Source organism: Ensifer sp. LC384 (assembly GCF_001695865.1).
In the GTDB taxonomy this organism is placed as follows: domain Bacteria; phylum Pseudomonadota; class Alphaproteobacteria; order Rhizobiales; family Rhizobiaceae; genus Ensifer.
The window spans coordinates 1-43,953 of sequence record NZ_MBST01000033.1; the positions used below are offsets into that span (position 1 = coordinate 1).

Consider the following 43,953-nt stretch of genomic DNA (forward strand, 5'->3'; position numbering starts at 1 on the left):
CGATGCCGACGATTGCCAAGATCTGGCGCGCCGGCTGCATCATCCGCTCGCAGTTCCTGGATGAAATCACCACCGCCTTCACCAAGGCGCCCGATGCCGCCAACCTGATCGTCACGCCGGCCTTTGCCGCCATGGTCAAGGAAACCGACGGGGCACTGCGCCGCGTCGTTTCGGCGGCAGCGCTCGGCGGCCTGCCGGCACCGGCGCTGGCCTCGGCGCTCGGCTACTTCGACAGCTACCGCCGCGGCCGCGGCACGGCCAATGTGATCCAGGCGCAGCGCGACTTCTTCGGCGCCCACGGCTTCGACCGCGTCGATGGCGCCGACAGCCACCATGGCCCGTGGGGCAGCGGAGGAATCTAGACGATTACCGTTCCGGAGGTGAAAGGACGGGTTCGTCGCGGCGCACTGAATTGGAATCAGCTGCTCTGCTCGCGGACGGCTGCGTCGAACAGTTCCAACTTGTCGCTGAAGACTTCATAGATCGAACGCTTGAAAACCTTCGCCTTCGCCGCAACCGTAGCGGTGGTCGTGCGCGTAAACCCCAACTCGACAAACGCCACCATAATGGTGACGATGGTCGACGGCGCGGCCCAGTACATGCCTATGCCCAGCGCTACGACCGCTTCACCAACGAGGTGTGCAGCTTGCCCTCTGGCAGAGGCGCTGCGGAATCCGCGACCTCGGGGATTATCGGGCATTTCAAACGAATGAAACTGTCCGGGAATTGAAGGAGAACGATACTATGCACTTCCGCAGGGATTTTCTGATCATGGGTGCTGGCACCGGGGCGTTGCTTGCGGTCGGCGTATCGGCTTTTGCGCAGGACGGCGGCAACCATACGAAGTCCGCCATAGCGGTCACAAAAGTCTTCGGCGAGGGCGTCAAGCTGATCGCCGTGGCGATCGAATACGAGGCATCGGTTGATGGTGCGTCTCTCTCTGCCGATAGCTTCTCGGTCGAGGGACGGACCGTCACTGAAGTTTTCGCCAGCACTACCGCCGACCCGGCGGATCGGGCCGACGAGGGACCTTTCGTTATCGTCGTCCTTTCAGCCGAGGATGCGAATGCGGCGCTCGCCCAAAAGAGCGGAGAGCCGGGCAGTAGTGGCGGCGGTCCGGGGGGCCGCGGCGGCCCGGGCCATGCAGGCGACGTACCAGTCCATGATACGACCTATCCACCCGCCTCTGCGACAGTTGTGCAGTCCGGGCTGGTCACGCTGGCCGATGGCCAAGTGATCGACGGTGGCGACCGAGCTGTCGAGACGGCGAATGTCGAAAACCTGGTCGTCGACAACTTCCAACAGCTCGAATTCAACGACACGAAGACGGGCAAGCACCTGCGCTACAATCTCTTCGTGCCCAAGGACTACGATCCGGCGCAACGCTATCCGCTGGTGCTGTTCATGCACGATGCGGGGGCGACCAGCGACATGACACGCACCACGCTGTTCCAGGGGCTCGGCGCGATCTCCTGGGCGGGTCCGGAGGACCAGGCCGAGCGTCCGGCTTTCGTTCTGGCGCCGCAATTCGCCGAGATCATCGCCGACGACGATTCCCGTACTTCCGACGCGCTCGATGCCACGATCAATCTGATCAATAGGCTAACCGGGGAATACAGCATCGACACGACCCGCCTCTACACCACCGGCCAGTCGGGCGGCTGCATGATGTCGATAGCAATGGATATTAAGTATCCCGATTTCTTCGCCGCCTCTTTCCTCGTTGCCGGTCAATGGGATCCGACACTCGTCAAGCCGCTGGCGAAACAGAAGCTCTGGATCCTGGTCTCGCAGGACGATGCCAAGGCCTTCCCCGGACAGAATGCCATCACCGGGGTGCTGGAAGCCGAGGGCGCAAAGATCAGTCGTGCCACCTGGGACGCCCGCTGGTCGGCCGAAGAATTCCGCGTCGCCTTCGATGAGATCGATGCCGAGGCAAGCCCGATCAACTATGTGACCTTTGCCCCGGGCACAGTCATTCCCGAAGGCGAATCCACCGCCGGGGCCAGCGGCCACCGCAACACATGGCGCGTAGCCTATACGATCGAGCCGATCCGTGCATGGATCTTCCGGCAACGGAGGTAAGCTTTCCATGTCCATTTGCTCGGCGCGCGGCGATTGCAACACCTACTGCATAATTCCTTAAATCGGAATCGATTTAAGGAGGAAATTATGCAGCAAGTTTAAAGCGTTACAGCGTCCTTTGCGCGTCATATTTGACGCGCGGCGCTGTAACGCCTTCCCCAGACCCTGCGCTGCGAGCCGGATGGCCATGGGCAGAGACTTTGTCTCGATGATCACGATCGCGCCCGCGCAGTTGCGCTGAAAAGCGGATTTGTTGCGCTTGAAAAACAGCGCGCGCCTTCCAGTTTGCCTGAGGTTAGCGGGTCACCTGCGCCCAGCTGAGCGAAGCGACGACTATTTGCCGTCTCTCATCTTCGGGAGGTTGCTCAGGAGTGATGCGCATGCCTTCGTGATGTGGCTAACCAGGAGCTCCGATGCCAGCGCCACATCGCGCTGCCGACAGGCGGCAAGTATTTGCCGATGCTCTCGATCATCCACGCCTGTTCCACCCGACAAAGTCAATTGGATGCGAAGATAGCGTTCAATTCGGTCGTTGACGGACCGGATGAGATTGAGAAGGAAGGGCTTGTCGGCGTCCTCATAGAGACAGGAATGAAACTGCCAATTGAGTTCGGCCCACCGTGCGACATCGGTTTCGCGCGCGAATTCATCGCAATACCCTTCGGCACGTTGGAAGGTGCACTCGGTCATCCGTGGTATCGAGAGTTTAAGCGCATTTGCCTCGAGCATAGCCCGGACTTCGAAGATCTCGGCGATCTCCGGTTCGGTGATGCTCGTTACCACGGCGCCGCGATTTCGTTGAAACTCGACAAGGCCTTCAGCTTCCAGTCGCTTCAGCGCTTCCCGGACGGGGATTTTGCTGACGTCGAAAAGCTTGGCTATGTCATCCTGTCTGATGGGCTCGTGCTCATCGAGCGCGCCCGTGACGATTTCCTCGCGAATATATTCCGCGATAATGTCCGAGGTCGGGGGCGTGCTGCCGAGGGATGGCAAGCGCGGCCCGGAGAAAAAGGCCAAACTCGCCAAGGCCATTACCGAAACGCTGGAGCGGGTGGGCGGTATCAAGCCGGAGGCGACCACGGTGATGTTTGTCGAAATTCCTTCCAACGAGTGGTTCGTCGCGGGAGAACCGCTCGGGAACTCCTCGCACGAGAGCTGAACAGCCTATCCGAAAGTTTCATAATAAAACTCGGGGTACATCGCCGCGATCGTGGCAGAGAAGATCCTGGTGTCGGAACTGCCTTCCGTCTGTATCAGTACGGTCGCCGTGGTACGAGAAAGTCAGCCAAACGCAGTCAATATGAACAGGATTGCGAGAGGTACTCCGGTTATGGATAGCTCAACTGGATTTCGCCACTCGCTGCGTAGCATCTTCGCAACATGGCGGCGCGAGTTCTTAAATCCCTGAGCCGTCGAGCTCTCGCTCGTCGTCGCCTTCCCAGGGTGAGGGCATCGAGGTGCGATTGAGATTGGCCGAGGGCATCGGCATCCAGCACTTCAATTCCGGCTCGGCGTATTCGATGATGCGGCCGGGAGAGGAATCAGAGGCGCGCCAGCCTTCTGCACCGAACTGATCGCCATTCGACCAATACGCGAGGTCAACTTCTGCCGCCCCCTGTTCGGACGGGCGGATCGTGACGAGGATCCGACTGCCGTTTTTCGGCGCGCTTGCCATGTGACGCCAGCGGTCTGACTCGGCCATCATTTTTCCTCCTGCCTTGCAGGTTGCAAGTGTCGCCTCGCCATCAAACACGGTCAACTCAAACTTTGCAAACCCATCGTCTATCGATTGACCGTCCGATCAGGATGGACGGCCCGAATTGAGGCGCACCGTCACTCCCGGCTGGCAAGTCGTAGTGCTGGAGAGTTCGAATCCTATCAAGAGCGAGGAGTTGCAAGTCTCCACGCAATCAGGCCCCCGCAACCAAGCCAAACAAAAGCCGCTCCAAAAGGGCGGCTTTTGTTTGGCTTGCGAGCCGCGCGGAGAGGGGCGCGCCGAGCAGCTTTCGGTGGAGTTTTGTAACTTTCGCTTCCGGCGTTTGCTTAAAGCCCTCGGGAGCTGTCGCGCCACGATCGGACCAGCGCAGCCCACTCAGCCGCCGACAATAATCTTGTGAAAAATCCGATACTAGGGCACAATTTGTGAACGCATCTGAAGTGCGGCGCTATCTCCAATCCGGCCGTCTCGCCGAGTGACAGTTTGCGTCGGAGGGGCGGCGTCGATGGATCAGGGGTTCTTTCTTCTGTTCGCTACGGTGGCCGTGGTCGCGGCCCTGATGGTCGTCGTGGCGCGGAATCCGGTTCACAGCGCATTGGCGTTGATGGCTTGTTTTCTGCAGATCTCCGCAATCTTCATCATGCTCGGGGCGCCGTTGCTCGCCGTCATCCAGATCTTCGTCTATGTTGGCGCGATCATGGTGCTGTTCCTATTCGTGATCATGATGATCGATGTGCGGGAAGCCGTCTTGCAGCGGTTCTTGCCGGGCGGTAACCTTCCAACTCTCGTGCTGCTCGTCCTGCTTGGGATCGAGATGCTCGTGCTGGTGCTCCGGAGCGACCGTTTTTCCGTCACCGAGCCCGTCGCGACGCGCGGCGGCGATGCGATCAGACAGCTCAGCACGACGCTTTTTGCCGACTATCTCCTGCCGTTTGAAGCCGCCTCGGTGATCCTGCTGGCGGCCTTGGTGGGCGCCATCGTGCTGGCGCGGAAGGAGTCGGGGTGATGGTTCCGCTCTGGTGGTACATTTTGCTCGGAGTGGTCCTGTTTGTGATTGGAGCGGCTGGCGTCTTGCTCAGACGCAATATTCTGGTCGTGCTGATGTCGCTGGAGCTGCTGCTCAACTCGGTCAACATCAACTTCATCGCCTTCGGCCGTCAGTACGACGATTTCCGAGGGCAGATTTTTGCGATCTTCGTCATCGCAATCACTGCGGCGGAGGTTGCCGTCGCCCTCGGTATTTTGGTCGCCCTTGTCAGGAACAAATCCACCCTCAAGGTCGACGATGTGACCATGATGAAAGGATAGCGGCTTGGACCCGGAGACATCGATCCGGCCGCTGCTTGCCATCGCCGTCCCGGCTCTGGCGGCCCTGGCCGTTGTCCTTCTGAACAACCGCGAGAAACTCCGCGACGTCGTCTCGCCGTTGGCCGCGATCGCCCTGTTTGCGATTGTCGCCTCGATGGCGCCCACAGTGCTGGCGGGCGGGACCGTCGATTTGCGCCTTTTCGAGATACTGCCGGGGATCGACTTCGCTTTCCGCGTCGATGCGCTCGGCATGGTCTTTGCCACGGTCTCGTCACTTCTATGGATCGTGGCCGCGATCTATTCCATCGGCTACATGCGGCACCTGAACGAGCATGCGCAGACCCGGTTCTTCGCCTGTTTCGCCACCAGCCTCGCAGCGGCCGTCGGGGGCGCCTTCGCGGCCAATCTGTTTACGCTGGTGATCTTCTACGAGGTGCTCAGCCTCGTTACCTATCCGCTCGTCTACCACCACGAGGACGAAGAGGGATGGACGGGCAGCCGCAAGTACCTCGTCTATCTGATGGGCGCGTCGAAAAGCGTGCTGCTCGCCGCGCTGGCGCTGACCTACCACATTGCGGGATCGCTGGACTTTGTGGCGGGGGGACTGCTGGCGAGGGCCGATGCCTCGGCGGCGCTGCTGACGGTCGTCTATTTCTGCTATCTTTTCGGCTTCGCCAAGGCTGCCGTGATGCCGGTGCACGCATGGCTGCCTGCGGCGATGGTGGCGCCGACACCAGTCAGCGCGCTCTTGCATGCGGTGGCCGTGGTCAAGATGGGCGTCTTCTGCGTTCTGCGCATGTTGTTCCATGTTTTTGGCGTCGAGCTGGTCGGCAAGCTGGGCCTCGGCATAGCCACGGCCTATCTGGTCTCGTTCACCATCCTGATGGCGTCGGTCTACGCCCTGACGCGGGACGACCTGAAGGCCAGGCTCGCCTATTCGACGGTGAGCCAGCTCTCCTATGTCGTGTTGGGTGTGGTTCTGTTGTCGCCGGTCGCGATGGTCGGCGGGATCATCCACATTGCAGCTCATGCCTTCTCAAAGATCACACTCTTTTTCTGCGCCGGGTCGATCTATTGTGCGTCTGGTAAGCGGAACATCAGCGACATGGCCGGTATCGGCCGCAGGTTGCCATGGACGATGGGGGCATTTTTCATCGCTTCACTGAGCATGATCGGGGTGCCGCCGACTGCGGGCTTCGTCAGCAAGTGGTACTTGGCGACAGGGTCGGTGGACGCGGGGCACATCGCGTTCCTCGCCGTGCTCCTGGTGAGTTCGATCCTGAACGCCGCCTATTTCCTGCCGGTCAGCTATACCGCCTTCTTCGAGACGGAAACGCAGGAGAGCCGGACGCCGGTCCGTGAAATTCCGATGATGACGATCCCGCTGGTCGCAACCGCCATCCTGTCGGTACTGATGGGCATCTTCCCCGGCTATTTTCTCGCTCTGGCGGACGGAGTGGTCAAATGATCAAGCGCGTCGTCGACTTCTTTGGTGACGAAGAATATGCGAGGCAACGCCGCCGACTGTTCTATCTGGTGCTCGCTCTGATTGTCGTCGCTGACTTTCTGGTTTCTCGCGAACACGCCGAATACCTGTGGGACCGCCTGCCTGGCTGGTCTGCCGCCTACGGCTTCGGCTCCTGCGTGCTTTTGATTTTCGTTTCCAAGTTCCTCGGCCATCAGGGTGGGCTCATGCGGCGCGAGGACTATTATGACTGATCTCATCCATCCGGGCCTGATCTTCATTCTCGGCGCGCTGCCGATCCCGTTGCTCAGTGGGGCGATCCGCAAGGCCTATCTGCTGCTGATTCCGGCGCTGGCGATCCTCGCCGTGCTTGCGATGCAGCCGGGCAGCTATGGCGAGATGCAGTTCATCGGGCAGGAAGTCCTGATCGCCAAGGTCGACAAGCTGAGCATCGTCTTCGCAACCGTTTTCACCATCATGGCGCTGATCGGAACGGTCTACGCGCTGCACCTGCCTCACGCTGGCCAGCATGTCGCCGCTTTCGTCTACGTCGGCAGCGCGCTCGGTGTGGTGTTCGCCGGCGACTACCTGACCCTGTACCTGTTCTGGGAGGGCATGGCATTTGCCTCTGCCTATCTGGTCTTTGCCCAGGGCAGCCGGCAGGCGGTCGCCGCCGGTTTTCGCTATCTCATGGTCCACATCACCGGCGGGGTGGCCCTGCTCGGCGGCGTCGTTCTCCACGGGCTCGCCACCGGCTCGCTGCTCTTCGGCCCGATCGAGGGAGGGATGGGCGTGGGCGCCTACCTGATTCTTGCCGGGTTCCTGCTCAACGCGGCGGTTCCGCCGCTCAGCGCCTGGCTGACCGACGCCTATCCGGAGGCGACCGTCACTGGGGCGGTGTTCATGAGCGCTTTCACCACCAAGACCGCCGTCTACGTGCTGGCACGGGCGTTTCCGGGCACCGAGCTTCTGGTCTGGCTCGGCACCGCGATGGCACTCTACGGCGTCATCTACGCGGTGTTGGAGAACGACTGCCGGCGACTGTTGGCCTATCACATCGTCAGTCAGGTGGGCTACATGGTGGCGGGCGTCGGCATCGGGACCGAGATGGCGGTGAACGGAGCTGTCAGTCATGCCTTCGCACATATCCTCTACAAGGCGCTCCTGTTCATGGGGGCGGGGGCGGTGATTTACGTCACCGGGCGGCGCAAGCTCACCGAGCTCGGCGGGCTCTACAGGACCATGCCGCTGACCGTGGTGCTCTATATGGTCGGCGCCGTCGCGATCTCGGCATTTCCGTTCTTCTCGGGCTTCGTCACCAAGTCGATGGTGGTGGCGGCCGCCGGGCAGGATCACCGCGCGCTGGTGGTGCTGGCACTGACGATGGCGTCGTCGGGGACGTTCCTGTCTATCGGGCTCAAGCTCGCGTACCATATGTTCTTCGGCACGGACCGGAGGCTGGAGGCGCGGGAGCCACCCCGCAACATGCTGGTTGCGATGGGCATGGCGGCGGTGTTGTGCATTGCGATCGGGGTGTTGCCCCAGCCGCTTTACGCGCTTCTTCCCCATCCGGTCGACTTCGAACCGTACACCGGCGTCCATGTCACCGAGAGCCTTGGCGTACTGATGTTCACCGCCTTGGGCTTCGTCATGTTGCTCAGGGCGCTCGACCCGCATAACACGATCAGCATCGACACCGATTGGTTCTATCGCAAGGGTGCACGATACTTCATGTGGCTCGCCGAAAAGCCGCTGGCGCGCTACGAGAAGGCGGTGAGCGACGTGTCCGAGACCGCGGCGCTGCCCTTCCTGCATGGGGCGGCACGGGCAGGACTGTCGATCGATCTCACCGGCGTGGACGCCGTCGTGAACGGCGTCGCCCGCTCGATCCTGCGCGGCGGCGCGGCGCTGCGTCGGCTCCAGACCGGCGTCGTGACCCACTACGTGCTGGCGATGATTGTCGGTGTGATCGCAGCCGTCGCCGTCTTCGCCGTGGCGTGGCGGTAGGAGGTGCGATGGGATTCCCGCTACTCAGTCTCATCGTATTCACGCCCGTCGCCGGGGCAGCGGTCCTGATGTTTCTGCGCCGTGACGATGCGGTGCGGTGGACAGCACTGGGTGTCACCATCCTCGACCTCGCTCTCTGCGTAGCCATGCTAGCCAGCTTTGACACCACCACCCATGAGATGCAGTTCACCGAGAGGCGCCCGTGGGTGCCCGCGCTTGGGATCACATATGCGCTCGGCATCGACGGAATAAGCGCACTCTTCGTGTTCCTGACTGCGCTGTTGGGCTGGATCTGCGTGCTTGCCTCATGGGCAGCGATCGAAAGCAAGGTGAAGGAGTTCATGGTCAGCCTGCTGGTCATGCAGGCGTTGATGCTGGGCGTGTTCTGCGCGCTCGACCTGTTCTTGTTCTACGTCTTCTGGGAAGCGATGCTGATCCCGATGTATCTGATCATCGGCGTCTGGGGCGGCGACGGCCGGGTCTATGCAGCATTCAAGTTCTTCCTCTACACGCTGGCGGGAAGCCTCCTATTCCTAATCGGTGTCATCGTGCTCTATTTTCACGGCGGCGAGACCTTCGACATCCTCGCCCTGACAGCGCAGGATTTGCCGTTCCAGGTCCAGTCCTGGCTGTTTTTCGCCTTCCTGGTCGCCTTCGCGGTCAAGGTCCCCATGGTCCCGGTCCATACCTGGCTGCCGGATGCCCATGTGCAGGCGCCGACGGCGGGCAGCATCATCCTGGCGGGAGTGCTCCTGAAAATGGGGGCGTACGGATTCCTGCGGTTCTCGCTGCCGATGCTGCCGCAGGCGTCAGTGCACTATTCGACGCTGATGCTGACACTTTCGGCGCTCGCGATCGTCTATGGCGGGTTGCTTGCGCTGGCGCAGGACGACCTGAAGAAGCTGGTGGCCTATTCGAGCATCAGCCACATGGGCTTTGTGACGTTAGGGATTTTTGCGCTGAACCTGCGCGGGCTTGAGGGCGGCATCCTGCAAATGTTCAATCATGGCGTAACGACGGGTGCGTTGTTCCTGTTCGTCGGCCTGATCTACGAGCGGACCCACACTCGCAGCATGGCGGAATATGGCGGGTTGATGAAGGCGGCGCCGGTTTATACCGCGTTTCTTGCGTTGTTCGTCCTGTCGGCGATGGCGCTGCCGGGAACGAATTCGTTCGTGGGAGAGTTGCTCGTGCTGTCGGGCGGGTTTGCGGCCGATCTGGCCATCGGCGGGACCGCCGTCTTGGGCGCATTGCTGGGCGCGGCCTATCTGCTTGGCATGTACAGGAAAGTCGCGCTTGGTCCGGCCAGCGTCGGCGCCCGGTTCAGCATACGCGATGTGAATGCCCGCGAGATGGCCGCAATCCTGCCCCTGGCCGCCTTCGTGCTTTGGGTCGGGCTCTATCCGAAACCCTTTCTCGACATTATCGACGCCTCCGCGAAGCATCTGCTGATGCAGGTGCACGGTGAGGGGAGCGGCCAATGACCGCCGTCGCGCTCTTCCAGTCGGTGCTAGCGAGCCTACCCGAGATCGTGGTGATCACTGGGGCCTGCATCCTGCTGATCCTGGGACAGTTTCTGCGCAAGGGGCAGGAACCGTTCCTTGTCTGGGCTTCCGTCGCGGTCGTGCTGATTGCCGCTTTTGTGACACTCATGCTGGCCGGCGAGGTGCGGCCGGCCTACACGGGCATGTTCATCGCTGACCGCTTCGCTGTCTTCTTCAAGTTTGTGTTCTACCTAGCCACCGTTCTGACATTCTTGCTTTCGCAGCGATATGCCGAGACCGAGGGGATCGGGAGCAGCGAATACTATGTCCTGCTGCTTCTTGCGCTTTCGGGAATGATGATCATGGCCTCGGCGACCGACCTCTTGTCGGTCTATGTCGGCGTCGAACTGATGGCGATCTGCACCTATGTGCTGACCGGCTTCCTGCGCCGAGAGCAGCGGTCGAACGAAGCGGCGCTGAAATATGTGATCCTTGGCTCGGTCTCGACCGGGATTTTCCTTTACGGCGTTTCGCTGGTCTACGGGCTCACCGGCACCACACAACTGGACGCGATGGCTGCGGCGGTGACCGGCGATCCGCTCGATCCCGGATTGCTGCTGGCTGTGGTCTTCATCGTCGCGGGGTTGGTCTTCAAGGTCGGCGCGGTGCCGTTTCACATGTGGATACCGGACGTCTATGAAGGCGCGCCGACGACGATCACCGCCTTCATGTCGGTGGGTCCCAAGGCGGCGGGCTTCGCGGTGATCCTGCGGGTGTTCCTCAACCCGCTGTTCGCGACCTCCGATGTTTGGATTATCGTCGCGGTCATTGCGGTGGTGACTATGGCGCTCGGCAGTTTCGTGGCGCTGGTGCAGGATAATTTCAAGCGCCTGCTGGCCTATTCCAGCATCGCACATGCCGGGTTCGCCATTTTCGGCGTGGTGGCCGGCGGTGCCGACGGGATTGCCAGCGTGATGCTCTACCTGTTGATCTACTCTTTCATGAATCTCGGCATTTTCGGCACCGTCATCATGATGCGGAACGGCGATTTCTCGGGCGAGATTATCGAAGACTACGCGGGTTTCGCCAAGTCGCATCCCGGATTGGCGCTTCTGATGCTGCTCTATCTGTTCTCGCTGGCCGGTATTCCGCCGACGGCCGGGTTCTTCGCCAAGTTCTACGTCCTGGTCGCGCTCGTCGAGCGCGGTTTCGTCATGCTGGCAGTGATCGCAGTGCTGCTGAGCGCCGTCGCCGCCTACTTTTACATCCGCATCGTCATGGTGATCTACATGCGGGAGCCCGAGAGGGCGTTCGACCCGGCACTGACGCCCTTGGTCCGCGCCACGCTCGCCTTCACCGCCGTCGGCACTATCGGCATCGGCCTATTCCCGGCGTGGTTTCTGAGGCTTGCCCAGCATTCGGTGTTTGGGGGCTAATCGATTGGATTTGCAATGATCCGCCCGACAGAATAGACTGGGAGTTCAAGAAAGGATAGCCCAAGTCCCTTCCCTGGGCGACGCGTTACCGGTCCTAAATTGGGTCGGTCGCGGCCTGAGGAAAGCCCTCGGCGGGTGAGTGGGGCAACGCGATATGATTGCGATGGAGTTCCTCCCGGTTCTTGTCATGGTCGCCGGAATTGTTGGGGTGGCGGGGGCGACGCTATTTGTCTCTTCGCTGCTGCGTCCGTCCAATCCCTATCCCGCAAAGAACATGCCCTATGAATGCGGCATGGACCCGGCAGGCGAGGCCGCCGGAGGCCGCTTCCGGGTGCAGTTCTTTGTTCTCGCAATCCTGCTGGTCGTCTTCGATGTCGAAACGATGTTCCTCTTTCCCTGGGCTGTCGTGCTGAAAGACATCGGGCTGGTCGGCTATGTCGAGATGTTCGTCTTCATATTGCTGCTTCTTGTGGGCTTCGCCTACGCCTGGTTGAAGGGAGCGCTGGAATGGGAGGCGTAAACAATGGGATCCGCGACAGCGTGCTGTTCACCACCGCCGAGAGCGTTATCAACTGGGGCAGAAAATCGGCGCTGTGGCCCGAGACCTTCGGTATTGCCTGCTGCGCCATCGAGATGATTTCGGCGGGGTGCGCCCGTTATGATCTCGATCGGTTCGGCGTGGTGTTCCGGCCATCACCGCGCCAGTCCGACGTGATGATTATCGCCGGTACCATAACCCGGAAATTCGCGCCCGTCGTACGCCGGCTCTATGATCAGATGCCGGAACCACGCTGGGTTATCGCAATGGGCACCTGCGCTATATCGGGCGGGGTCTACAATACCTACGCCGTGGTGCAGGGGGCGGAGACCTTCGTGCCGGTGGACGTGCATGTTCCCGGCTGCCCGCCACGGCCCGAGGCGCTGATGCATGGCTTCCTCCTGCTTCAGGAGAAGATCAAGAAATCCCGAGCGCTGGCCGGGACTCCTCTGGACCGGGTCGCGGTGCCATGAGCGTGGAGACACCCCTCAATCTCATCCTGATCACGGAGCACTTCGGCAACGCAATCGACGATCTTGGCTTCGCGCATGGTGTTCACGCCTTCGCCGCTCCGCCTGAGATGATCGTCGAGCTTTGCCGGTTTCTGAAGGAACATCCGGCGCTGCGGTTCAATTTCCTGTCGGACATCTGCGGGGTCGATCATTACCCTGAGGTGCCGCGCTACGAGGCCGTGTACCACCTCTACTCGCTGCCGAACAAATGGCGCGTTCGCATCAAATGCCGCCTTGGCGATCCGCCACGGGTCCCAACGGTGACGGGCGTCTGGCGGACCGCCAATTGGCATGAGCGCGAAGCCTGGGACATGTACGGGATAAGGTTCGAGGGCCACCCCGACTTGCGGCGGATCTACATGTGGGAAGGCTTCGAGGGCTTCCCTCAGCGCAAGGACTTTCCGCTTCGCGGCTACAAGGACGAGTTGAACCCGTTTGGCGCCGAAGGCCCGCCGCCGACGCGGCCCGACCTCGCGACCAAGAACATTCCATAAGGGAGGCCGCTCCACGCCCGGAACGTGAGATGACTGAAGTCACGGAACTGAGCAGGCCAGAAGGCGAAGCGCTCGACACCAAGGAGGTGCTCCTCAATCTTGGCCCACAACATCCCAGCACACACGGGGTGCTGCGGCTTGTCCTTGAGCTGGACGGCGAATATGTCGCTCGCGTCGACCCGCATATCGGCTACCTCCACCGCGGCACAGAAAAACTGGCCGAGAGCTTCACCTACACCCAGATTTTTCCGCTGACCGATAGGCTGGATTACCTCTGCCCGCCGTCGAACAACCTGGCTTTCGCGCTCGCGGTGGAAAAGCTCCTGGGCATCGAAGCGCCGATCCGCGCGCAATATATCCGTGTGCTGATGGCCGAACTGGCGCGGATCTCCGGTCATCTCCTGATCACCGGCGCGCTGCCGCTGGACCTGGGCGCCATGACCGCGTTGCTCTACGCCATGCGCGAGCGCGAAATGATCATGGACCTTTTAGAGATGATCAGCGGCGCGCGGATGCACACCTCCTTCTGCCGGGTCGGCGGTGTGCGCGAGGACCTGCCCGACGGCTTTTTCCCCAAGATCAGGGAGTTCTGCGACATCTTCCCGAACCGGATCCGCGACTATGAACGGCTGGTCGAGAACAACCGGGTGTTCCTGAAGCGCACGCAGGGAATCGGCGTGATCACCGCCGAAGACGGCATCGATTTGGGCCTGAGTGGCCCGAACCTGCGCGCCTCAGGCGTCGACTGGGACATCCGCCGCGACGAGCCCTACGAGATCTACGACCGGCTCGACTTCAACGTCATCACCCGCAACGAGGGCGATTGCTACGCGCGCTGGCAATGCCGGGTCGAGGAGATGCGCGAGAGTGTGCGCATCATCGAACAATGCCTTAAGCAGATGCCCGAGGGGCGGTTCCAGATCGACATGCCGACGATCGCTTTCCCAGTGGACAAGGACAAGGTGCATTGTTCGATGGAGGCACTGATCCAGCACTTTGACCTGTCGGCGTATGGCTTCAAGGTGCCGAAGGGCGAAGTCTATTCGGCGATCGAGGCGCCAAAGGGCGAGCTCGGGTTCTACATCATCAGCGACGGGTCGGCAAAACCGTTCCGCATGAAGGTGCGGTCACCGTCGTTCGTCAACCTGCAGGGCCTGTTCGGGACGAGCAATGCCCACTACCTGGCCGACATGATCGCCGTGCTGGGCAGCCTCGACCCGGTGATGGCCGAGGTGGACAAGTAGCGGGAGATTTGGACGCGATGAGCATGCGCGAAAAGATCGAAGTGGCGGCGGCGCGGTATCCGGACCAGCGCTCGGCGATCATGCCAGCACTTCTGATCGCGCAGAAGGAGCATGGCCATCTGCCCGGCCCCGTGCTGGAAGAGGTCGCCGACATCCTCGGTGTCGAGCGCATCTGGGTTTACGAGCTGGCGACGTTCTACACACTCTTTCGCACCGAGCCAGTGGGGGTGTTCCACTTGCAGCTCTGCGACAATGTATCCTGCATGCTGCGTGGATCCGAGGATTTGCTGAGGCATCTGGAGGCAGTGCTGGGGATCGAAAAGGACGGCACGACCCTGGACGGGCTGTTCACGCTTTCGACCGTCGAATGCCTCGGCGCTTGCGAGATGGCCCCCGTGATGCAGGTCGGAGACGACTATCACGGCGGCCTCGACATCGCGCGGATCGACGCGCTGTTGGAAAGGCTGCGGGCGGTGACGGGGCAGGCGATTGGCGCCGATCCCGCCACCACAGCACCGCCGGGAGAGTAGCGCCATGTCAGAACCCGTCCTTCTCAGGAACGTGGACGTGCCGGATGGCCATCTGCTTCCGACCTACGAGGCCGGCGGCGGCTACCAGGCACTGGCGAAGGCGGTTCACGAGCACACGCCCGACGAGATCATCGATCTTGTCAAGAAATCCAACCTGCGCGGTCGCGGCGGGGCCGGATTCCCAACCGGCATGAAATGGAGCTTCGTGCCGAAGCGCGCCGGCAAGCCGAAATACCTGTGCTGCAACGCCGATGAGGGCGAGCCGGGCACCTTCAAGGACCGGATCATCATGGAGCGTGACCCGCACCAGCTGATCGAGGGCATGGCTATCAGTGGCTACGCGATCGGGGCCGAAACCGCCTATGTCTATATCCGCGGGGAATACGTGCTGGCGATCCGGCGGCTGGAGCAGGCGCTCGCCGAGGCCCATGCGAACGGATATCTGGGAAAGCGGATTCTCGGCTCGGATTTCAATTTCACCGTGCATATCCATTGCGGCGCCGGCGCCTACATCTGCGGCGAGGAGACGGCGATGCTCGACTCGCTTGAAGGCAAGCGCGCGCAGCCGCGCTTGAAACCGCCGTTTCCGGCGGTCGAAGGGCTCTACGCCAGCCCGACCGTCATCAACAACGTCGAAACATTGGCCTGCGTTCCGCATATCGTCGCGCGGGGGCCGGAGTGGTTCCGCGGCATCGGCCCGGACAAAAGTCCCGGCCCGAAGCTCTATTGCCTCAGCGGCCAGGTGCGCAAACCGGGCCTGTACGAGCTGCCGATGGGCATACCACTGCGCGAACTGGTAGAGGACCACGCCGGCGGGCCGCTACCGGGGCGCAAGATCAAGGCCGTGATCCCCGGCGGGGTCTCGGCGCCGCTGATCCCGGAGCGCGGGCTGGACGTTGGAATGGACTTCGACTCGCTGGCCGCCGCCGGTTCGATGCTCGGTTCGGCCGGGGTAATCGTAATTGACGACTCGACCTGCATGGTCAAGGTCGCGACCCGGATCATCGAATTCTTCCACCATGAGTCCTGCGGCAAGTGCACCCCGTGCCGCGAAGGGCTCAATTGGGTTGTAAAAGTGCTGCGCCGGGTCGAGGCGGGGCAGGGGGCGCCGGGCGATCTGGAACAGCTGGAGGCGCTCTGCAAGGGCATTTTCGGCAACACGTTCTGCGCTCTGGGCGACGGTGCAGCCATGGGGCTGCGGGCGGCACTAACGCATTTCGAGCATGAATTCGTCGCCCATATCGAAGCGCGGCGGTGCCCGTTTCACTGAGGAGCGCAAGTAGAAGGCCACAGGAAAGCAATGGTTAGCATCACGATAAACGAACAAACGCTGGAAGTGGAGGCGGGCTCTACCGTGCTGCAGGCTGCCGAGCGTTTGGGGATCGACATCCCGACCTTCTGCTATCTGAAGCGGCTGCCGGCGCTGGCCTCCTGCCGCATGTGCCTGGTGGAGATCGAGGGGCAGCGGCGACTGCAGCCCGCATGCGCGACCGCGGTCACCGACGGTATGGTGGTGCGGGCGAGCACGCCGCTGATCGAGGAAACACGCTCTTCCATGCTCGACATGCTGCTCGCCAACCATCCGCTCGACTGCCCTATCTGCGACAAGGGCGGCGAGTGCGAGCTGCAGGACCTGGTGATGGCCTACGGGCCCCGCGAAAGCCGGTTCCGTGATGCCAAACGTGTGTTCCACTCCAAGGACATCCGCCTCAGCCCGGTCATCATCATGAACGTCAACCGCTGTATCCAGTGCCAGCGCTGCGTCCGGATGTGCGAGGAAGTGGTCGGCGCTGTCGCCTTGGGCACGGTCGAAAAAGGCATGGATACCGCCGTCACCGGCTTCGAGGGCAGTCTCGCGAGTTGTGACCAGTGCGGCAATTGCGTCGAGGTCTGTCCGGTCGGCGCGCTGATGAGTTTTCCTTATCGTTACAAGGCGCGGCCCTGGGATCTGGCAGAGACAGACACGGTCTGCCCGCATTGCGGCACTGGCTGTCAGCTGACCGTCGGCACGCGCAAAGGCGAGTTCATGCGGGTCCGTTCGAAACAGGAGCATGGGGTCAACCGAGAAACGCTCTGCGTTCGGGGACGCTTCGGCCTCGATTTCGTCGAGAGCCGGGACCGGATCAGACGGCCGATGGTCCGTCGTGACGGCGCGCTCGTTCCGGTTTCCTGGGAAGAAGCGGCGGACTATCTGCGACGGCGGCTGTCGGCCGTCGCGGGAAAGGTTGCGGGCGGGCTGGCCTCGCCGCGCCTTCCCAACGAGGTTCTTTATCAGTTCCAGAAAGTGATGCGGACGGTGTTCCACACCAACAACATAGACTGCGCGTCTCGCTGGTCCACACCTTTCGATGCGCTCGGCCCATTGGTGGCGGGTTTCTACACGCGCGCGCCGCTCGAAGATGTGATCGGCAACGACTGCGTGCTGGTCGTCGGTGGCAACGTGACCGAGGAAAACCCGGTCACCGAATATCTGCTGCGGGACGGCGCGCGGCGACGCCAGACCGGCTTGCTCATGCTCTCGGCGCGGCCATCCCGTCTGGACGCCGATGCTCGGGCGGTCGTTCGCGTTCCGCCGGGTGGTGAGGCGGCGGGCCTTGCTGCGGTGGTGGCCCGTCTCGTTGCGCCGACCAATCAGGCCTTGGCGGGCGATGTTCCAGTGGATATCGGCGCGCCAAACGGCAAGCAGGGAGCAACCGATGGTGACGACCCGGACCGCGTAGCTGCTGCGCTGCTGGACAGCGGGAGCATCACTGTTCTTGTCAGCGTCGATCTCCTGAGGTCGCCACTGGCAAGCACCGCATTACAGCAGATCAACAAGCTGCTGAGGATTCTTCGTGCCCTCGGCAAGGATCTGGCGATGCAATTCCTCTTCGACCGTGCCAACCAGCTGGGCGCCTGGGACATGGGGGTTCTGCCGGCGGCGCTACCGGGACTGCGTGCCGTCGCCGATGATGCTGCGCGCTCAACTTTCGAACGGGCCTGGGGCACCGGGATCCCGTCTGAACCGGGCGCAGATTTCGAGACCATGCTTGCGCTCTGCGACGGCGGGCGGATGGGCGCGCTCTATATCGTTGGGAGCGACCCTCTGATGAGCTATCCCGACCGGAAACTCGTGACGCGGGCGCTTGGCGCCGCCGATCTCCTGATCGTGCAGGACGCATTCCTCACGGATACGGTGGGGCTTGCCGATGTGGTGCTGCCCGCAGCGAGTTACGGCGAAGAATCCGGTACCTTCACCAACAATGAGGGCCGGACCCAGAAAGTCTGCAAGTTCCGCGAAGCCGCCTTCGAGGCGCGCGGCAATCTGGCGATCCTCGACTTCGTCGCAGCGCTTCGAAACCAGCAGTCGCGGACGTCGACGCAAGGCGAGATCTTCGACGAGATGACCCAACTGGTTCCGGCCTATCAGGGGCTGACGCCAGGCGGGCTTGGTACTGACGGAGCATTTACCAGATCGGTCCCGACACCACCGGCTGATGAGTTCCTCGCGCCGCCGCCGGCCGTGCCGAATGCCGGCGACCGGCTCATGCTGATCACCGGCAACTGCCTGTTCCACAACGGATATCTTTCCGAACGCTCCGCGATCCTGAATACGGTTGCGGCCGACCCATATGTCGAGATGAGCGCGCGCGATGCCGCGCAGCTTGGTCTTGCGGATCGCGATCACGTGGTCGTTCGATCCACTCAGGGCGAACTGAGAGCGCAGCTCAAGGTCAACAGGCACTTTCCCAGGGGGCTCGTGTTCGTGCCGGAAAACTACAGAGACCTGCGTCTCAACAGCCTGATGCGGCAGGGCGAATATCCTTGTCCCGTGGAGGTTGAAAGGGTGCGCGCTGCCTTCGATGCGGCGGCGGGAGCCGGGGCGGCACCTGAAAATCCCGGCCGAGGCACTGCCGAGCTTCCGGGCAGTCCACCCTAAAGCGCGTCGCGATCTCTACAGCGCCGCGCGTCTTCTCAGACGCGCAAGACCGCTGCACACGTTTGCGCGACACGCTTTAATCGACGCGCCCGGTTTGCGCCCTTAGAGCGTTTTCGGTCTAAACGGAATCACAGAAACGCTATAACTCTTTGTTTTTACGCATTTCCTGACGGAAAACCGCTTCGCACTTTTCCTGGAAATGCTCTAGTGATAAGCCGTCCCGGCAATATATTCGTGCAGCGCCTGCTCATTGCGCAACGCTTCTTCGAGCCGGTGCTTGACCACGTCGCCGATGCTCACCACGCCGACAGGAACGCCGCCGTCCATGACCAACACATGGCGTGTGCGCCAATTGGTCATGATCGCCATCACAAAGGGCAGAAAATCCTCTGTCGAGCACGTCGCCACACTGCGGTTCATGATGTCGGCGACCCGCATGATGGGCGCCTCTATACCGTATTCGGCCACCGCATTGCAGCAGTCCCGCTCTGACAGCGTGCCCAGGCATTCCCCGGGCGAACGGCTGACAACCACAAAGCCGATGTTGTTCTCCCGAAACAACCGCAGGACTTCTACCATCGTCTGATCCGGCGTAACCGAGATGAGTCCGGGAGACTTGGTTTTCAAGATTTGGCAGACATGCATCTGAGCCTCCTGTCTACGCGTTCCGGCTTGACGGCGGACGCGTACTCACGTTCGCCGGATATTCCGCCACCAGTTGTACCCTTGCAGTTCGCTCGTCTCGACCAGAACGTCGTGTTCGGTATTCAGGCGCGCCGCGACTACAGCACCACCGGTCGTCGCCTTGCCCGGCTTACCGAGCAGATCGTCACGCCCGATCACCAGATCACGCGAGGAAAAACTCGAGAATTCGTATTGCTGGCCAAGCGCGATCGCGTCCGCCGGGCACGCGTCCTCGCAAAGCCCGCAGAATAGGCACCGGGCCGTGTCGATTTCAAATTTTGCCGGGTGACGGTTGCCCTTCTCGTCCTCGTAGGGGATGACTTCGATGCAGTCGCAGGGACAAATCTTTGCGCAGAGCTCGCAGGCCACGCATTTGATCTCGCCCTCGTCGTCGCGCTTCAGGAAGTGGTGCCCGCGGTAACGGGCGTAAGGCAACCATTTTTCCTTGTCCGGATACTGCATGGTCACGGATCTGGAGAACATGTAGCCGAAGGTCAGAGCCAAAGCGTTCGCTAGATCGGCGAAGAACGCCCAGCCGATCCATGTTCCAACTCTGTCTCCTGCGTGCGACATCGCCGCCCCGCTACGGAGCCGCCGTGGCTCCCAAAAGAACACCGGTTATAATTATGTTCGCCAACGACAGAGGAAGCAAGACTTTCCATCCGATCGCCATCAGTTGGTCGTAGCGATAGCGTGGGAAAGTGAAGCGGAACCATATGAATACATAGACGAAGAAGGCGACCTTGAGCACAAACCAGAGAAGCGGCGGCAAGGGGAGCAGCACGCCGTTCCAGCCGCCGAAGAACAGGATCACCACCAGGACCGACACCAGCAACATAATGGCATATTCGCTGACCATGAAGAACGCAAAGCGGATACCGCTGTACTCGGTATGGAACCCGGCCCCCAGATCGCCTTCCGCTTCCGCGAGGTCGAAGGGAATGCGTTGCGCTTCGGCCAGTCCGGCGACGAAGAACACGAAGAAGCCGACTGGTTGGTAGACGATGTTCCAGACATCGGCCTGCGCCCGCACGATCTCGAGCAGACTCATGGACTGCGCCAGCATGACCACGCCGATGACCGCGAACCCCATCGGGATCTCGTAGCTGATCATCTGCGCGCAGGTTCTGAGGCTGCCCAGGACAGCGTATTTGCTGTTGGCGGCCCAGCCGCCGAAGATGACGCCATAGACCTCGATCCCGATGACCGCGAAGACGAAAAGGAGCGCCACATTCATGTTGGAGACGTAGAGCGTAATTTCGGCGCCGAGGACCGAGACGGTTTCGCCGAAGGGGATCGCGACGAACACCACGAAGGGTGGGGCAAGCGCCAGGATCGGCGCCAGTTTGAAGAGGAAGCGATCGGCCTCGGCCGGGATATGGTCCTCTTTGGTTAACAGCTTGATTCCGTCCGCTACCGGCTGCAGCAGCCCGTGCCAACCCACACGCATTGGCCCCATACGCTGCTGGATGTGACCGGCGATCTTGCGTTCCAGCCAGGTCAGCGGCAAGGGCAGCAGTAGCAGGATCGCAATCAGAAACGCGACCTTGAAGACGATCAGGCCAAGAGCGACGATAAGTTCCATGATCAGCGGCTACTTATTCATCGGGTCGAAACGACGCCCGGACTTTGGCTCCAGCTATATGTTGAACGCTACGCTTGCCAGCCTTTACGGTACAGCGACGATGCGTCAGTTGCAAAGCGGAAATCATTTCCGCTTTGCTGTTGGGCGCTTGGCGCAAACGACTTCACTCAGAACTTGAGTTCGGCTGGTTCTCACAAGCCTCCGTGCGATCAGGCCCCCGCAACCAAATCAAAAAAACCGCGAGACAGAAATGTCCGCGGGCTTCTGGCGTTCCAAAACCAACACAAACGTCGGCAGACCACCGATCCGACCGCTCTCCGCTTTGATGTCTTTGCCAGTCCAGCGGCTGTCCCAGCGGCAATTCAGCGGAGCGCGTCTGCGAGGCTCGCCGGCTTGCCTGCCGGCCGAGCGAGCTCCAGGCCCGACAGGAGGTCAAGCAGGTGTTCCTTCATCAGGTCGGCGGCCTTAGCGGATTCGCCCGCCTCGATGGCGTCGACCAGCGCATGATGCGCGTGGCTTTCGCAGGTTGTGTCGCGCCGCTTCCAGTAAAGAGCAATAATCAGCGAGGAGTGGGAAACGAGATCACGGACGAAGCCGGTCAGAACGCAATGGCCGGCAATTTCCGCGATACCCACATGAAATCGCGCCGATAACATGATCGCGTCGCTGTCGCGGCCGGCATGCAGCGCCTCATGCTCCTTGTCGAGATGGCGGCGCAGCAGCAATATGTCCTCCGGTTTAGCCACTTCCGCGGCAAGTGCGGCGACTTTGGGTTCGATCAGTGCGCGCGCTTCGAAAACCTCGCGCGCTTCTCTGGTCGACGGCTGAGCGACAAAGGCACCGCGATTAGGTTCTAGTCGTACGAGACGGTCGTGGGCCAGCGCCTGAAGGGCGGCCCGGATCACCGTGCGGCTGACCGCATAGATCGATGCAAGCTCGTCTTCCGGCAGCTTCGTGCCCGGGGCGAGCCGATGTGCGACGATTGCGTCCCGGAGGCCGTGATAGATCGGCGACCAACGCGTGGCCGGCATCCGACTGTGGATTTCCGGATCGAGTATCGGCGACATATTCATCGTTTCTGGCGGGCTCGTCTTTTGTCTCGCTCGCCGACGGACAACGTCCTTGGGCATCCCGATGCATCCTTATTGAAGCTTGCTCAACCCCGGCGACAATGGCGCGTAGTGACCGGCAAATTGCTTGACGAGTGGCGCGGCATAACCGCCGACCTTCGAGGTTCTCAGACCCAAAGCGCAGATGGCTTCGGCAAGCTTGACCGCACAGGCCACACCGTCAAGCACCGGCACCCCATATTCGCTCGAAAGCTGGTGCGCCAAATCGGCCATCCCGGCACAACCGAGTACGATCGCCTCTGCTTTGTCTTCGGCGATCGCACGGGCAATTTCAACCGAGATCTTCTGACGCGCTTCAGAACCCGGCTCTTCGAGGTCAAGTACGGCGACATCCGACGCCCTCACCTTGGCGCAGCGAGAGGACAGGCCGTATTTCGATAGATTGTGTTCGATCGCCGGCACTGAGCGCGCAAGCGTGGTGACGACGCTGAACTTACCGGCAATCAACGTTGCAAGGTGAAACGCCGCTTCGCCTATTCCAATCACCGGTGCGCTTGTAGCGCAGCGCGCCGCATCGAGACCCGTATCGTCGAAACATGCGATGACATAGGCGTCCATATCGCCTGCCTTGAACATTTCGGCGAGAATGCCAGGCACCACGAAGGCCTCATCGAAATAGCCCTCGATGCTTGGTGGGCCGTCCTCGGGATTGACTGCGATGATCCTGGTTCTGGCCGACGCCGCGATCTTTGCAGCCTTGCCGATCTTGCCGGTCATCGAGGCCGTGGTGTTGGGATTTATGACAAGGATGCGCATGTCCGGTCCTACCTACACTTCGCCGCCGAGATAGAGATGCCTGACACGGTCGTCATTCAGCAACTCGACCGAATTTCCGCTGAGCGCCACCTTGCCGGTCGTCAACGCGTAGGCACGCTGGGAGATCCGCAGCGCCATGCGCGAGTTCTGCTCGACAAGCAGCACGCTGACCTTTTCGTCACGATTGATCGCCACGATCGACCGCGCGATGTCCTGGACCAGCTTCGGCGCGACGCCAAGCGACGGTTCGTCGAGCAGCAGCAAACGGGGGCGCGCCATCAGCGCTCGGCCGATCACCAGCATCTGCTGCTCACCACCGCTCATCGTCCCCGCCTGCTGCGAGTAACGCTCCTTGAGCCGCGGGAAGCGCGTCAACACCATATCCATACTCTGCTGTATCTCAGCCTTGTCGGAGCGCGTGAAGGCACCCATCAGAAGGTTGTCGCGCACCGTCATGAAAGGGAAGACACGACGCGCTTCCGGCACCATGGAGATGCCCATGCGGACGATCTCATCCGGCGCGACGCCGTCAATGCGGTTGCCGCGATAGCGGATCTCACCCTTGCGGATCCTTCTGAGGCCGGTGATGGCACGCAGGATCGACGACTTGCCCGCCCCGTTGGCGCCGATCAGCGCCACGGTCTCGCCTTCCTTAACCTCGATCGACACGCCTTTCAGGGCATAGACGTGGTCGTAGTAGAGCTCGACGTCATCGAATTTGAGAAGCGGTTCCATGGCCTACAATCCGATCGATTCGTCTTCGGCACCGAGATAGGCTTCGATGACCTTTGGGTTCTGCTGGATTTCCGCCGGGGTACCCTCGGCGATCTTCTCGCCGAAGTTGAGTACGACGATGCGGTCGGAAATGTTCATGACGGCCGGCATATCGTGTTCAACCAGGAGCACGGTAATGCCGCGTTCGCGCAGCTTACGCACGATTTCGACCGCGCGCCTGGTCTCGTCGTGATTCATGCCCGCGAAGGGCTCATCGAGCAGGATGACGGACGGATCGGTGGCAAGCGCGATGGCAATGCCGAGCGCCCGCAGATGCCCGTGGGGCAGGTTGCTGGCGATCTCGGCCTGCATCGCTCCCAGTCCAAGGAAGGCGAGAATCTCGTCGGCGGATCTGCCGAAGGCGTCCAGATCGCTGCGCGCCGAGGCACTGCCGAAGTAAAAGCCGACGAGGCTGGCGCGGGACCGCAGATGGTGAGCCGTCACGACGTTGTCGCGCACGGTCATGTCCTTGAAGATTGTGGTCTCCTGAAATGTCCGCACCACACCCTTTCGAGCCGTGATGTGCGGCGACAGCCCGGAGATCCGCTCGCCCTTGAACCTCACTTCGCCTTCGGTCGGCCGCAGGAAGGAGGCGATCAGCTTGAACAGGGTCGACTTGCCGGCGCCGTTCGGCCCGATGACTGAAAGGATCTCGCGCTCGCGCACCGAAAAGGAGACGTCGTTGACCGCGACGAGCCCGCCGAAACGTTTGGTAAGGCCGATGACTTCGAGAATGTCGGTCATGGTGCTAGCCGCTCCTCTTGCCGGGCAGGGCTAGGCTCAGCAGGCCGTTGGGTAGGACCAGCATCAGCACGATCAGCACTGTCGAGAAGATCAGGAGTTGGAATTCGCCCGCCTGGAACAGCACGTCCCAACCGAAATAGAGGACAAAGGTTCCAAGCATCGGTCCGAGCACATAGCCAAGCCCGCCGAGGAAGCAATTGAGCATGAAATTGACCGAGTCGGCGACCGTGAAACTCGACGGATAGATCGATTGGGAGATCGATGCGAACATCGCCCCACCGACGCCGCCGAGGAAAGATGAGAGCGCATAGGCGACCACGCGGAGGTAGGCGATATTGACGCCGATCGACGAGGCGAGCTCCTCGTTCTGCTGCAGCGATTGACAGAGCTGGCCGATGCGCGAATGGGCGAGCCGATAGAGACCGAGGAAGCAAAGCGTCATCAACAATACAGCGACGATGTAGAAGGCAAACCGGGGATTGGCGAGGCTCGCGAAATCCGGAACGAAGGTGATGCCGAAAAGGCTTATGCCGGTCGGCAAGGGAATGCTGACAATGCCTTTGGCACCGTTGGTGATCGGCATGGCAAGCGCAAGCAGGCGCGCGACTTCGGTCAGCACCAGCGACACCATGGCGAAATAAACGCCGCGCAGGCGCAGAATCGGCAGACCGATGAGAACACTTGCAACGGCACAGAACAGGCCCGCCAGAGGCAGGGTCAGCCAGAACGACACACCATAATTCGTCACCAGGATGGCGGAGACATAGCCACCCATCAGCGCGTAGGCGCCCTGGCCGATGTTGATGCGGCCGATATAGAAGGTGATCCACACGCCCGCGCTGATGATGCTGAGAAGGGCGACCGAGGTTAGCGTGTAATAGAGGTCGCTCCGGCCGGTGGCGCTGATCAGCAGCGGGACGGCCACAAGCAGCGCCAACAAGAACAGGGCGGCGGAGACGATCCTGACGGACGACGATTTGCGCATGACATCAGCCCCACGGTTTGCCCATCAGCCCGTTCGGGCGGATGCTCAGGAAGGCCATCAGCAGCGCGAAGATGACCAGATAGGTGACGTCGCCATATTCGCGCAGCACGGTGAGGCCGACCGATTCCATCATGCCGAGGATGAAACCACCGGCAATTGCGCCGCCAACCACGCCGGCGCCACCGATCATCACCATCAGAAACGCCTTGATCGAAATCGGTCCGCCGATGCCGGAGTTGACGCCGGTGATACTGACGAGCAAGCCGCCGACGACACCGGCGAGCATTGCCCCGAGTGCGAAGCCGATCATGGAATAGCGCTCGACCTTGACACCCATCAGCTGCGCGGCAATGCGATCTTGCGCCAGCGCCCGCATGGCGCGGCCGGGTTTGCTGTATTGCATGTAGAGCATGAAGGCGGCGATCATCAGTATCGCGATCACGCCGACGACGATGCGATCGTAAGGCAAGATCACACTGTCGGAGATGAAAACGCCGCTGACGATCTTCGGCACGCCGCGCTGTTTCTCGCCGAACAGCAGCAATATGAGGGCATCGAGGAAAAATGCGATGGCAGCGGCGAGCAGCATCGTGCTTTCCTCGCGCTTGCTGCGTCGGATGACCGGCCGGAAAAGGAATTTCTCCATCAGCGCGCCGACAATCGCCAGCGATACCCCCGAACAGATCAGCGCAACCACGAAGGGCAGCTTGAGCTGGCCGTAGATCGAGTATGTCACGAAGCCGCCCAGCACGTACATCTGCCCGTGCGCGAAGTTGAGAACGTTCATGAGCGCGAAGATCAGTGTCAGCCCGAGCGCGATCAGCGCATATTGGGCACCCAGATACAGTCCGTTGGCAATGACCTGTTCCATGGCGGAAAATCCGATCGCCGGGGAGGTTCGGGACCGGTCCCGAACCTCGATTGACTTAATCAGGCAACGTCAGTCCACTTCGCCGATGAACAACGTCTTGAACGTGCCGTCCTTGAACTCGGTCACCACCATCGGCACGGAGACCTGGCGCTTCTGGCCGAAGGAGGTCGTGCCGACATATTTCAGCATGCTGTCCTTGGCGTAGGGATTGGGCGCGGAGAAGCTGTCGATGGTCTTCTTGAACTCGGCCACGTCGTCTATCGCCTTGGGGTTCGCCTTGAGCGTTTCGATGATGTATTCGAGCGCGTAGACCTTGGTGTTGGACTCATCGTTGTATTCGCCGAACTTCTTGGTGTAGCGATCGATGAACTCCTCCATCAGTGGCGTGCGGATCTCCGGGGTCGAAGCGCCGCCGACGGAGATGAAGCCGTTGGCGAGTTCACCAGCGCCTTCCTGCAGCACGGTCGCGTCCTGCGCCGTTTCTGCCGAGATCAGGCCCTCATAGCCGAGTTCGCGTGCCGCGCGGATCAACAGCGGCGCGTTGGCGGGGGCCACACCGGACAGGACGAGCAGATCCGGTTTCAACTGGACGATCGGCGTCAGCACCGGTGTGAAGTCGCGTGTGTCGTTCTGGTAGGTATCGGTCTCGGCGACCACTTCCAGCCCGAGTTCCTTGGCGGCAGCGACGCCGCCGTCACGCTGGCTGATCGGGTCGGATTCGTTGGCGGCGATGAAAGCCACCTTCTTCACACTCTTGTTTTCCTTCAGATATTTGTAGATTGCCGGTCCGGACTGATAATTGGCAACCATGCCGAGGACCGCATTCGAGGCCGGTGCGACATAAAGCGATTTCGGGAAGGCGTAGGGGAAATAGATGATCCCCTTGGATTCCGCCACAGGACGAACGGCCGCCGCGCCGTCATCGACATTCGGTCCGACGACATAATGGATGCCTTCCTGGGCCATCTTCTCCATGCCGGCGATGGCCCGCTTGGGATCCTTCTGGTCATCGAAGGTGACGATGGTGATGTTGTAGGTGTCGTCGCCGATCTTCACGCCGCCGGCCTCGTTGAGCCAATCTGCGCGCGTCTGCATCGAGCGGACGTTGGATGTACCCCAGGCCGCGGCGGGACCGCTGGTCACGCCGACGAAGCCAATCTTGAGTTCCTTGTTCTCCGCTTGTGCGGGAAAGGTGCTTGCGACTGCAATTGCCAGGATCGAAACGGCGCCGAGCGCCAACGATTTCAATGTCGAGCGTCTGTTGATCATCTCACTCCCCATTTTTGGCATCCGGCACGAAATGGCGCGGCGGATTACAATAAGGAAGCGCTAAAATAGAATATTGTCAACATAATACGCAAGCATTGTATACGATGTGTGCGTCATGGACGGTCGTCGGCCGAGAGGGAAATGGTCGACCCTGACCGTGCCATCGAGCATGTGCTCGCGCGCTGCCCTGAGACGCACGCAGCCGTGTCCCATCCACGAGGCCATAGGCTGGCCTCCAAGAACCTTCAGAGGCCGAGTGGCGCGGCCCGCTCCGTAAGTCGCATTGTGCGATATGTGATGATCTGAGCGAGATGGCGCGGCATTGGTGTACGCAAAACGGCTGTTCGATAGGGGCCGCAATTGCAAAGTCTGCGGCTCGTTCCGCGCAAGCCGATGTCGTCGCGCTCATTGACAGCCATCCAGGCGGATCCGCTGGGATCAAGCATCCTTGTCGCGCTTGGTTGCATTTCGAAGAGCGTCCTGCATCCTTGCGCGCCAATCGGTGCCGGATGCTTTGAACCAATCGACCACGTCGGTGTCGACATTGAGCGTGAGTTTCGTCGTGGAACCGTCGGAGGGCAGAGTTTTCTTCTTAAGTGCTCGCGGACGTTCCAGAACCTGCTGCACCAAGTCGTCGGTGGCTCGTGTGGAAACAACTTTAGCCATATGCCAGCCTCATGCTGTTCTGCATGGTCACGCCTCCGCCTAACTGGCTTATCATTTCTTGCCTCGTGCCACCACGTTATTCGACATTCGACCGTCAGTACGCCGAGGACAGAAAGCCGGAGATGTCGACGTCGACGGTGTTGGCGGCGTGTGGCACGTGGCCAAATAGGGCATCGAATCGAAGAAGCGGCTGCCCTCTTGCCGCCGTTTCTTCGAGGCGGGACGAACACCCGTTTCGCGGGTTATGTTACGTCCGCATGCAATAGAAACTGGCATCGTCCGTCATCGCGAGATGACTACAGTGTTCGTGCCGCCTGCTCGCTCTCGGCGGCCCGGCAGCGGAGTTACCTCGCCTCCGATATTTGCCCGATACGTCAGCCAGCGGGGACGTATCTTCTCCAGCCATGTTCGCTGCGAAAGCCCAACACTTCACGGGCCTTTCGGTTCGACAGCAGCGTCTCGAATTCGCCGAGTTCCCGCTTGAGCGGCACGCCCGGATAGAAACGGTCGATTAGTTCGCGGGTAGGCAGATCGGAAGAGGTGTCGTCGCTGGCTGCGTTGAAGATCTGGAACCCCAGCCCATCCTTCTCCACCGCACGAAGCGTGATCTGACCGAGGTCGCGCGCATCGATGTAGCTCCAGGCGATGCGCCTGCGGAAGCCCGGATTTGCGAACCATCCGGGAAACAACTCGTACTCATGCGGCTCAATGACGTTGCCGATGCGCAAGGCGTAGATGTCGATGCCGCTGCGAAGCGCGAAGGCGCGTGCCGTCTGTTCGTTGACGACCTTCGACAAGGCATAGCTGTCCATCGGGTCGACATCGTATTCCTCATCGAGCGGAAAGTATGCGGGCGTGCGGGGCTCGTTGGCAAAGACGAGACCGTAGGTCGTCTCGCTGGATGCGATGACGACCTTGCGGATACCCAGTTTCACGGCCGCTTCGATGACGTTGTAGGTGCCGAGTGCGTTGACGCGGAAAAGCTCGTTGTCGGGCGCGATCATGATGCGCGGAATGGCGGCAAAGTGTACGACGGCGTCGATCGGCTGCGGCCTCAAGGATGGGTCGAATTCGTGCAGCCCGGTGTAGCTCGACAAGGCGTTGAAGACTTGCCCGCTATCGGTGATATCGGTGATGAGCGTCCTGACTTTCGGGTTATCAAGCGGTCGGGTGTCGAGATTGAGCACCTGGTGATCTCGTTCGACGAGATATTGCACGACGTGGCGGCCGGCTTTGCCGCTGCCGCCGGTGAAGATGATCCTCTTTGTCATTCTGCTCTCCCCGTTGTGATGCGCACGAATTGTCTTCGCCAATGCGCTCAAGGACCTCGAGCCGACGGCTCACATGGGCGGCATGCCAAACCCGGCCGGCAACCCCGCGAAGAATGGTTTCACCGCCGCCGATCAATACGTTCTGATGCTGTCGATGCGTGGCGCTTGCGTCAACGGGGTCGACCTGACACCGCCCGCGCCGGCGGCATGAAGCCGCCACGCGGGCTCGGCCGGAAATAACGACCTTTGTCCGGGCGCCCGCAAACGGGACCCCGGACTATGGCGTCACTTCTGGATGCACGTGTCGACCGTGTCCTTGGTGCATTCATCAAGACCGGTGAACACCGGATCTTCCACCGGCTTGCCGGCGATCAGGTCCAGCATGACAGACGGCGCCTTGTAGCCCATTTCGAACGGACGCTGCCCGACGAGAGCCGTCACCAGCCCTTCACGCGCGATGGCCACCTCGTCGCCGATCGTGTCGGCCGCGCCGATGACGAATTCGTTCTTCGCAATCTTGTCCGCTATCGGCTTGAACAGGTCGCGATAGGGCTGCGGTGCACCGAACAGCGGCCAGCCGCCCATGATGCCGAACGCATCGAGGTCCGGGTTGGCGGCGAGAATGTCCGTCATCGCCTGCACGCCCTTGGCCCCGTCGTCATTGGTGAACACCGGGCAGCCTGCGACTTCCGTCCAACCTCCCTCGCCCTTCAGTTCCGCCAGTCCGTCCTGACCGGTCAGCGTGTCGCGCATGCCCTGGGCTCGGCGCAGAATGTTGTCCGCCCCGGGGTTGCCTTCGATCGTGCAGATCTTGCCGCCAGTCGGCTTGGCCTTCTTGATGTACTCACCGATCCGCGCGCCCATCAGGTAGTTGTCGGTCCCCAGATAGGTCTTGCGCAGGGCCGAGTCCTCCTTGGCAAGGTCGGCGTCCAGCGTCATGACGGGGATCGTCGGGTTTGCGGTCTTCAGCGTCTGAGCGATGAGTTTGGCATTGGAGGGCGAAATTGCGATGGCAGCCGTGTCGGCCTTGCCGAGCATGTCCTGAACGATCTGCGCTTCGCCGGCCTCGTCGGATGTCGAGGCAGGCCCGGTGTAAAAGCACTCATATTCGGAATCCGTATTTTCCTTGTTCCATTTCTGGCAACCCTGGTTGATCGCTTCGAAGAATGGGTTGTCGAGGCCTTTCACGACGATGACGAGCTGCTTCTTGGCCAGGGCCTGACCGGCGCAGAGCGCCAGGACGGCAACGGCGGCCAGCAATAATGTCTTTCTCATTCTTTCCTCCCGTTGAACAAGCGGACAGCGTCTGTCCGCGGCACAAATCAACCCGGATACCAGACGACACGAGGATCGTTCGGCTGACGCTCGTATTGCCAGGCCGAGTCGATAAGCTTTTCGAGATCGTAATCAGGGCGCCAGTCCAGAAGGTACTTCGCCTTGCTGTTGTCCATCCAGTTCGAGTGGAAGGCGCTCGGAACGTCGACCGAGTCGAGGTTACGCGTGCGTGCGAGGTAGCGTGCGACCTCGCCATAGTCGACCGGACGGTCCATCGATATGTTGAAGAGCTGCCGTTCGGCGCGCGGGTTGTCGATCGCCTCGAGGATCGCCGAGACCAGGTCGCCGACATGCACGAAATTGCGCTTGAGCGGCCGGCCATCGGCATCACGCAGGAGCGGCACCGTGCCGGCCTCGGCGTATCGCCGCGCTTCTGCGGGCGCAAAAAAGGTCTTCCAGTCGGGGGCGCCGAAAACATCGTCGCCGAACGACAATGTCTGTTTGAAGTCGTCCTTCTCCATGATCCACGGCGCGCGCAGGCAGCAAGCGTTCGTGCCGTATTGAACCGCGTACTGCTCGAGCATCACTTCCTCGAGGACCTTCGACAGCGCGTAGCAACCGGGATAGGCGCGGTGCGGCGTCTTCTCCGTCACTGGACCATCGTGGCGGTAGAAGAAATGGCCGACCGCCGCGTCCCCACCGACGAGGATGAACTGGCGTGCGGAAGAACTGGTCCGGAACGCCTCGAGCAGCCAGAACAATCCCTTGACCGTGATGTCCATGACAGTGTCGGGCGTTTCCTTGCAGGTGGCGAGGTGCACGACATGAGTGACGCCCTTCATTGCCGCTTCGGCGACTTCGCGGTCGGCGATCGTCCCGCAGACCACGTCCAGTCGCTCCGACGGATCGAGCAGGCGATTGTGGCAGAGCGCACGGATCAGCGCCCTCGAAAAACGCGGTTGGTCAAGCAGCCCCGCGATGAGGTTCCGCCCGACCTTGCCCGTTGCACCGGTAACAAGGATAAGCATGCTCGTCTCCCACCGACAGCTAATATACAGCGCAACGTCTATTTGTCATACAAAACAGTTGCTCGGCAAAGGACGTCATTGACGCCTTCATAAGGATTTGCGTAAATGCGATGTTGGCCGCTGGGTGAAGTCAGACGAACGATCGCGCCCCTTGGCGTACCGGTGCGCTTCTGGAGGCGAGAAGGCTGGTGGCGGTACTTGAGCTCACCAACATTTCCAAGCACTTCGGCGCCATCCAGGCGGTCAGCGACGTTTCGCTTTCACTGGAAGCGGGGCAGGTGGTCGGCCTCATGGGAGACAACGGCGCCGGCAAGTCGACGCTGGTCAAAATGATTGCCGGGAACTACCGTCCGAGCCAGGGCACGATACGGCTCGACGGCAGCGAAATCGTGCTGCATCGGCCGGTAGAGGCGCGACAGCACGGCATTGAAATCGTTCACCAGGACCTGGCGCTCTGCAACAATCTGACGGCGGCGGCGAACGTTTTCCTTGGGCGCGAGCTGAGGCGCGGCGTTGGCCCTTTGCGTGTGCTGGACTACAAGGCGATGTACAGACGCGCCGGAGAAATCTTCAGGGAGCTCCGATCCGAAACCCGCCCCCGCGATCTTGTCAGGCAGATGTCCGGGGGGCAACGGCAGGCGGTCGCGATCGCGCGAACGATGATCTCCGAGGCAAAGATCGTGCTCATGGACGAGCCGACTGCCGCCATCTCAGTGCGCCAGGTCGCCGAGGTGTTGCATCTGATCCGGGAACTGCGTGACCGCGGCATTGCGGTCGTGCTCATCAGCCATCGCATGCCGGACGTCTTCGATGTCGCCGATCGCGTTGTCGTCATGCGGCGTGGCCGAATGGTCGCCGACAAGCCTATCGCGCAGACGTCGCCTGAAGAAGTGACGGGATTGATTACCGGCGCCATCGAAAGGGTATGAGCGCGGGATAGGAGGAATGCGAAGGACAATGGCAACGACGCTCGACCAGACGATTGCTCAGAAACAACGTACGCTGGGTGCTGCAATCCTCTCCAACCAGACGTTCTGGGTGTTGGTCGCCGTCGTTCTGGCCTGCATCTTCCTGTCCTTCGCGACGGATTCATTCGCCACAGCGAAGAACCTCTACAACATCACCCGCAACACCACCTTCGTCGCAATCATTGCCCTCGGCATGACGCTGGTTATCATCACCGGCGGGATCGACCTGTCGGTAGGGTCGGTGTTGTGCCTATGCAGCATGGTCCTCGCGGTGGTCATGCATTCCGGCTACAGCATCGAGGTCGGGATTGCCGCTTCGGTGGCAACTGCGGTCCTCATCGGTGCTTTCAACGGTGTGCTTATTGCCTATGTCGGCTTTCCGCCTTTCGTGGTCACGCTCGGCATGCTGTCGATTGCGCGAAGTCTGGCGATGGTCGCGTCAAACAACACGGTCGTTTTCCAGTTTGGTCCGGATCACGATAAGCTGCTCGCTCTTGGCGGTGGGGCATGGCTGTTCGGCATCGCCAACCCGGTGATCTACATGATCGTTCTGGCTCTCTTGACCGGTTTCGTCCTGCGGTGGACGAGGCTGGGCCGCTACATCTACGCTATCGGCGGCAACGAGCAGGCGGCGACTGCCACCGGTATCCCCGTGCGCCCGATCAAGGTCGGTGTCTACATGATTTCCGCCCTTTCGGCCGGCATCGCCGGCATCGTTCAGACCGGCTGGCTCGGCGCGGTGACGACCAACATCGGTGCCGGTATGGAGCTGCAGGTCATCGCAGCGACGGTGATCGGCGGCGCCAACCTTGCCGGCGGAGTGGGCACGGCTTTTGGCGCCCTGGTCGGCGCGGCGCTGATCGAGGTGATCCGCAATAGCCTCGGGCTGCTCGGCATCAACGCCTTCTGGCAGGGAACGTTCATCGGCGGCGCGACGATCCTTGCCGTCCTCTTCGACCGCATCCGCAATTTCCGGCAGGCAGAGTAGCTCCCCGGAGCCTACAGCGCCGCGCGTCTTGTCAGACGCGCCAAGATCGCTGACGCAACCTTCTTGCTCGACCGCGTCGTACGCCTATTCAAATTTCTCAGTGTGCTCGGTTGGGCTACCGATCAAGCCATGGCCGGGGACAAGGTTGTATTCCGGGTCCAGCCAGGGCGGGCTTTCCTCGTACATTTCGGCAATCAATTGTTTGACGAGGTCGATATACCGCGAATTGTCGCCGATCCGGTGGCTGAGGATGACCGGTGAGGTTGCGCCTTTTCCCTCGAGCAGCCGATAGTGCACGTCCGAACGCATCTGGCGTGCGGAGGAGGGGATGATGCACACACCGGCTTCGGCGGCGACCAGTCCGAGGGCGGTCTGGATTTCCCGCACTTCCTGAACCTCGGCCGGGCGCGCGTCATGACTTTGCAGCAGGCTCAGCACGTGGTCGGCATAGCCGGGTCGAGGCTCCTTGGGGTAGACGATGACCTTTTGACCGGCAAGGGCGGCGACCGGAAGCGGCGAAGCCTCCTTAGCCAGCGGCGCGTCTTTCGGTATTGCCACGACAAGACGTTCTTCGCGCAACACGATACCGACCACGTTCGGGTCGCTGTGCCGCAGGCGGCCAAAACCCATGTCGATGCGGCCCTCCTTAAGCGCGGGGATTTGCTGGACGGAGACCATTTCCAACAGCTGGATATCCACTTCCGGGGCGTGCTGGCGCAGTTTTCGCACCAGTGACGGCAGCCCGCCGTACAGGGTCGAGGCAACGAAGCCGATCGACAGGACGCTGTTCTGGTTCAAGCCGACCCGGCGGGTTGCCGCTTGCATCTGTTCGACCCGACCGAGGACCTGCAGCGCCTGTTCATAGAACAGACGCCCTGCTTCCGTCAGCCGGACGGGGCGGCTCTTGCGGATGATGAGTGGGACGCCCAGGTCCTCCTCAAGCAACTGGATCTGCCGGCTCAAGGGCGGTTGGGCGATGTGCAGCGTCTGGGCTGCGCGGGTAAAGTTTCGCTCGCGTGCGACGGCTACGAAATAGCGAAGCTGGCGAAGATCCATCATTTTGCTCTCATCCCTTACTCCGGATTCCCAGCTGTCGACGGTATGCTGCACTGCGGGAAGTGCAGATAAGGTGGCATTTTTCTGGCTATGATACCAGAAAGGTATCATAGCAGATGCAAATGATGTTGGACGAGGCTTCATACCCGGCGCAAAGTTCGCCCCATGAACACGACCTTGACATCCGTTGTCCCGACCGCAGCAGCGTTCCCCCTCGTAGAACGCGTCGAGACCCTGCTCGTCGATCTGCCGACCATCCGGCCGCACAAGCTCTCGGTGGCGACCATGAACGGCCAGACCTTGATGTTGGTCAAGGTCCATTGCAGCGACGGCATCGTCGGCATCGGCGAGGGCACGACGATCGCCGGGCTGGCCTATGGGGGCGAAAGCCCGGAAAGCATGAAGCTGGCGGTCGATACCTATTTCAGGCCCGTCATGGTCGGCCAGGATGCAACGGCCGTGAAGACGCTGATGGCGCGCATCGGCAAGATGGTCAAGGAGAACCGTTTCGCCAAATGCGCGATTGAAACCGCGCTGCTCGATGCGCATGGCAAGCGGCTCGGGTTGCCTGTCAGCGAGTTGCTGGGCGGTCGCATGCGCAGCCATCTGCCTGTCGCATGGACGCTGGCGTCCGGTGATACGAAGGCCGACATCGCCGAGGCCGAGAAGATGCTCGACCTGCGCCGGCACAGGATTTTCAAGCTGAAGATCGGGGCAAGGCCCCTGCATCAGGACATCGCCCATGTTGCGGCCATCAAGCGGGCGCTGGGCGAGCGTGGCTCGGTTCGGGTGGATGTGAACATGGCGTGGAGCGAGACAGATGCCGCCTACGGCATGGCCGCCTTGGCGGACGCCGGTTGCGACCTGGTCGAACAGCCGGTCGCCTCGGCTGCGGCACTGGCCCGGCTCGTGCGTCGCTTTCCCGTCGCGCTGATGGCCGATGAATCGCTGCACGGCCCGGAAAGCGCCTTTGAACTCGCGAAAGTCAGCGGTGCGGACGTGTTCGCCGTCAAGATCGAGCAAAGCGGCGGGCTGTTCAATGCCCAGCGGGTCGCGACCATCGCCGACGCGGCCGGCATCGGTCTTTATGGCGGCACGATGCTTGAAGGGGCTTTCGGCACGGTGGCATCGGCGCAGGTGTTCTCCACCTTTACCAACCTTCAATGGGGGACGGAGCTGTTCGGACCGCTGCTGCTGACCGAAGAGATCCTGACGACACCGCTGAACTACAGCGAGTTTGAACTGACCGTGCCCTCAGGACCTGGGCTCGGTATCGAGCTGGACGAAGAGCGTCTGGCCTTCTTCACGCGCGATGGACTGCGCAAGACGGTCAGCATTGCCGGGCAGGGAGGCTGAACATGCTCTTTCATGTGCGCATGGACGTGAACATTCCCAACGATCTGCCAAAGGCGGAGGCGGCCGACATCATCGCCCGGGAAAAGGCCTATTCGCAGGATCTGCAGAAGAGCGGCAAGTGGCGACACATCTGGCGAATAGTCGGCCAGTACGCGAACTACAGCGTCTTTGACGTGAAGGACAACGCGGAACTGCACGAGATACTTTCGGGACTTCCGCTGTTCAAGTTCATGGACCTCGAGGTGACGCCACTCGTGCGGCATCCCTCGGCAGTCCGCGACGACGATAGCTAAGACCGTCTTTGGCGGCGCTCCCGGGAGGATGCGAACCGCGCCAGTTTTCTCAAGTAATCCAAGAGGAGGATGAAAATGAACGTGCAGATCTTCGACAGGCCGGAGATACAGGACTTTCTCAAGGTCCTGAGCGGCCTCGACAACAACGGCGGCAATCCGCGTGTCAAGCAGATCGTCCATCGGATCATGTCCGACCTGTTCAAGGCCATCGACGATCTCGACATCACCCCCGATGAATACTGGACCGGCATCGCCTGGCTCAACGAGATCGGCGCCACCAGCCAGGCCGGTCTGATCTCGCCCGGTCTTGGTCTCGACCATTTCCTCGACGAGCGCCTCGACGCGATCGATGAGGCGCTCGGCATCGAAAACCCGACCCCGCGCACCATCGAAGGCCCGCTCTATGTGGCAGGCGCGCCGGTGTCGCACGGATTTGCCCGTCTCGACGACGGCACCGACGAAAACGGCCACACCCTGATCATGCATGGCACCGTTTTTGGCGCCAACGGCGAGCCGCTGCCGGGCGCCACGGTCGAAGTCTGGCACTGTGACACCCGCGGCTTCTATTCGCATTTCGATCCGACAGGCAAGCAGGCGCCGTTCAATATGCGCCGCACGATCGTCGCGGACGAAAAGGGCTGTTACAAGTTCCGCAGCATCGTGCCGCACGGCTATGGCGTACCACCTGGCAGCCCGACCGAGCGGCTGTTGTCGGCACTCGGCCGCCATGGCCAGCGCCCGGCGCATATCCACCTGTTCATCAGCGCCGACGACCACCGCAAGCTGACGACACAAATCAACATCGAAGGCGATCCGCTGGTCGACGACGATTTCGCCTATGCGACGCGAGACGGCCTGGTTCCGGCCGTCATCGAGCGGACCGACGAGGCCAGCATAAAGGCCAATGGCCTGACCGGCCCCTTTGCGGAGATCAAGTTCGACATTCATCTCACGGCCCTGGTGAACGGTGTCGACAACCAGATCAACGAACAGCGCAAGCGCGCGGCCGCCTGAGCGGCAAAACCGGCGGCCCGGATGGGCCGCCACCCCTGACAATCATCGTCATAAACGACTGTGTTGCAAAGGCTGCGCCCGAAGATGCGCGCTTTGCGGGAGATAGTTCATGTCTGCGATCATCGACAAGGCCCGGGACCTCAATCATCTGCTGGCCACCGCCGTGCAGGACGACAAGGAAGCCGGCATATTCCGTTGCCGCCGCGACATCTTCACCAACGAAGACCTGTTCGAGCTGGAGATGAAGCACATCTTCGAAAGCAACTGGGTCTATCTGGCCCATGAGAGCCAGATTCCTGACAATAACGACTACTACACGACCTATATCGGCCGTCAGCCGGTGGTCGTCACCCGCGACAAGCAAGGCGAACTGCATGCCGTCATCAATGCCTGCGCGCATCGTGGCGCGATGCTGTGCCGCCGCAAGCACGGCAACAAGGCCAGCTTCACCTGTCCCTTCCACGGCTGGACCTTTTCCAACAGCGGCAAGCTGCTGAAGGTGAAGGATGAGAAATCCACGCAGTATCCGCCGCAGTTTGCCAAGGATGGCTCGCACGACCTGAAGCGCGTCGCGCGGTTCGAAAGCTATCGCGGCTTCCTGTTCGGCAGCCTCAAGGCGGATGTGCCGGCTCTGGAAGACTACCTCGGCGAGACGAAGGTCATCATCGACCAGATCGTTGACCAGGCGCCTGACGGCCTTGAAGTGCTGCGGGGCAATTCGTCCTACATCTATGACGGCAACTGGAAACTGCAGATGGAAAACGGCTGCGACGGCTATCACGTCAGCTCCGTGCACTGGAACTACGCCGCCACCATGGGCCGGCGCAACGAGGAGGGCACAAAGGCAGTCGACGCCAACAGCTGGAGCCGCTCGGTCGCTGGCGTCTACGGCTTCGAGAACGGCCATATCCTGTTGTGGACCAACACGATGAACCCCGAGGTCCGGCCGGTCTACAACCGCCGGCATGAGATCACGGCGCGCGTCGGTGAGGACAAGGCGGATTTCATCGTCAATCAGACCCGCAATCTCTGCCTCTACCCGAACGTCTTCCTGATGGACCAGTTCAGCACGCAGATCCGCGTGACGCGGCCGATCAGCGTCGACAAGACCGAGATCAGTATCTTCTGCTTCGGGCCGAAAGGCGAAGGCGCCGCAGACCGTGCGCTGCGCATCCGCCAGTACGAGGATTTCTTCAACGTGTCCGGCATGGGCACGTCCGACGACCTGGAGGAGTTTCGCGCCTGCCAACAGGGTTATGCCGGAACCACCGCGCTCTGGAACGACCTGTCGCGCGGCGCGCCGTTGTGGATCGACGGCCCCGACGAAAACGCCAGGCGCATGGGCATCGAGCCGCTCCTGTCTGGAGAGCGCAGCGAGGACGAGGGGCTTTTCGTCCGCCAGCACGAATACTGGGCCAAGGTGATGCGTGATGCGCTTACGGCCGAGAAGAGCGGAGTGGTCGCATGAGCATCTCCTACGACGCCATCTGCGCCTTCCTCTACCGCGAGGCGCGCCTTCTGGACGATCGCCAATGGGACGAATGGCTGACCTGCTACGCCCCCGACGTGACCTACTGGATGCCGGCCTGGGACGACGATGATCAACTCACCGAAGACCCGCACTCGCAGATCTCACTGATCTACTACCCAAGCCGGGACGGGTTGGAAGACCGGGTGTTTCGCATCAAGACCGAGCGCTCCGGCGCCTCGACGCCGGAACCGCGCACCAGCCACAACGTGACCAATGTCGAAGTGCTGCAGGACCGGGGCGATGAGGTCGACGTGCGCTACAACTTCCAAACCTTGAACCATCGCTACAAGGTCACCGACCAGTTCTTCGGAACCATGTTCGTCACGCTGCAAAAGAGCGGCGACAGGCTTCTGATCGCGAACAAGAAGATCGTGCTGAAGAACGATTACATCCGCCAGGTCGTCGACGTCTATCACCTCTGACGAGCGTCGTCGGCCGGCACAGGGACTGAACAGGAGGATACCGTGGGCTGCCACAAGATCGCATTGAACTTCGAAGACGGGGTGACCCGTTTCATCGAATGCAAGGACGGCGAGAAAGTGCTCGACGCCGCCTTCCGCAGCAAGATCAACCTGCCGATGGACTGTTCCGACGGCGTGTGCGGCACCTGCAAGTGCCGGGCCGAGAGCGGCAGCTACGACCTCGGCGACGACTTCATCGATGATGCGCTGACGGCGGATGAGGCGGAGAGCGGCCTCGTGCTGACCTGTCAGATGAAGCCGACTTCGGATTGTGTAGTCGCAGTTCCGACGACATCGGCGGCCTGCAAGACAGGGCAGCAGACATTCTCCGCGACGGTGACAAGCGTAAGCCCGCACAATGACGCGGCGATCGTGCTCGAACTGGAGGCCGACGCAGCACCTGCTTTCCTGCCCGGCCAATACGCCAACATCGACGTGCCGGGCAGCGGCCAGAACCGTTCCTATTCGTTCAGCACGGCGCCAGGGGGAGCGCGCATCGGCTTTCTCATCAAGAAGATACCCGGCGGGCTGATGAGCACCTGGCTGGAGCGCGCCGAGGTCGGAACGACACTGCAACTGACCGGTCCGCTCGGCAGCTTCTATCTCCGCGAGGTTCAGAGGCCGCTGCTGTTTCTCGCCGGCGGCACCGGGCTTGCGCCATTCCTTTCCATGCTCGAAGTGCTCGCCGCCGAAAACTCGGAGCAACGAGTCCATCTGATCTATGGCGTCACGCGTGATCTCGATCTGGTCCTCGTCGAAGAAATCGAAGCCTATGCCAAGCGGCTTGCCAACTTCAGCTTTGCCACGGTTGTGGCCGAGGAAGCCTCCAGCCATCCGCGCAAGGGCTGGGTCACCCAGCACATGCCGGCCGAAGTGCTCAATAGCGGCGACGTCGACGTCTATCTCTGCGGTCCGCCTGCGATGGTCGATGCCGTCCGCAGACACTTCGACGACAATGGCGTGACGCCGGACAGCTTCCACTACGAGAAGTTCACGCCCAACGCCATCGCGAAGGAGGCCGCATGACTGCGCCGCGCTTTGAGGGCCGTTTTTCCGGCAAGGTGCTGATCGTGACCGGCGCCGCGCAAGGGATTGGGCGTGCCGTGGCGATCCGTGCGGCTCAAGAAGACGGGCAGGTGGTGTTCGTCGACCGTGCCGATTTCGTTGCCGACACGGCGGCTGAAGTTCCGGACGCGCAGACAGCGGCTTTCAACGCCGACCTGGAAACCTGGGAGGGCGCGGTTGCCGCCATGCGCTTTGCCGCGGAGACCTTCGGCGGCATCGACATCTTGATCAACACCGTCGGGGGCGCGATCCGCATGCGCCCCTACGGCGAATTCGACCCGCCGCAGATCGATGCGGAGATCCGCCGCTCGCTGATGCCGACGCTCTATTGCTGCCACGCGGTGCTGCCGCATCTGTTCGCGCGCGGTGGCGGCACGATCGTCAACGTCTCGTCGAACGCGACGCGGGGCATCCATCGCGTGCCCTATTCGGCGGCAAAGGGCGGCGTGAACGCCCTCACGCAATCGCTCGCCATGGAGCTCGCCGATCGCAACATCCGCGTTGTCGCCACGGCGCCGGGCGGCACCGAGGCGCCGCCGCGCCGTATTCCGCGCAACGCCAACGGCGATAGCGAAGCCGAAAAGGGCTGGATGGGGGAGGTCGTGCGGCAGGTGAAGCAATCCAGCTTCATGAAGCGGTACGCAACCATCGATGAACAGGTGGCGCCGATCCTGTTCCTGGCCTCGGATGAGGCGTCCTACATCACCGGCAGCGTGCTGCCGGTTGCCGGGGGAGATCTCGGCTGAAGACTTGAGACATGAATGCGTAACGGACTCGGGGAGGAGTGATCATGCGCACCATCGATGTGAATGAAGCGATAGACAACAATCCGTTCGGGGGATTTCAATGGCTGGTGGTTGCGCTCTGCGCCCTGCTGCTGATCGTCGACGGCTACGACGTCTTTGTCGCCGGTACCGTGTTGCCGACGCTGATTGCCGAGTGGGGTTTGACCAAGCCGCAGGCCGGCGCGCTCCAGGCCTGGGCGCTGTTCGGCATGATGTTCGGCGCCCTTTTCTTCGGGCCGCTGGCGGACAGGATCGGTCGCAAGAAGGGGATAGCGATCAGCTTCCTGCTGTTTACGGTGTCGACGCTGCTCACCGGCTTTGCCAACTCGCCGGGTGAGTTCAAGATCTTCCGGTTCGTCGCTGGTCTCGGTTGTGGCGGACTGATGCCGAATGCGGTGGCACTGATGAACGAATATGCACCCAAGCGCCTTCGCGGCACCATGGTGGCCATCATGTTTTCCGGCTACTCGGTCGGAGGCATGGTCGCGGCGGGTCTCGGCATTGGCCTCATTCCGCAATTCGGCTGGAAGCCGATGTTCTTCGTCGCGGCGCTGCCATTGCTGCTTTTGCCGGTCATTCTGTGGAAACTGCCGGAATCGCTCGGCTTCCTCATCCGCCAGGGCGAACAGGAGAGGGCGAAACAGATCTATTCGAAGCTCGCCCCTGCCACGCGCCTTGACCGCGACGACAGGCTGGTCTTTTCCGAAACCAAGGGCGCGTCTGCATCGATCGCCGAACTGTTCCGCCACCAGCGCACGTTGCGCACACTCATGTTGTGGACCGCCTTCTTCTGCTGCCTGCTGCTCGTTTATCTGCTGTCGTCCTGGTTGCCGAAGGTGCTGCAGGAAGCCGGTTATGCCGAAAAGGCAAGCCTCTTAAGCCTCTTCTCGCTCAACTTCGGAGGCATGGCCGGCGCGATCGTCGGAGGTTGGCTGGGCGACCGCTTCGGCCTGCCGAAGGTGGTCGTGGGCTTCTTCGTCGCCGCCACGGCATCCATTGCATTGATCGGCCTCAACCCGCCGGCGGGGATCCTGTTCCTGATGGTCTTCGTTGCCGGCGCCACCACCATCGGCACGCAGATCCTGCTCTATGCCAGCGTGGCGCAGCTCTACAACCTCTCGGTCCGTTCCACCGGGCTCGGTTGGGCTTCGGGCGTGGGCCGCATCGGCGCCATCGTCGGCCCGACGCTCGGCGGCGTGCTGCTGGCGCAGGAGTTTCCACTTCAACAGAACTTCCTGATCTTCTCGATCCCGGCGGCGATCGCCGCCTTGGCGATGTTGGTGTTCGCGGTCAGCAACGCCCGTCGGTCCGCCGCCGTTCGCTTAGCCACAGCATGAGGTGGCAGAACGATGACCGGGAGACGCTGACAACTCAATCGCGCGTGGACCCGCGGCCACTCCGGCCGGTGCTGAGCAAGCGGCGGGACCATCAACCATCGGCGCCCAAAACCCTGGCTTCCGACAACTGGAGTATTTGAGCAGTGGCTTATCTTGATCTTCCCAGTCACCGCCTCCACTACCGCATCGACGGAGCCGCGACTGGCGGCTCCGACAAGCCCTGGCTGATGCTCTGCAACTCGCTCGGCACCGACATGCACATGTGGGATGCTCAGGTGGACGCCTTGTCGCGGCAGTATCGCGTGTTGCGTTACGATCGCCGGGGTCACGGCCGGTCGTCTGCACCGCGTCCGCCCTATACTCTCGCCGACCTCGGTGGAGATGCCCTTGCGCTGCTCGACGCGCTGGATATAGAGCGGACGCATTTCTGCGGCTTGTCGATCGGCGGTCTCACGGGACAGTGGCTGGGCATTCATGCCGGGGAGCGCTTGGGCAAGGTCGCCGTATGCGCGACTGCTGCGAAGATCGGCACCGCAGAAAGCTGGGCAGCGCGTATCGAGGCTGTGCGAGCAGAAGGGCTCGGCGCGCTGATCCCTGCTACGGCCGAACGCTGGTTCACACCGCAGTTCAACGTTTCTGAGGCCCGCGCTGTCGCCAGGGTGCTCGACAGTTTCGCCGCCACTTCGCCCGATGGATATGTGGGTTGCTGCGCGGCTCTGGCCACGGCGGACCTGCAAGGAGACCTCGTGCGGATCGCAAATCCCCTGCTTGCCATCTCCGGCGAGGACGATCCGGTTTGTCCGCCGTCCGATCTGGAAAGCATCGCCGGTCGCGTGCAGCGGGGCCTCCACCTGTCGCTGCCCGGACGGCATATCGTCAACATCGAGTCCGCCTCCTTGTTCAACGCAGTGCTTCTAGAGTTCCTCGGGAGTGAGGCGCAGCTTGTTCGTGTACAGGATTTTCGACGACAGCCGGTTCTCGCTGAGCATACCGAAATCTGATCCACGGACGGCCGCTTTAGCTGCTTTTCGCCCTGCATCAGCCTCACGGTGCCTGTTCGCACGAAAATAGATAGCGAGGGGGAAAGCGTGCGCTACAGTTTCGAGGTCGTGGATGCGGCGGAACGCGGTCTCAGCGGGAAGCGCACCAATCAAACCGGGCGACTTGAAATGGTCGCGGCGATGGACTGGCTCACGGAATCGGGTGCATTCCGCCCTGTTGATAACTTCCGTTTGAATTTGTTGTTTGTTTTCAGTTGGTTGTTCGATCTTGTCGGTTTTTTGAAATTGACTGTTGACGTCTGTGAGGATGGGGGTCTATAA

General features: G+C 61.5%; 48 protein-coding genes and 1 pseudogene. 31 read left to right on the forward strand and 18 right to left on the reverse strand.

The window, feature by feature from the left end; translation table 11 throughout:
• A pseudogene (locus BC363_RS21775) lies at positions 1 to 362 on the forward strand (NADP-dependent phosphogluconate dehydrogenase); the annotation flags it as partial.
• Between the two features lie 56 nt (positions 363 to 418).
• Here BC363_RS21775 and BC363_RS21780 read toward each other — a convergent pair.
• Positions 419 to 601: a TetR family transcriptional regulator gene (locus tag BC363_RS21780; protein ID WP_065784945.1), complete on the reverse strand. Its 183-nt coding sequence runs from the start codon at positions 599 to 601 to the stop codon at positions 419 to 421.
• 143 nt (positions 602 to 744) lie between these two features.
• Between BC363_RS21780 and BC363_RS21785 the strand changes: the two genes are divergently transcribed.
• The gene (locus tag BC363_RS21785; protein WP_065784946.1) at positions 745 to 2,085 is read left to right on the forward strand and encodes a peptidase; all 1,341 of its coding nucleotides are present in this window, start codon (positions 745 to 747) and stop codon (positions 2,083 to 2,085) included.
• Positions 2,086 to 2,418: 333 nt separating this feature from the next.
• On the opposite strand, the gene BC363_RS21790 is transcribed toward BC363_RS21785, so the two are convergent.
• Complete coding sequence (locus BC363_RS21790) at positions 2,419 to 3,117, reverse strand: GntR family transcriptional regulator (RefSeq protein WP_065784947.1); 699 nt, start codon at positions 3,115 to 3,117, stop codon at positions 2,419 to 2,421.
• Between BC363_RS21790 and BC363_RS21795 the strand changes: the two genes are divergently transcribed.
• Complete coding sequence (locus BC363_RS21795) at positions 3,041 to 3,244, forward strand: tautomerase family protein (RefSeq protein ID WP_065784948.1); 204 nt, start codon at positions 3,041 to 3,043, stop codon at positions 3,242 to 3,244. The two genes, BC363_RS21790 and BC363_RS21795, sit on opposite strands and share 77 nt — an antisense overlap.
• 237 nt (positions 3,245 to 3,481) lie before the next feature.
• Here BC363_RS21795 and BC363_RS21800 read toward each other — a convergent pair whose 3' ends face one another.
• Positions 3,482 to 3,787, reverse strand: coding sequence for a hypothetical protein (locus tag BC363_RS21800; RefSeq protein WP_065784949.1), 306 nt, complete (start codon positions 3,785 to 3,787; stop codon positions 3,482 to 3,484).
• Between the two features lie 520 nt (positions 3,788 to 4,307).
• Here BC363_RS21800 and BC363_RS21805 point away from each other — a divergent pair.
• From BC363_RS21805 to nuoG, 14 genes are all read left to right on the forward strand, one after another.
• Positions 4,308 to 4,808, forward strand: coding sequence for an NADH-quinone oxidoreductase subunit J (locus tag BC363_RS21805; RefSeq protein ID WP_065784950.1), 501 nt, complete (start codon positions 4,308 to 4,310; stop codon positions 4,806 to 4,808).
• Positions 4,808 to 5,110, forward strand: coding sequence for an NADH-quinone oxidoreductase subunit NuoK (nuoK, locus tag BC363_RS21810; RefSeq protein WP_065784951.1), 303 nt, complete (start codon positions 4,808 to 4,810; stop codon positions 5,108 to 5,110). Before BC363_RS21805 ends, nuoK begins: the two co-directional genes overlap by 1 nt.
• 4 nt (positions 5,111 to 5,114) lie before the next feature.
• A complete protein-coding gene (locus tag BC363_RS21815; protein ID WP_065784952.1) occupies positions 5,115 to 6,578 on the forward strand; it encodes a monovalent cation/H+ antiporter subunit D family protein in 1,464 nt (487 codons plus the stop codon).
• On the forward strand, positions 6,575 to 6,829 hold the full coding sequence (locus BC363_RS21820; RefSeq protein WP_065784953.1) for a hypothetical protein: 255 nt from the start codon (positions 6,575 to 6,577) through the stop codon (positions 6,827 to 6,829). The genes BC363_RS21815 and BC363_RS21820 overlap by 4 nt, the downstream gene beginning before the upstream one ends.
• A complete protein-coding gene (locus BC363_RS21825) occupies positions 6,822 to 8,582 on the forward strand; it encodes a Na(+)/H(+) antiporter subunit D (RefSeq protein ID WP_065784954.1) in 1,761 nt (586 codons plus the stop codon). The genes BC363_RS21820 and BC363_RS21825 overlap by 8 nt, the downstream gene beginning before the upstream one ends.
• Positions 8,583 to 8,590: 8 nt before the next feature.
• The gene (locus BC363_RS21830; RefSeq protein WP_065784955.1) at positions 8,591 to 10,066 is read left to right on the forward strand and encodes an NADH-quinone oxidoreductase subunit M; all 1,476 of its coding nucleotides are present in this window, start codon (positions 8,591 to 8,593) and stop codon (positions 10,064 to 10,066) included.
• On the forward strand, positions 10,063 to 11,502 hold the full coding sequence (locus BC363_RS21835; protein WP_065784956.1) for an NADH-quinone oxidoreductase subunit N: 1,440 nt from the start codon (positions 10,063 to 10,065) through the stop codon (positions 11,500 to 11,502). The genes BC363_RS21830 and BC363_RS21835 overlap by 4 nt, the downstream gene beginning before the upstream one ends.
• A 154-nt stretch (positions 11,503 to 11,656) precedes the next feature.
• Positions 11,657 to 12,022 (forward strand): NADH-quinone oxidoreductase subunit A, encoded by a 366-nt coding sequence (locus tag BC363_RS21840; protein ID WP_065784957.1) that lies wholly within the window; start codon positions 11,657 to 11,659, stop codon positions 12,020 to 12,022.
• Positions 12,010 to 12,513, forward strand: a complete 504-nt coding sequence (gene nuoB / locus BC363_RS21845) for an NADH-quinone oxidoreductase subunit NuoB (protein WP_065784958.1) — start codon at positions 12,010 to 12,012, stop codon at positions 12,511 to 12,513. The genes BC363_RS21840 and nuoB overlap by 13 nt, the downstream gene beginning before the upstream one ends.
• Positions 12,510 to 13,046 carry an NADH-quinone oxidoreductase subunit C gene (locus tag BC363_RS21850; protein ID WP_065784959.1) on the forward strand — a complete coding sequence of 179 codons (537 nt, stop codon included), beginning with the start codon at positions 12,510 to 12,512 and terminating at the stop codon, positions 13,044 to 13,046. Before nuoB ends, BC363_RS21850 begins: the two co-directional genes overlap by 4 nt.
• A gap of 29 nt (positions 13,047 to 13,075) precedes the next feature.
• Positions 13,076 to 14,290, forward strand: coding sequence for an NADH dehydrogenase (quinone) subunit D (gene nuoD / locus BC363_RS21855; protein WP_065784960.1), 1,215 nt, complete (start codon positions 13,076 to 13,078; stop codon positions 14,288 to 14,290).
• Positions 14,291 to 14,307: 17 nt separating this feature from the next.
• Positions 14,308 to 14,820 (forward strand): NADH-quinone oxidoreductase subunit NuoE, encoded by a 513-nt coding sequence (gene nuoE / locus BC363_RS21860; protein ID WP_065784961.1) that lies wholly within the window; start codon positions 14,308 to 14,310, stop codon positions 14,818 to 14,820.
• A 4-nt stretch (positions 14,821 to 14,824) separates the two neighbouring features.
• Positions 14,825 to 16,090 carry an NADH-quinone oxidoreductase subunit NuoF gene (nuoF, locus tag BC363_RS21865; protein ID WP_065784962.1) on the forward strand — a complete coding sequence of 422 codons (1,266 nt, stop codon included), beginning with the start codon at positions 14,825 to 14,827 and terminating at the stop codon, positions 16,088 to 16,090.
• A 30-nt stretch (positions 16,091 to 16,120) separates the two neighbouring features.
• On the forward strand, positions 16,121 to 18,739 hold the full coding sequence (gene nuoG / locus BC363_RS21870) for an NADH-quinone oxidoreductase subunit NuoG (RefSeq protein WP_065784963.1): 2,619 nt from the start codon (positions 16,121 to 16,123) through the stop codon (positions 18,737 to 18,739).
• A 204-nt stretch (positions 18,740 to 18,943) separates the two neighbouring features.
• On the opposite strand, the gene BC363_RS21875 is transcribed toward nuoG, so the two are convergent.
• The 3 genes from BC363_RS21875 to nuoH are packed head-to-tail and all read right to left on the reverse strand — an operon-like array spanning position 18,944 to position 21,008.
• Positions 18,944 to 19,384 carry a CBS domain-containing protein gene (locus BC363_RS21875; RefSeq protein WP_065784964.1) on the reverse strand — a complete coding sequence of 147 codons (441 nt, stop codon included), beginning with the start codon at positions 19,382 to 19,384 and terminating at the stop codon, positions 18,944 to 18,946.
• 45 nt (positions 19,385 to 19,429) lie between these two features.
• On the reverse strand, positions 19,430 to 19,996 hold the full coding sequence (locus BC363_RS21880; protein WP_065784965.1) for an NADH-quinone oxidoreductase subunit I: 567 nt from the start codon (positions 19,994 to 19,996) through the stop codon (positions 19,430 to 19,432).
• 10 nt (positions 19,997 to 20,006) lie between these two features.
• On the reverse strand, positions 20,007 to 21,008 hold the full coding sequence (nuoH, locus tag BC363_RS21885; RefSeq protein WP_065784966.1) for an NADH-quinone oxidoreductase subunit NuoH: 1,002 nt from the start codon (positions 21,006 to 21,008) through the stop codon (positions 20,007 to 20,009).
• Between nuoH and BC363_RS34630 the strand changes: the two genes are divergently transcribed.
• Positions 21,007 to 21,186 (forward strand): hypothetical protein, encoded by a 180-nt coding sequence (locus BC363_RS34630; protein WP_141690398.1) that lies wholly within the window; start codon positions 21,007 to 21,009, stop codon positions 21,184 to 21,186. The two genes, nuoH and BC363_RS34630, sit on opposite strands and share 2 nt — an antisense overlap.
• Positions 21,187 to 21,370: 184 nt before the next feature.
• On the opposite strand, the gene BC363_RS21890 is transcribed toward BC363_RS34630, so the two are convergent.
• The 9 genes from BC363_RS21890 to BC363_RS21930 form a co-directional block, all read right to left on the reverse strand.
• Entirely contained in the window at positions 21,371 to 22,075 is a 705-nt protein-coding gene (locus BC363_RS21890; RefSeq protein ID WP_065784988.1) for a GntR family transcriptional regulator, read from the reverse strand.
• A 75-nt stretch (positions 22,076 to 22,150) separates the two neighbouring features.
• Positions 22,151 to 22,894 (reverse strand): aspartate/glutamate racemase family protein, encoded by a 744-nt coding sequence (locus tag BC363_RS21895; RefSeq protein WP_065784967.1) that lies wholly within the window; start codon positions 22,892 to 22,894, stop codon positions 22,151 to 22,153.
• 12 nt (positions 22,895 to 22,906) lie between these two features.
• Positions 22,907 to 23,629: an ABC transporter ATP-binding protein gene (locus BC363_RS21900; RefSeq protein ID WP_065784968.1), complete on the reverse strand. Its 723-nt coding sequence runs from the start codon at positions 23,627 to 23,629 to the stop codon at positions 22,907 to 22,909.
• Between the two features lie 3 nt (positions 23,630 to 23,632).
• The gene (locus BC363_RS21905) at positions 23,633 to 24,412 is read right to left on the reverse strand and encodes an ABC transporter ATP-binding protein (protein ID WP_065784969.1); all 780 of its coding nucleotides are present in this window, start codon (positions 24,410 to 24,412) and stop codon (positions 23,633 to 23,635) included.
• A gap of 4 nt (positions 24,413 to 24,416) precedes the next feature.
• On the reverse strand, positions 24,417 to 25,397 hold the full coding sequence (locus BC363_RS21910; RefSeq protein ID WP_065784970.1) for a branched-chain amino acid ABC transporter permease: 981 nt from the start codon (positions 25,395 to 25,397) through the stop codon (positions 24,417 to 24,419).
• Positions 25,398 to 25,401: 4 nt separating this feature from the next.
• Entirely contained in the window at positions 25,402 to 26,268 is an 867-nt protein-coding gene (locus tag BC363_RS21915; RefSeq protein WP_065784971.1) for a branched-chain amino acid ABC transporter permease, read from the reverse strand.
• A 69-nt stretch (positions 26,269 to 26,337) separates the two neighbouring features.
• Positions 26,338 to 27,537, reverse strand: coding sequence for an ABC transporter substrate-binding protein (locus tag BC363_RS21920; protein ID WP_065784972.1), 1,200 nt, complete (start codon positions 27,535 to 27,537; stop codon positions 26,338 to 26,340).
• 438 nt (positions 27,538 to 27,975) lie between these two features.
• Positions 27,976 to 28,203, reverse strand: coding sequence for a BrnA antitoxin family protein (locus BC363_RS21925; protein ID WP_065784973.1), 228 nt, complete (start codon positions 28,201 to 28,203; stop codon positions 27,976 to 27,978).
• A gap of 374 nt (positions 28,204 to 28,577) precedes the next feature.
• A complete protein-coding gene (locus BC363_RS21930; RefSeq protein ID WP_065784974.1) occupies positions 28,578 to 29,474 on the reverse strand; it encodes an NAD(P)-dependent oxidoreductase in 897 nt (298 codons plus the stop codon).
• A gap of 73 nt (positions 29,475 to 29,547) precedes the next feature.
• On the opposite strand from BC363_RS21930, the gene BC363_RS35185 reads away from it, so the two are divergent.
• Positions 29,548 to 29,685 carry a hypothetical protein gene (locus BC363_RS35185; RefSeq protein WP_161952483.1) on the forward strand — a complete coding sequence of 46 codons (138 nt, stop codon included), beginning with the start codon at positions 29,548 to 29,550 and terminating at the stop codon, positions 29,683 to 29,685.
• A 74-nt stretch (positions 29,686 to 29,759) separates the two neighbouring features.
• Here the strand turns inward: BC363_RS35185 and BC363_RS21935 are convergent, their stop codons facing one another.
• Complete coding sequence (locus BC363_RS21935) at positions 29,760 to 30,749, reverse strand: sugar-binding protein (protein ID WP_065784975.1); 990 nt, start codon at positions 30,747 to 30,749, stop codon at positions 29,760 to 29,762.
• A gap of 47 nt (positions 30,750 to 30,796) precedes the next feature.
• Entirely contained in the window at positions 30,797 to 31,777 is a 981-nt protein-coding gene (locus BC363_RS21940; protein WP_065784976.1) for an NAD(P)-dependent oxidoreductase, read from the reverse strand.
• Between the two features lie 170 nt (positions 31,778 to 31,947).
• Between BC363_RS21940 and BC363_RS21945 the strand changes: the two genes are divergently transcribed.
• Positions 31,948 to 32,706, forward strand: coding sequence for an ATP-binding cassette domain-containing protein (locus BC363_RS21945; protein ID WP_244512771.1), 759 nt, complete (start codon positions 31,948 to 31,950; stop codon positions 32,704 to 32,706).
• 28 nt (positions 32,707 to 32,734) lie between these two features.
• Positions 32,735 to 33,733, forward strand: a complete 999-nt coding sequence (locus tag BC363_RS21950; RefSeq protein ID WP_065784978.1) for an ABC transporter permease — start codon at positions 32,735 to 32,737, stop codon at positions 33,731 to 33,733.
• 84 nt (positions 33,734 to 33,817) lie between these two features.
• Here the strand turns inward: BC363_RS21950 and BC363_RS21955 are convergent, their stop codons facing one another.
• Positions 33,818 to 34,789 carry a LysR family transcriptional regulator gene (locus BC363_RS21955; RefSeq protein WP_065784989.1) on the reverse strand — a complete coding sequence of 324 codons (972 nt, stop codon included), beginning with the start codon at positions 34,787 to 34,789 and terminating at the stop codon, positions 33,818 to 33,820.
• 165 nt (positions 34,790 to 34,954) lie between these two features.
• Between BC363_RS21955 and BC363_RS21960 the strand changes: the two genes are divergently transcribed.
• The 10 genes from BC363_RS21960 to BC363_RS22005 all read left to right on the forward strand — a co-directional run bounded on the left by BC363_RS21960 (position 34,955) and on the right by BC363_RS22005 (position 43,953).
• Positions 34,955 to 36,145 carry a muconate/chloromuconate family cycloisomerase gene (locus tag BC363_RS21960; protein ID WP_065784979.1) on the forward strand — a complete coding sequence of 397 codons (1,191 nt, stop codon included), beginning with the start codon at positions 34,955 to 34,957 and terminating at the stop codon, positions 36,143 to 36,145.
• Positions 36,146 to 36,147: 2 nt separating this feature from the next.
• Positions 36,148 to 36,438, forward strand: coding sequence for a muconolactone Delta-isomerase (catC, locus tag BC363_RS21965; protein WP_065784980.1), 291 nt, complete (start codon positions 36,148 to 36,150; stop codon positions 36,436 to 36,438).
• 75 nt (positions 36,439 to 36,513) lie between these two features.
• On the forward strand, positions 36,514 to 37,452 hold the full coding sequence (catA, locus tag BC363_RS21970; RefSeq protein WP_065784981.1) for a catechol 1,2-dioxygenase: 939 nt from the start codon (positions 36,514 to 36,516) through the stop codon (positions 37,450 to 37,452).
• 109 nt (positions 37,453 to 37,561) lie between these two features.
• Positions 37,562 to 38,920: a Rieske 2Fe-2S domain-containing protein gene (locus tag BC363_RS21975; RefSeq protein WP_065784982.1), complete on the forward strand. Its 1,359-nt coding sequence runs from the start codon at positions 37,562 to 37,564 to the stop codon at positions 38,918 to 38,920.
• Positions 38,917 to 39,405, forward strand: a complete 489-nt coding sequence (benB, locus tag BC363_RS21980; protein ID WP_065784983.1) for a benzoate 1,2-dioxygenase small subunit — start codon at positions 38,917 to 38,919, stop codon at positions 39,403 to 39,405. The genes BC363_RS21975 and benB overlap by 4 nt, the downstream gene beginning before the upstream one ends.
• Positions 39,406 to 39,447: 42 nt before the next feature.
• On the forward strand, positions 39,448 to 40,470 hold the full coding sequence (benC, locus tag BC363_RS21985; protein ID WP_065784984.1) for a benzoate 1,2-dioxygenase electron transfer component BenC: 1,023 nt from the start codon (positions 39,448 to 39,450) through the stop codon (positions 40,468 to 40,470).
• Positions 40,467 to 41,255, forward strand: coding sequence for a benzoate diol dehydrogenase BenD (benD, locus tag BC363_RS21990; RefSeq protein ID WP_065784985.1), 789 nt, complete (start codon positions 40,467 to 40,469; stop codon positions 41,253 to 41,255). Before benC ends, benD begins: the two co-directional genes overlap by 4 nt.
• Positions 41,256 to 41,299: 44 nt before the next feature.
• Positions 41,300 to 42,631 carry an aromatic acid/H+ symport family MFS transporter gene (locus BC363_RS21995; RefSeq protein WP_065784986.1) on the forward strand — a complete coding sequence of 444 codons (1,332 nt, stop codon included), beginning with the start codon at positions 41,300 to 41,302 and terminating at the stop codon, positions 42,629 to 42,631.
• 143 nt (positions 42,632 to 42,774) lie between these two features.
• Positions 42,775 to 43,632 carry a 3-oxoadipate enol-lactonase gene (gene pcaD / locus BC363_RS22000; RefSeq protein ID WP_083223588.1) on the forward strand — a complete coding sequence of 286 codons (858 nt, stop codon included), beginning with the start codon at positions 42,775 to 42,777 and terminating at the stop codon, positions 43,630 to 43,632.
• Positions 43,633 to 43,719: 87 nt separating this feature from the next.
• Positions 43,720 to 43,953, forward strand: coding sequence for a hypothetical protein (locus tag BC363_RS22005; protein WP_065784987.1), 234 nt, complete (start codon positions 43,720 to 43,722; stop codon positions 43,951 to 43,953).

Bases quoted from the DNA above. Each gene is read 5' to 3' on its own strand.
- nuoG (WP_065784963.1), top strand. From the start codon at position 16,121: ATGGTTAGCATCACGATAAACGAACAAACGCTGGAAGTGGAGGCGGGC.
- BC363_RS21975 (WP_065784982.1), top strand. From the start codon at position 37,562: ATGTCTGCGATCATCGACAAGGCCCGGGACCTCAATCATCTGCTGGCC.
- nuoF (WP_065784962.1), top strand. From the start codon at position 14,825: ATGTCAGAACCCGTCCTTCTCAGGAACGTGGACGTGCCGGATGGCCAT.
- BC363_RS21955 (WP_065784989.1), bottom strand. From the start codon at position 34,789: ATGGATCTTCGCCAGCTTCGCTATTTCGTAGCCGTCGCACGCGAGCGA.
- BC363_RS21935 (WP_065784975.1), bottom strand. From the start codon at position 30,749: ATGAGAAAGACATTATTGCTGGCCGCCGTTGCCGTCCTGGCGCTCTGC.
- BC363_RS21835 (WP_065784956.1), top strand. From the start codon at position 10,063: ATGACCGCCGTCGCGCTCTTCCAGTCGGTGCTAGCGAGCCTACCCGAG.
- BC363_RS21785 (WP_065784946.1), top strand. From the start codon at position 745: ATGCACTTCCGCAGGGATTTTCTGATCATGGGTGCTGGCACCGGGGCG.
- BC363_RS21780 (WP_065784945.1), bottom strand. From the start codon at position 601: ATGTACTGGGCCGCGCCGTCGACCATCGTCACCATTATGGTGGCGTTT.
- catA (WP_065784981.1), top strand. From the start codon at position 36,514: ATGAACGTGCAGATCTTCGACAGGCCGGAGATACAGGACTTTCTCAAG.
- BC363_RS21795 (WP_065784948.1), top strand. From the start codon at position 3,041: ATGTCCGAGGTCGGGGGCGTGCTGCCGAGGGATGGCAAGCGCGGCCCG.
- BC363_RS21930 (WP_065784974.1), bottom strand. From the start codon at position 29,474: ATGACAAAGAGGATCATCTTCACCGGCGGCAGCGGCAAAGCCGGCCGC.
- catC (WP_065784980.1), top strand. From the start codon at position 36,148: ATGCTCTTTCATGTGCGCATGGACGTGAACATTCCCAACGATCTGCCA.
- BC363_RS21920 (WP_065784972.1), bottom strand. From the start codon at position 27,537: ATGATCAACAGACGCTCGACATTGAAATCGTTGGCGCTCGGCGCCGTT.
- BC363_RS21910 (WP_065784970.1), bottom strand. From the start codon at position 25,397: ATGCGCAAATCGTCGTCCGTCAGGATCGTCTCCGCCGCCCTGTTCTTG.
- BC363_RS21890 (WP_065784988.1), bottom strand. From the start codon at position 22,075: ATGTCGCCGATACTCGATCCGGAAATCCACAGTCGGATGCCGGCCACG.
- BC363_RS21875 (WP_065784964.1), bottom strand. From the start codon at position 19,384: ATGCATGTCTGCCAAATCTTGAAAACCAAGTCTCCCGGACTCATCTCG.
- BC363_RS35185 (WP_161952483.1), top strand. From the start codon at position 29,548: ATGGGCGGCATGCCAAACCCGGCCGGCAACCCCGCGAAGAATGGTTTC.
- BC363_RS21915 (WP_065784971.1), bottom strand. From the start codon at position 26,268: ATGGAACAGGTCATTGCCAACGGACTGTATCTGGGTGCCCAATATGCG.
- BC363_RS21880 (WP_065784965.1), bottom strand. From the start codon at position 19,996: ATGTCGCACGCAGGAGACAGAGTTGGAACATGGATCGGCTGGGCGTTC.
- BC363_RS21840 (WP_065784957.1), top strand. From the start codon at position 11,657: ATGATTGCGATGGAGTTCCTCCCGGTTCTTGTCATGGTCGCCGGAATT.
- BC363_RS21950 (WP_065784978.1), top strand. From the start codon at position 32,735: ATGGCAACGACGCTCGACCAGACGATTGCTCAGAAACAACGTACGCTG.
- benB (WP_065784983.1), top strand. From the start codon at position 38,917: ATGAGCATCTCCTACGACGCCATCTGCGCCTTCCTCTACCGCGAGGCG.
- nuoE (WP_065784961.1), top strand. From the start codon at position 14,308: ATGAGCATGCGCGAAAAGATCGAAGTGGCGGCGGCGCGGTATCCGGAC.
- BC363_RS21850 (WP_065784959.1), top strand. From the start codon at position 12,510: ATGAGCGTGGAGACACCCCTCAATCTCATCCTGATCACGGAGCACTTC.
- BC363_RS21805 (WP_065784950.1), top strand. From the start codon at position 4,308: ATGGATCAGGGGTTCTTTCTTCTGTTCGCTACGGTGGCCGTGGTCGCG.
- nuoH (WP_065784966.1), bottom strand. From the start codon at position 21,008: ATGGAACTTATCGTCGCTCTTGGCCTGATCGTCTTCAAGGTCGCGTTT.
- nuoB (WP_065784958.1), top strand. From the start codon at position 12,010: ATGGGAGGCGTAAACAATGGGATCCGCGACAGCGTGCTGTTCACCACC.
- BC363_RS21790 (WP_065784947.1), bottom strand. From the start codon at position 3,117: ATGGCCTTGGCGAGTTTGGCCTTTTTCTCCGGGCCGCGCTTGCCATCC.
- BC363_RS34630 (WP_141690398.1), top strand. From the start codon at position 21,007: ATGATCAGCGGCTACTTATTCATCGGGTCGAAACGACGCCCGGACTTT.
- BC363_RS21960 (WP_065784979.1), top strand. From the start codon at position 34,955: ATGAACACGACCTTGACATCCGTTGTCCCGACCGCAGCAGCGTTCCCC.
- nuoD (WP_065784960.1), top strand. From the start codon at position 13,076: ATGACTGAAGTCACGGAACTGAGCAGGCCAGAAGGCGAAGCGCTCGAC.
- BC363_RS21900 (WP_065784968.1), bottom strand. From the start codon at position 23,629: ATGGAACCGCTTCTCAAATTCGATGACGTCGAGCTCTACTACGACCAC.
- BC363_RS21905 (WP_065784969.1), bottom strand. From the start codon at position 24,412: ATGACCGACATTCTCGAAGTCATCGGCCTTACCAAACGTTTCGGCGGG.
- BC363_RS21925 (WP_065784973.1), bottom strand. From the start codon at position 28,203: ATGGCTAAAGTTGTTTCCACACGAGCCACCGACGACTTGGTGCAGCAG.
- BC363_RS21895 (WP_065784967.1), bottom strand. From the start codon at position 22,894: ATGCGCATCCTTGTCATAAATCCCAACACCACGGCCTCGATGACCGGC.
- BC363_RS21800 (WP_065784949.1), bottom strand. From the start codon at position 3,787: ATGGCCGAGTCAGACCGCTGGCGTCACATGGCAAGCGCGCCGAAAAAC.
- BC363_RS21825 (WP_065784954.1), top strand. From the start codon at position 6,822: ATGACTGATCTCATCCATCCGGGCCTGATCTTCATTCTCGGCGCGCTG.
- BC363_RS21830 (WP_065784955.1), top strand. From the start codon at position 8,591: ATGGGATTCCCGCTACTCAGTCTCATCGTATTCACGCCCGTCGCCGGG.
- benD (WP_065784985.1), top strand. From the start codon at position 40,467: ATGACTGCGCCGCGCTTTGAGGGCCGTTTTTCCGGCAAGGTGCTGATC.
- BC363_RS21940 (WP_065784976.1), bottom strand. From the start codon at position 31,777: ATGCTTATCCTTGTTACCGGTGCAACGGGCAAGGTCGGGCGGAACCTC.
- nuoK (WP_065784951.1), top strand. From the start codon at position 4,808: ATGGTTCCGCTCTGGTGGTACATTTTGCTCGGAGTGGTCCTGTTTGTG.
- BC363_RS21820 (WP_065784953.1), top strand. From the start codon at position 6,575: ATGATCAAGCGCGTCGTCGACTTCTTTGGTGACGAAGAATATGCGAGG.
- BC363_RS21995 (WP_065784986.1), top strand. From the start codon at position 41,300: ATGCGCACCATCGATGTGAATGAAGCGATAGACAACAATCCGTTCGGG.